This is a genomic window from uncultured Microscilla sp., assembly GCF_947493425.1.
Taxonomy (GTDB): Bacteria; Bacteroidota; Bacteroidia; order Cytophagales; family Microscillaceae; genus Microscilla.
The window spans coordinates 1-54,504 of record NZ_CANLRP010000038.1; the positions used below are offsets into that span (position 1 = coordinate 1).

Genomic DNA, 54,504 nt, shown 5'->3' on the forward strand with positions numbered 1-54,504 from the left:
TCGGCTATTTTTTAACAAAGTATAGCCTCAAAAGATGAGATTAAGAATGTAAATTTATTTTGGTACCATTCCTAAGGCTGAATCCAGCTGACGCAATCTTAATTATTAACTGTATTTTTGGCCATATAAACAAAAATATACGCTGTGAAAGGTCAGTTATGAACTTTGAGGGTAAAATTTATCCAAGCTTTAAAAACGGGGCGTAAAATCATTCGAAACTTCAAAAAAATCATTAATTTGTTGCAAAGATTATAAGTTGAGTAATGAGTTCAAAATAAGTGTCCAGTTTTCGGGAAAAGTTTGTTTCCATTAAGTTCAAATGAAAACGGGCAATTATTACGCAGCTGTCATTGAGTAATAAAAAACAATGTTTGAAACAATTCTACTTATTTTTGGCGCAGTACAAGGCTTTATGGTAGCGGTAATGCTATTTACGCTTAAACAAAACAGGTCAGGTAATTCTTATCTTGCTTTGTTTATACTAGTGCTTGCCAGTCAGTTAATGATGGCCTTGGCAGGAGTGCCCAATGCCCGACCTCCATATTTGCTTGGGAAGGTTTCTTTTGAGTCGTTTTTTTTGTTGGGCCCTTTGATGTATGGTTATGTAAATAATATTACTCAGAAGCGGTTTATACTTTCTCCACGCTTACTTATGCATTTTGCACCATTTTTCTTTCTTTTGTTGCTAAGAGCACTGCTCTATAGTAGTTTGCAAAACTCTTGGCTGGCTACAGTATTTATAGCAGGAGAGTGGCAGGCTTGTCTGTGGGGTTTATTACAGTTGCTAAGTGTATGGGTATATATGTATATGAGCTATCGGGTAGTACAGCAACATCAGGCAAAAGTCACTGCATCTTACACAGGCACTTATATGACCAGGCTCACTTGGTTGCTTAAGGTGATATTGGCCACCGCGTTTGTACAACTCCTGCTCATTATAGACACCAAGTTGGTGCTGTTACATTACAAGACTTGGGCGTTTCTCTTATACCCCATATTTACTTTTTTTCTTTTGAGCATACTTACTTACTGGATTGCGTACAAAGCATATTCTCAACCCAATATGTTTAGACTTATGTTGGGAGAAGAATCTTCTCCGGTAAGGGTAAAAAAAGAGCCAAATAAGGTTTTAAGAGATGAGTTATCAGCGCAGGAATCAGAGGCGTTAAAAGATCAATTACTGGCTATGATGGACAACGAACAACCTTATGTCGATAGTAAACTTACACTCACAAAACTTGCAGAGCAACTATCGCTAACGCCAGAAGTATTGGGGACAATGATAGAGCAACAGTTTTCAGAAAGCTTTCAGGACTTTATAGACAGGTACCGGGTGGCTTATGCCAAAGAATTACTTGCTAACCCTTCAAAAAATCATGTGCCCATTACTAATATAGGTTTTAGTGCAGGATTTAATTCGTTGAAGAATTTTCAAAAAACTTTCCAAAAAGCCACCGAAACTTCACCTACAGAGTACCGGGAGTCTGTTCAGCTTGAGTAGTACATATCAAATAAAAAAGAATGAAGGTATTTTACAATCAGTACTCAAAGAAGACCTCATTATAAGATAGGCCCTGTTTTGGGCATTGGTTACGCCCTCTTAAGTTGAGTGCTTGATGCCTTTTGCTCTATTTTTTTGCGGAGTTTTTTCATCAAAAAAATCTTTATTTCACCTTCATTTCTAAGGTTTAGACGGTTTTTCCAAATATCAAGAAAAATGTGTAAAATGCATTCATCAATCAAACGGTCGTCATCAGAAAACCTACGCCCATATTTAAATAACACGGGAACATTTAATTGAAAAATTTCTTCTACGATTTTCTTGTCACCTTGCATCAATTTTTGCCAAAACAGTTCATCTTTTTTCATTTCTCGAGGACTTTATAGGGTTGTTGTGAATAGTTTTTACAGGTATTAAGCCTTATAGTTAATTTTACCTTTATTAGTTTTTCTGTTACAATGATCGTAAAACACACCAGCAAAGACTAACATTAGGTGTTAGCAAAGTGTTAGATGAATTTAAATGGATTGAAATATTTATATTAATTATATAAATAATTATATTATAAACTTTCCATATCTTGTATTTACCCCAAGTTAAAAATTTGCTTTCGCCAAAATTTCATAATACCTTCGCTTCAAAAAGCGGTTTAATTGAGCGGATTAAAATTATAAGGAAAATGCCTGATATTATCATTGAGAGTGAAGTTTACAAAAATATTGACTATGTAGACACCCCCTTGCCAGTAGCCGAGTACGACAATTGTACTTTTATCAATTGCAACTTTGCTGAGGGTGATTTATCCAAAATATCTTTTCTGGAGTGTAAGTTTGAGCATTGCAATTTGAGTAATGCGACCCTTAAGCAAACTGCCTTCAAAGAAGTAGAGTTTGTACATTGCAAAATGATAGGAGCAGACTTTAGTAATTGCAATGATTTTTTGCTGGAAATGAACTTCAATTCCTGCCAGCTAAACCTCACGTCTTTTTATTTACTTTCGTTAAAAGGTACCCGGTTTGTACATTGCAGCTTGCGTGAAGCCGATTTTACCGAAGCTAATTTTAATGAATCCGTATTTGAGCATTGCGATTTACAAAGTGCTGTATTTGATCGTACCAAGCTCGAACATGCCGATCTGAGTACTTCCCACAACTATGCTATAGATCCAGATAATAACCAGGTTCAAAAAGCCAGGTTTTCATTGGAAGGCTTGCCTGGTTTGTTACACAAGCATCGAATTATAGTAACAGACGCATAAGTTAGAGTGATTTTTTTGCAAAAAGTGCAATTTTTTATCTGTCAATAGGGTTAAATTTGGTATATCATAATAATACGAACGCTATTGATGAATATGGGAATTGAAAAAAAATACATTTCTTTTAAGCCAGGACAAGCCAATACCAAGCCCATTACTCCACAAGAGTATGTGTTGATGAAAACGGACTTTCAACAGTTTTTTAGATTATTTAAAGCTATTCAAAGCAATCAAAAAGTTAACTATACTTTTTATTATAAATACCTATGGTTTAAGGTGCTAACTGCTTTTTTACTCTTTTTGTCAGGGGTGTTATTGGGGTATATGGAACATTTCATGCTTAACAACATATTGTTGTTGCTCTCTTTACTTGCCGTTGTTTTTGTGGTAATACACCCTTTTTCGCAAACGATTGCATTGGTGGGAAGGGCTGCCAATATAGCCCCAGAGGTGATAGAGGAAGCCAAGATGTATTATAAATTTCATTATAAAAATATTCATAAAACAGTTTCTTACAAAGAATATCTGGAGTTGATACAAAATCTCAGAAGCAAAGCTGTAAAATTGTAATGCTTGTTGGTTTTGAGTATGTTTTTTTGTGCCTGTCTTTTACTTAAACTCACATAATTATTTGTATTTTGTGGGCAACCATTCAACAACATGTTACCCATGAAAAACATACTCTTAAGAAATAGTTTAGGGCTACTACTGGTACTCGGTTTAATTGCCCTCATAGCACCTTATGGTGTTTCATCGCGTGCCTCAACTACCCTTGGCAATAAAATAAAAGCCATAGATGGTTGGCTCAAAGAACAGCACAAAAAGGGAGCGTTCAACGGCACAGTATTGATTGTTCAAAAAGGTAAAACCTTATTAATGAAAGGCTATGGTTATACCAACTATCGTAGAAATAAAAAATTAACCCCTCAGTCTTCGTTACGTTTAGCGTCAGTATCAAAGCAGTTTACTGCGGCTGGCATTATGCGGCTACACCAAAAAGGTTTACTAAAGTATGATGCTCCTTTGAGCAAGTACTTCAAAAATTTTCCTTACCCAAAAGCTACAGTACGCCAGTTGCTTACGCACACTTCGGGCATTCCAGACGTATATATGGAGCTGGCAGACAAGCACGACGATCTGGTAGGTGAGGTGCTGAGCATTCAGGAGGTAGTAAAACTCTTGACTGCCTTCCCTAATAAAAACAAAGCTTATAAACCTAATGAGCGTTTCCAATATTGTAATACAGGTTATGTATTACTTGCGGCGGTTATTGAAAAAGTATCAGGAGAGTCGTTTGAGGCTTATATGAAAAAAGAGCTGTTTGATCCTTTAAAAATGAAAAACACAAGGGTGTGGAATTTGTTCTCGGCACAAAAAACATTTGCTAATAAAACTACGGGTTTTTGGTATGCCAGCGGCAAATATCATTTGCATACTCCTTCGTTTTTAGATGGAGTAGCAGGTGATGGTGCAGTATTTTCAAGCGTAGAGGACTTTGTGATATGGGATAAGTTTTGGTATGGTAATTCACTTATTTCGCCCCAAAACCTAAAAGAAGCTTTCAAACCTGTAAAACTCAACAATGGAAAAATATCAAAGTATGGTTTTGGTTGGCAGCTAGAGAGTAACACTAGAGTGTCACACACTGGTTCGTGGCTAGGAGCAAGAACTGCCATTGTGCGCGACACCAAAGCCAAGGTTTGCTTGGTAGTGCTAGACAACTCCACTAATAAGAAAATGTATAAGATAATGAACAAGCTGAAAGATGAACTATTAGAGTAGACTGGTGTGGAAATATAAGATGAAATAGTTTGAACCATTACATATAAGATAACAAAAGGCGAAAGCACTAATGCTTTCGCCTTTTGTCTTTATCCTTCTAAATACACCTTAAGTTTGGTGTTATACTCATGGTCAAATTTACCCACAAATTCATTGAGGCTCTTTTGAGTAGAACCAGCAGGTAAGTGTAAACCGAGTCTTAGTTGAAAACTCAAACCATTCTCGGCTTTTTTTATAATTGTAGAAGGGCGCACCAACGCTTTTACTTGTTGTTCTAAAGCCAGTATTACCCCTAGCAACGACCCCAGAAGTTTTCCTTGCGCCAGCTCAAGGTTTTGTTCATTGCTTGCGCTAAGTTCCAGTATCAGTAATTGTGTGTATTCTTTCTGAACATCAGTTGCAGCAAAAAACGTTAACCAGTTTATAGAGGCATTCTGTAGCAGCAGGTGTGCTTTTTGAATTTCTCCCTGAATTACTTTTGCTGTAGACTGGGTAAGGTTGCGGCTGGTGTTTTTATAAGGATAAAAAGCACTGACTACAGGCATCCAGTCGCGGTGCTTACGCACGATATAATCAGATGTACCCTCTTGTAGCCCAATGGGAACCATCCACGAATGCTGGGCAAGCAAATTGAAAAAATTTTGTAGTAAGTGCTCCAAAGTAGGAGTGTGTTTGGTCTGGTAATGTGTACAGCTCCAGGCCGCAAGTATTGCCCACGAAATATTGCCAAAAAAACCAAATGCATTGCCGGTTAGTTGTTTTCGGGCTGCCCAAAGCCTGATAGTGCGTACCAAATCTCTAAAAAGCGCTTGCCCAACTTTACTGCCTAATGCCAATATTTTTTGTCCTTCTAGGTATCCTACCATACTTTGCCAGCTTGGTGGGTCAAACTGTTGAAAAGCTTCAGGCTTTACTTGGTGCAGTGGCACCGGAAAAGAAGGGTTGTGCACTGCCAAGAGGTCAAAACTCACCCCTTGTAAGTTAAACTTGAGGGTAGGTACCCTGGCATCGGTTACCAAATGCACACCTTGCGCTACTTGAGCCAGGGCTGTCTGTAACTGATCAAAGAACGGGTCTAATGCCAACGAAGGGGGTAGCGGACACAGCACGTCTATATCGCTTTGTGCTTGGGCTATTTTGAGCAACTCTGAGCCAAATACTTGTAAATGCACCGATTGATTGAGTACCTCACTGCATATTTGTTGTACTTGGGTAAGGGCAGCCTGGCGCTTAAGTTGGGTTTGTGTAGTTTGAAGCGGTGCCTGATCGTTTACCCATTCAATAAGTTTTTTAGGTTTTTTTTTGGCTTGTTCTTTTCCTAGAAACACCTGATATTTTACTTCAAAGGGAGTTTCTTTGTCTCGGCTGATCAGGGCTATTTTTTCTACCTTAAAGCGTAGAGGGCTCCAGACAGGCAAACATTTTTGGGCATCTTCGGGCGAAGCAAATTGCCCTACGCTTAGATGTGGGGTAAAACCAGAGGCACGGTTGGTTTGCTCGTTACATTGCGGGAAAAGCAGTTGTAAAATATTCTGAAGGCGTTGCAGTGCGTCAGTAGGCTGGGCTATTGGACGTAGCCATCCTGTCGTGCTTTTTCGGTGCTCGAAATACCTGAAGTCTTGTAATACAACTTCAAAAGGTGCCAGTTGTTGCAAAGCCGTTTCCAGTAAAGGCAATGCCGCATCGAAGAGTTCTTTGGGAATAAAGCCATACATCAATGTAATATGTGGCATCCAGCGTTCTAGCTTTTGGTCATATTGTTTGCGTATTTTTTGAATAGGAGCGTGTATTTCATTAGGAGGAATCAATACTATGGCACTTTGATAGGTAGGCTGTACTGTTTGCAATTGCTTGAGCACTTCATTGGGCACAGCCTGGGGCAAAGGCTGCATACCGACAAAGTAGTCATACGCTGCAAACACTCCATAATGGTCAGAAGCCCGCAAATAATCTTGAGCAATGGGTGCTTTAGCAAATAATGTGATATTTTGGGGCAACCACTGAAGGCTTTGCGAACGTAGGTACATGCGGTCAAAACGACCTGGCAAGCCGGAACGACTAAACCTTTCTGCTAAAGGGTTTTCGTCAGGGTGAAAGGTAAATCCGGCATCATCGGGGTGTTGTAGTGGCCACACATCTTCAAAATGCTGTTCTGTTAATAGATCTACATTTTCATCTTCTCGCATATTAAAATCGCCCACCAATAACACATCGCCTCTAAGCGATTTAAGGTAGTTTACCATCACTTCTAGTTGTTGTTGGCGTACGCCCATTGCTTTGTCGCTGCGATTACTGGTCAAGTGTACATTGGCTACATGAAAAGCTTCCCCATTGATCTGCCAACCTGCTACCAAAAAACGTTTCTGAGGAGAATAGAGATGTTCTACCAGCGAAAACGGGTACTTTGATAAAATAACTTGCCCAAAAGGACGCAGGGTGGGGCTGTTGGGTGGTTCAGAGAAAAAATAATCTTTTGCCCATGCCTGTTGCCTCAAAAACTCAATGAGCAAGGGAGTAGCCTCTTGAAGCGCAATAATGTCTGCCTCTAGGTGGGCTAAATGTTGTGCTATAGCCACATTGCGTTCTTTGCTTCTTACATACTCCTTGTCGTGTTCGTCACATAATACATTATAACTTATTACTTTGAGTTGAACCAGGGCTTGGTTGGCAACAGCACCAGTGTATACTTGCCATTGGTCTTGGTGAAAACAATAAACTGCTCTCAGGCTAAAATCAGTATTTACTTCTGTAGCCACTACTGGGTTGATTTCTGCCACCCAAGCCTCAGAAGGTAATCTTTTTTCGGCAAACAAGTCTAAGCGCCTACCCCTGTCCCACACCACTAGCCCCCCACAGCGGTAGTACCTGATACGGTGCCAGGGAATATCACTTTCATTGGCCCACTCCAGCAAAGGCTTTTCTCTGATGCCTGACTTTGCCATGCGGTCGGCAAACCCTACTGTAAATGCCTGAGCATTGAGTTTAGGGTTCCACATAATTTGATTGTAAATTTCCCAGCTGGTGGCAAGTTTTTCTTTCATGAGGCTACTATTCAGGTTGTTATGCTGCTAAAACGAGTAACAACATACTAAAGTTAAACTAATTTATAAAGCTTGCCGCTTAGTAAAGTAGAAAAAATAAAATAGCCCAAGGGAACAGAATATTTGATAGACCGATAGCTTTTTCAGGAAAGAAACCTGCTATAGGTGTTGTTTGAGTAAACTGGTTACACAGCACTTGAACTTGGTTTTAGGGAGCAAACAAGAAATAATCTACCCATTTTGTAGCTGCTCTTTTGCCCTGAGACTTTGTTACTTTTTGCAGCCGTAGCTCTGCTATGACTTTAAAAAGTGCCGCGTCTCAGAATAAAATAGCTATCAAAGAAAAGGTATCCTATTTTTTAATTGCTCCCTTATAATAAATGTAATTGACACAAAGAGTCACAAAAAAACCGTAGCTTATGACTACGGTTTGTTCGTTTTTGTTTTGAGGGTGCGAAAGTAGGTTTATTTTGATTTATTCATTTGGTTTAAAAAACTGTCTGTATCAAAATCTAAACTTTTTTTATCCTCTTCATTTAGCAGGTGTTTGCCCAACAATTCAATCGTGCGATCATCTAACTGTTCCCAGTCTTCTTCGCTTATATGTTCACAAACTATTTTTAGAAGTTCCTTATCAACCTTGTCAAACCTATTGGTGAATGGAGATTGATTAGGGGTAAACGATTGTGCTAGTTCTTTTTTTGTCATCTCAATGTTTATGGTTAAATCGTATTGGACTTATGTCCAAAGTCAAGCATAAACCACTGGATGGATTTAATCCAGGGTTTTGTCATAATACTTACGCCATTTGCTCAATATCTTAGAATAACGCTTCCTTACGCGGGTAGCATTTAACAACTGATTGCCCTGTAGAGCAAATTTTTGATTAAGATGATCTGCAATACATTGGTGGTTGAGTTTTTCTTCGATCCTGAGCTTGAATATAGCATAAGATAAATCGTTTCTTGGAGCATCACGGATAAAATCCTGGTATACCTCCCATACATGGTTTTCTAAAGGAGGGGCTTCTGCTTCGGGCAGATGCTCCATTGTGTCATTGGTTATATTAGAACTAATTGGTGTGGCGGTTCTTCGTTTTTCTTTTTCCTTTTTAAAGTTCCAAAAAATTCTACGTCTGACAGTTGAGCAATATTGTTCAAAGTTTTCTATAGGTTTGAGGTCATCTTCTTTCAGAAGTTTTATATACAAAGCCTCACAAAACTTTTGAATACACTCATTGGCGTCATCTATAGCATGCTTATTTGTCCAGGTTTTGAAACAAGCACCAAAAAAATTGGTGTTGCTCTCTTGAATCTCCTCAAAAATTTGTTTCAAAATGGTACGGTCATGCGTAGCATACCACGCTTTTACAAGTAACGATATTTTGCTCATGAAACTTGTGATTTAAGGAGGTTAAAATAGAAAGGTTTGATATAAATACGGTGGGGAGTCAGGCATAGAGTTGTTTCTTTACCTGATGAACAACTTGTGAGTGTAGTTGAGTACGTGTGCATGTCAGACCAAAAACCGGTATATTGTGTACACAGCATTTTGGTCAGATTGCTTGTTAAGACAACTGATGATTCTGGCATATTCTTAAAGATATTTACTAGTGGTGGTTGTAAACTATGCAATACAATAGTTTACACTAAATAAGTTCGTATGATTATTTGTAGTAATCACGAGTATAATTATTCTGAGGTTGTTTTTTGTTGAGTCATTAGCTTATGCATGTGCCGATTTGCCCGAAAAACACAGCTTATTCTTGTTGCTTTGCAAGGTAACATTAAAATTAATTGGTTGATACAATAGTTGTATTTTGGGTCAGCTGATGAAAGCTATATTACCTTTGGCTCTTATTAAGCATCCTGCGGATACATTTTAGGAGTGTAAGAAGTTTTTAAAATCTCTGATATAAAGGTATTTATGTATAAATTAAAGTGATAAGTGTAGGGGCAATCCCTTGCTGTAATGCAATGGAAGTTCGCGGTTTATCGGAATGTTTGCCCTAGTGAATAGCAAACATGAGCATGCAATAACCCTTCAGCCCAATTCTTTATAAGAGCCTTGCTTTTTATGTTTTTCGAAAAAGTTATCCATTGTATGAGGGATTAATTGCTGGCAGAGAAGCAGTTTTTGATGAAAAAGTACCTGGTCATTTAAGTCGCTTCAAGGTTTTGACGTAGCAAACTCATACAGGATTGAAAATAAGTATACTATTAATTACCTATGAACCGAATATGCAGTCACAGTTAAACAAAATAGTGGAGGCTATGCCAACATACCGCTTGCGGGCATCGATATTCATCGGTATCTAAGGACTTGCGACTTATTGCTTAAGGCTTGTCCTTATCAGAGCTTTTAAGCAGCATAGATGAAAAATAGATTTAATTGGTACATACAATTTTTAATAATATTTACTGGCTTAAAAATACGAAATAAAGTATTTTTGATGGTACACTCGATCCTTTTATTCTATCTTTAAAAGAGGCGCTCATTGGCTCAAAACACAAAAGGTAATCATATAAATGCAATTGTATGATGTTATAGTACATGACCACAGGTGAGCATACATAAAAAGATGAGGCAATGATAAAGTGAAAATTGAACTTTTTAAAGTGAATTATTCCGTTGCCTTAGTGTCAGGGGTGGTGTTGGCGTGTATTCGTTCTGATTTGTTGTCATCAAAAATCGTTAAAGCCTTGTGCTTTAGCCTCTAAATAAACATACAATAATTTGGGATAAATTTTGGCAGTTGATGCCCTCCAAAAAAGCGATTAAAAGCTGTGTAATGAGGCTACAGTTCTGCTATGGCGAGTTTCTAAATTCTCCAAGTCAATTTCGGGGGTGTAAAAAGAACTTGATTTGGGGTTCAGTGTAGCTAATGCGTAAGTGACTTAGTCCCAGAGTGTACTAGCCACCAAGAGGCGTTCATTGCCTGAAACGGCGTATGTTTCAAGAATGCTTCTACGGTGATAAAATGTTTAGATATTCCTGACTTTATCTACTTTGTTTTTTGAAGTTATAAAAACCAGATGAAGCAAAAAAAACGCGGCTAAATGCCGCGTTTGGGTAAAAAAATAAGTGTGACGAATAAAGTAATTTACTTTGGGTAACGTTTGTCCATCTGTTGCAAAAAACTGTCTACATTTTGATGAAGCGCAAGCCTGTCATTTTCTGTGAGTAGTTGCTTACCTATAAATTCAACGGCGCAATCGTTTAGTTTTTCCCATTCTTCATTGGGCATTTTTTCGCAGGCAGCTTTTAGCAAATCGTTGTCTATTTGCTCATCTATAGCAATCTGCTTAGAAGGCGCCTTAATAAATGATGGCAATTCAACTAATTCTGTTGGTTTCATATTTAATTCCCTGTTTATTATATAGTACTTTTCTAATTAATGTACATAGTGGTTAGCGTATTATTTATCTTTGAATCTATCTCAGCCAAGCTCAAGGTTTAAATTTCTCTTTGCAGTACCTTCTCCATTTGCTGAGAAGTTTCGAGTACCGTTTTCTTACCTTTGAGCTGGTCAAAGCCTTGCTTCCCTGCAGTTTAAACTTCTTATTTAGGTAAGCAGCAATTGCTTCGTGGCTGATAGATTGTTCAATCCGAAGCTTAAAAATACCATAAGACAAATCTCCGGTATTACCATCCATAAACTTTTTATAGATGTGCCATACCTCTTTTTCCAGATCGTCATTGTCATTGTCAGCGAGCCCCTCCAGAATATTCTTGCCATTGGCTGGATCAGTAGGGTCTATGTTGGTTTCTTGTTTTTTCTGTTGTGTTCGTCTAAAATTTAAAAATACCCGGCGGCGTACTGTTCGGCAGTAATGCTCAAAGGTAACAATGGGCGTAGGATCATTTTCTTTAGTCAGTTTTTCGTAGAGCGACACATTAAAACGTTGAATGCACTCATTGGCATCATCAATCGCCCCTTTGTTTGTCCAGGTTTTAAAGCAAGCTCCAAAAAAGTGAATATTACTTTCCTGTATTTCCTCAAATATTTGCTTAAGCGTTGATTGGTTACGGGTCTGATACCATTCTTGCACAAGCAATGAGATGTTGTTCATGAAACTTATAGTTTAGTGGCATGTGGTGGTATGCCGGGTTTGACATAAGGGTTTTGGATGAAGCCTTGTGAGCCCTATAAACCTTTCATACATTGAGCACCCCTTGGGTACAGTGGTTTACACGCTGTTAAATAACTCATAATAATAGTTCTGAAACGTATCAGTGCTTGTTGAGGCAAATATAAAGGCAATAGTTTGCTTTTGGTTGCCACGCAAAGTATTCGTGAGATGGCTTTTTGCTTATGTTTTTTGTATTGGGGAATTGTATAATCATTGTTGCTGATGTTTAATGAAAAGCTTACTTAAAGTATTCGTGTTTGAAAAGTTTTGTGATAAACTTTGGATAAGCTCTTAAATCTTTGATTAGTAATCATTGTTTACAATATGGTTGACTTCACCCTTAAAATGTCCCTCAAGATTTTAAATATTTTTTTTATAAAAAATATGTTTCGAGAGGAGACATTTTGCCCCTTTGTTACACTATTATGGTGAAACACTTATTCATTCACACTTCAACACTTTTGTAAAAACAATGAATATTCTGAATCAATCAGCAATGCGTTAATTTTTGGTGCTTAGGATGATCCTGCTGAAGACCAGCTATGCATTTCTTGTTGCTTCCAGGAAACTTCAACTTGCTATATGAATTCAATCAGCTATGCATTTTTCAACAAGGTTGGGCTATTTTATAAGTATGCTATAATCAATACACCAGCTATGTACACATTCAATAACACTAAATAGTGAATCAAACTGAGTCGTAATCATTGGTGTCAAACTTTAAGTTTTCTAATTATCTAAATCAAGGTATGAGTAAAAGCTTTCGCTGAGACTATAGTCGTTAGCGGGAGCTTTTCTTTTGTTCATAAACTTTTTTTAATATAATTGCGTAATCAATTACATAATTGATTATGAAACTGTGTTTATAAAAAGACTACATGAGAAAAAATATATTTAACGACACCCGCGGTTTGTCGTTAGGGAGTCGTTTTCGGAAAGTAGGCGATGCCCTTTATCAAGAGGCGGTCAGCATCATTGCAGAGTTTGAGGTAGACTTTAAACCCAAGTGGTTTGTGGTGTTTTATACTATTCAATTAAAAGAAACTGTTTCGGTAACCGAGATCGCCCACTATGTAGGCATTAGCCATCCAGCAGTAAGCCAAATTATCAAAGAGTTGAAAAAGGTGGGGTTGGTAAGTAGTATTACTGACAAAGCAGATGAACGAAAAAAAGCGGTTACCTTATCTGATAAAGGGCAGGAGGTAGCCCATAGATTAAACCCCATGTGGGATGCCGTAGAAACAGTGACTAACCAAATGATCATGGCCACTGGATACGATATTATAGATGTAATGGACAAGTTTGAAAAGCAATTGGAACAAACAAGTTTGTATGATCGGGTCATGGAATATCGAAAGCAACAATTATTGGGTGAGGCTCAAATCATTGCGTATACCCCTGCTCACCAAAAATATTTTGCCCAACTCAACTATGAGTGGCTCAATAAGTATTTTAAAGTAGAACCCTGCGATGCCGCACTACTGGATGATCCTCAGAAAAACATCATTGACAAAGGTGGCTATATTTGCTTTGCTCAACTCAATGGCGAAATTGTGGGTACTTGTGGATTGTATAAAATAAACGACGGGGTGTATGAACTGATAAAGATGGCGGTAACTGACAAGGCACAGGGCAAACAGGTAGGTAAAAAACTGGGCTTACACATGCTGGAAGTGGCAAAACAACAACAAGCAAGCAGGGTAGAGCTACAGTCAAATACCCGTTTGAAGCCAGCCATTCATTTGTACCGGACACTGGGCTTCAGAGAGGTGCCCATAGATGAAAGTAGCCAGAATTATGAACGTGCCAATATAATGATGGTATATGACATAATAGATAAAAAAGTTTGAGCAACGATTAAGTAAACCTACAAAAATAATCTGAGCCATAAAACGGTATATTTGCCGAGTGGGCGAGTCAACAAATATTTTGTTTTATTGGCACATCTTATTTTTTCCGCTTTACTAAAACAAGAATAAAAGATGATTATACAACAAATTACTCCTCAAAGTCCATTCTATGAGGCAGAGAGAATGCTAAGGAATGAAGTTTTATTGCGTCCGATTGGTATACCTGACCACGCTTGGGAGATGCACGATCATCGTTCCTGGCACTTTGTGGCCATCGACCAATCACAAGTGGTAGGATGTGTAGTATTGGTGCCGTTAGATGAGGCACAGCAAAAGACACAACTTATTCAAATGGCAGTAAAAAACACTTACCAAGGACAAGGAGTAGGCAAAAAGTTGGTAGCAGTACTGGAACATTTTGCCCTTGAAAAAAGTATTCAATTGATTGAGTGTCACGCCCGCCAGGAGGCGGTAAATTTTTATTTGAAATTAGGGTACGAAGTTTATGGAGAACCGTTTGAAGAAGTAGGTATTTTGCATCGTTATATGAGAAAAAAGATGAACACCACGGTTGAACAAAGGTAAAAACTTAAAACCACTGTCAATTATACTTAAACAAAAATGGTTTTGAGGATGGATTTTGACTAATTGCTTGAATACCAACATTAATCAACCCTGTAAATCCTAAAACCGAGCCTATTTATAAATCCCAATTCATCGGGGCAGCTTGCTGTGACGAGCTCACCGCAGGTAATCACTTTCATCTTAGTATAAATGATATTCCTGGCTGATGTACTTCCCCACAAAGTAAATCCCCTACAGGCAGCAAGGCTCAAAAGTGAAAGTATAGGCAACCACAAGCTTCAATTATCTTTTTGTTTGGTAATAAACACACACTCAACAGTTGACTGCGGTCAATTACTATTAAAATGCATTATGATGCCGATAAAACAAATAAATATAAGAGAAGCTCAATCCAATGAATATAAGGCGCTAGGGCAGCTTATGTTGCGAGTGTTTTCGAGCCTGGAGGGTTTCCCTTCCAGGGCAGAGCACCCTACTTATTATGCCCTGCTCGATAATGTAGGCAAACTCAACGAAAAAGCATCTACTGAAATACTGATAGCCCGATCTACAGACAATGAGTTGTTGGGTGGGGTGGTATTTGTGGGCAATATGCAAGACTATAGCTCCAAAGGAGTCACTACTACCATACAAAATGCTTCGGGTATCCGACTGTTGGTAGTGTCGCCTGCTGCCAGAGGTCAGGGAGTGGGCAAAGCACTGACTGAAGCTTGTTTGCAACGTGCCAGAAATTTGGAGAGTCAACAAATGATATTGCATACTACTCAAGCCATGAAAGTGGCCTGGGGCATGTACGAACGCATGGGTTTTGCGCGCTTGCCGTCGCTCGACTTTCGGCAAGGTGATTTGATGGTGTATGGTTTTTACTTAGACTTATAAACATTCACATGTTCCAACGCATTACTCAAAAAATTGCTGCTGCACTGGCAAAATCACCCCAAGGCACAACCAGCCTTTCCCCAGACAATGCTCAAGATTATGCCTTGTTGCACAAGGGAAAAGCGTACGTGTCTCAACAAACAAATGCAGTCAAAGCGCCTGAAGTTACGTTGCTGGGCAGCGGTATACCCTCTAAGCATTGGCAGGATTTTGAAGCGACTACCCACGCTATATGTATTGACAGTACCCATTCAGGATTTAAATTTTGTGGTCAACACCTTGTCGATCCTCACAATCACGTATTAGTGGCGCCTGGAGTAGTACCTGAGACAATGCCTATATTGCAACAAAAGCTACCCACCAAAGTAGAAAAGCTGAAGGGAACCGTGGCGTATTTGTCCAATGTTTCTCCTCGCCATTATGGACGCTGGATGCGCGAAACGTTGCCATTACTGCAAATCTATCAACAACATATTGGGCTTGAACAAATAGATCATTTCTATATAGGCGATTTGTCAAAAATTCCGGATTTTATCAGCGAATGTTTTGAGGCCTTGGGCATTTCACCTTACAAAATTGTGACAAACCCTTGCAAAGGTACCCGCACCGTGGCAGCATTTGCTATGCATTCTCTTTTGCCTTACTATAGCCAGGCAACTTATGCTTATGCCCGCCAGGTGGTTACCTCCAGACTAGACCTTAGCGACAATTGTTGTTACCATCCCAGGGTGTACATTGCCAGGGGGAATGTACATCGTCGTCAGGTGCGCAACCAAGAGGCCGTGTATGAGGTATTGCGTCCTTATGACTTTGAATTGAGGGTATTAGACAACCTCAAGGTACGTGAGCAAGCCCAGATTTTTTATCATGCTGAAGTGCTCATTACAGCACATGGATCAGCACTTACTAACTTGATGTATGGCAAACCAGGTAACAAGGTACTTGAGATATTGCCACACGGTTGCACTACTGCCGGGTACTTTTCATTGGCGGCTTATGCAGCCATGCCTTACTTCTGTATGTATGGCAAAACGAATGGAACTGCTGTTGACAAGGGGTGTAACCAAGACATAGAAGTTGACCTGGAGTTGTTAGATGCTTTTTGTCGGCAACACTGTTGATCACCCGAAAACGATTAGAAGTGTACCTGTTTGACAGTAGTAAAAGCTGTTGAACTACTAAAGAAAAATGTACCACGAAAGTAAATAGTACAACATCAATTAGTTTGTAGTGATCATCTTTTGAGAAATGTCGGGTTTTATATTATCATGGCTTTTTTATTGTGTTATATTTGCCGACTGATACATTGGCAAATACCTATCGGGAATTTAAACACTTGTGAGAGAGTCTTATGCAGCCAAAACTAACCCTAAAGCAAAAAGTATATTATATTTTTGAGGGCGAACACGAGAACTACCAAAACATTACCAAAAAGTTTGATACCTTTATGATGTTGCTCATTTTTATGAATGTAGTAACATTTACCATCGAAACGGTTGATTCTATTCACCAACAGTTGGGCACTGCTTTTAAGATATTCGAGCAGGTCTCTATAGTTATCTTCACCCTGGAGTATATCATTAGATTGTGGTGCATTACCGAAGACAAACGCTACCAACATCCGGTATGGGGGCGCTTACGCTTTATGTTTACTGCGGTGGCGCTGATTGACCTCATTGCTTTTTTACCTGCCTATTTGCCTTTTCTTTTTCCGATGTTGCACAACGATTTTCGCATTGTACGGGCTTTTCGTTTGTTCAGGCTGTTTCGTTTACTCAAGCTTTGGCGCTATTCTGCCTCTATTCGTATGCTGGTCAAGATTATTATGACCAAAAAAGAAGACCTTCAAGTCATTTTCTTTACTATTTTCTTATTACTCATAGTGGCGGCAAGCCTTATGTTTATGATAGAAAGAGAGCAACAACCCGACAAGTTTTCCAGCATTCCACAAACTATGTGGTGGGCGGTGTCTACCCTTACTACAGTAGGGTATGGTGATGTGTACCCGGTTACTTCGTTGGGCAAGGCCTTGGGGTCGTTTATAGCCTTGTTGGGTATTGGTTTATTTGCTTTGCCAGCGGGCATTATTTCGGCGGGTTTTATGCAAGAAATAGATAAAAACTCCAAGGCGGAAATTGTAGAGCAAAACACCCAAAGCATCAAAAGTGCTTTTTATACCTCGCCTTACAAAATCGGCGAAATGTCGGTGATCCGCCGTTTGATAGATGTGGTAAGCCTTAAGAGTCGATTGGAACTTTCAGAAGAAGATATCTTTGATGCTATTAAAAACGAGGAACTACGCATACGCTATAAAAAAAACACCCGTGATGACCGTTTTGCCAATACTTATGTGGTAGAGCACTTTGAGTGCAACCGAGAGTATGGTGCTTACATCGACCGTGATACCAATATCACTATAGTGTCGCCTATGAGTTATGCTGAGCATGCCATTGGGCATTTTACCTCTCATCTTGCCAAATACATAAGGGCAGACTATTTGTCAAACGAAATGTATGGCGAAACTCACGACTTAAACAGCACTTATGCTTTTAGTTTTACTTTTAATGAGGCATTCAGGCATACCAATGAAGAAGGGATACCACCCGCTTTTACCTGTTTCAAAAAAGACCTTGCCTCAGTTATTCAATCCGACGAAACCGTCTTTATCATTAAAGCCAGCAGCGAGCCCGAACATTTGAACTTACATTTTGGAGGAAAGGTAGATGAAAAAAGTTTTGCTATTTCTCACAATACCTTCAAGGATGTAGCTAAACTAAAGCTTTTTTATCAAGAGCTTAAGCAAACCTTTTCAGTGCCTAAGTTCAATTACTCCTTTGGGGTTCATAAGTATTATGACAATACCCACCCCAATAGCTTACACCAATACATTGCCCGCACCACCGAAGCCGACGTGGTTACTATTTATATCAATGGTGACTTGATTGAATGGACCAATGACAACACCTACTTTTCTATTATCAAACACTTGGGTGATACCATTCGTCGGGTATTTCATTACCGTAGTCACGAAGAAGCCCAGGCGCTAATCAAAGAAGACATTGACTATACCAAACAACGAGGGGAGGAGTAAGCTGTTGCTAAGGAATGGTACCAAAATAAATTTACATTCTTAACCTCATCTTTTGAGGCTATACTTTGTTAAAAAATAGCCAAATAGCGATGCTATTAGCCGATTTTTTGCCTCGTCTAGCAACAAAATATTTTAGCGTTACTATAGAAATTTATTTTTACACCATTCCTAAGCCTGACACTTGCCAAAAAACTATATAAAAAACTGGGCTACTGCCTTTTGGCTAATTACCTTTGCTTTCTTTTACATCATCAAACCAAACATCATGAGTAAGGTCATACTAATTACTGGAGCCTCTTCAGGCATAGGTAACTCAATGGCAGTTTACCTCCAGCAGCAAGGGTATGCAGTATATGGTACCAGTCGTCGTGCAATGCCTGACAGTGCTGTTAAAATGCTGAAAATGGACATTACCAACGAAACAGAGATAATACAGGGTGTAAAGCAGGTAATAGAAAATGAAGGACACATAGATGTGTTGATAAATAATGCCGGACTGGGTACTGCAGGAGCCCTGGAAGAAACCCCGCTAAGTGATATCGAGCAGGTATTTGCGACCAATGTAATGGGAGTAGTCAGGCTTACTCAAGAGGTATTGCCTTATATGCGCAAACAACAATCGGGTAAAATAATCAATATAGGCTCTATAGGCGGAGTGATGGGGTTACCTTACCGTGCTACTTATTGTGCCAGCAAATTTGCCATAGACGGGCTTACCGAGGCATTACGTATGGAAGTAGCTCCCTTTGGGGTACAGGTTTGTTCGGTGTTGCCCGGAGACGTGCGCACTGGCATCAATGAAAATCGCCTAACGGCAACCAATGACACCTCGGTATACAAAGAGTCGTTTGACCGTACTCACCAGATTATGAATGATGATGTGATGCAGGGAATTGCTCCTGAAATGGTGGCGAAAAAAATACACAAACTGATCAAAAAACGACAAATAAGTGGCAAATACCTGGTGGGCAAACCCTTGCAGAAGTTTACGGTATTTCTTAAGCGCAACATCCCCAATTTGGTGTTTGAGCAAGTGATTAAAATGTATTATAAAGTATAGTTTTTTTACGTAACAAATAGGAGCTTTATACAATCATTTACTTCTTGTTAACTAATTTCTTTGAACAACCCTATTTTGAAGTTAAAAACGAAGGGTTTATCATTGAGCCATCAGGTCACTAAAAAAACAGTTTCAGGTTTGATAAGATCATCCTAAAAATGCAAGCAAAACAATCACTACTGCTCACTCCTTTTGTAAGCACTACCGTGGTACAGCGAAAGTGCTACTTCCCCGAAAGGGGAGCCATGTGGCAAACTCAATCACCCACCCAATTTGGAATCAACCCCCTTAAGTTACAAAATGCCATTGACTTTGCTTTGGCAAATGAATACAAAGGTGATCGGGATTTAAAAATCACCTTGAGTAAGTGGTTTAGCCGTGAACATTTTCATCAAATGATAGGTCCCACCAAAAAAAGAGGAAACCCCTCTGGAATGATTCTCAAAAATGGATACATCATTGCCCGGTGGGGCAACAACCAACGCGTAGAAATGGCGTGCAGTGCTACCAAAAGCTATTTGTCTACGGTAGCAGCACTGGCCGTAGACATTGGGCTCATACGCTCGCTTGATGACCAAGTGTGCTTATACATCAAAGATGGAAAATTTGCAGGTGCCCACAACTCAAAAGTAACCTGGGCGCATTTGCTCACCCAATCATCTGAATGGGCAGGGGAGCTATGGGGAGGACACGATTGGGCAGAGCGGCCACCCAAAACTGGCACGGTAGAAGATTGGAAAAACCGCCCCCGGTCTGAGCCTGGCACTTTGTTTAGGTACAACAATGTGCGGGTAAACCTGTTGGCGTATGCCCTGCTCAAAGTTTGGCAAAAGCCATTGCCACAAGTATTAAAAGACTACGTGATGGACAAAATAGGGGCGTCGTTTACCTGGAGCTGGCACGGTTACCCCACCTCTAAAGTAAACATCAATGGGAGAGAGGTAGAGTCGGTAAGTGGAGGAGCACACTGGGGGGGCGGACTATTTATCAGTGCCGAAGACCATGCACGTTATGGTTTACTGTTTTTGAACAATGGCAAGTGGAAAGATACCCAGGTGTTGCCCAAAAACTGGGTGCATACTGCTACCCAACCATCAATGGCCAATGGCAACTATGGATATATGTGGTGGCTTAACCGTAAAGTAGCCAATTATGTAGGAGATAAACCTCGGTATTGGCCAGGGGTTCCCGAAAGCGTATTTTATGCGTCAGGTTTTGGGGGCAATTTGGTAGTGGTAGACAAAGCCCACGATTTGGTAATTGTCACGCGTTGGCTTGACTATACCAAAACCGGAGAAATGATCAAACGGGTTATGGAAGCTTTGTAACTCAAAGACTATGAGGTGTTTAGTCTTGGGGTAGGACTCAGCACGGCACTGGTTTTTTCGCGCAAGATCCAGTGAACCGACCGAAATTACTCCCTTACCACAGCTTTTGGGGGCACACAGGTCAACCCCCTGAAATAGCTTGTAAAATAAAAACTTCGTCTTGTGCTTCTACTGTATCTTGCAGTGTGTCTTTGTCTTGGATGAGTTCTTCGCCAATAAAAATATTGACGTGTTGCCTTAACTTGCCCCTTTCGTCTACCAGATAATCTCTAATGCCAGGGTATTGTTGATTGAGTGCCTCTAGCACCTGTGCTATGGTGTTGCCTGGTACTTCTATCTGCTCCGCAAGGTGAGGGTAAAACCTCCTGAGCAAGTTGGTAAACTTTATTTTTGCCATTCATTTAAGTGTTGCTGAAGCAGCAATATAAAACTTTTATTTGGTTACCCGAAAGTCTCTGTTTAGCGAGGGGCTTTAAGAAATGTTTGTCTTGTTTCCCTTCCCCCTATTTTTATGTAGTTTTGAAGTTTAATCAAACGCCTGACTTATGAAGTTTATTCATTTGAAAACTTTTCTTTTAATCGTATGCATACAAGGCATGTTTGCTTCGTTTGCCATAGCTCAATCAGCGGCATTGGGACAACTTGCTGCTAAAAAAAACGAGTTTGTAAAACAACAAGATTATAAAACCGCTTTGGTGTGGGGTAAAAAAATGTTGGCACTGGCCGCCAAAGAATTTGGGGCAGCATCGGCAACCTATGCCAATTATGCCCATGATGTGGGACAATTATACCTGGCAAACAAAGCGTATGATCAAGCCATCCAACTATTTACTCAAGCCAGTAATATTTATAAAGAGCAACTGGGCGAAAACCACCTCTATTATGCCGTGGGGCTCAACTCGCAGGCAAATGTATATTACGAACAAAAAAACTACACCAAAGCCTTGCCTCTTTACCAAAAGGTGTTGAGTGTATACAAAGCTCAACTAGGCAAAACCCATCAATACTGTAACCTGACTACCGATCGTATAGTAGCCATTTATGAACAGCAGCAAAACTATACCGCTTTGCTTCCTGTTTTGCTTGATCAATTGGCTTTGTACGAAACCCAAAAAGGTAAAATAACCAATGAGTACGCTTTTCAATTGAGTAAAATAGCCGAGGTATACAAGATACAAAAGCAGTATCCAAAGTCGGCAGAGTTGTATGAGAGGTCGGCAAGTATATTTAGTAAAAATGGTGTTTATGACAATCAGGCAGCAGTGTTGAGCAATTTGTCTACAGTGTATCTGTTGCTGAAAAAGCCGCAAAAATCAGCCAGGGTTGCCCAAAAATCATTGCGTATTTTTAAAGACCAACTCAAAGATACCCAATCAGCCAACTATGCTGTTACCTTATCGGGTTTGGTACAAGCTTATGAACAACAAAATAAACATCAAGCCCTTTTACCTTTATACCAAGAGTTGTTGCCCTTGTTTGAGCAACAAAAAAACTTCACCAATTATGTGACCTATGCCTATCATTTGGGGAGTTATTACCAAGAGCAAGGTCAGGTAACCTTCGCCCAAAAGTGGTACCAAAAAGCCATCAGTGTTGCCAAAGCTCATCAACTAAAAACCCCTGATTTGATAAGGGCTATGACCAACCTTGCCGTAATAGAAACCACCTATGCCTCGTATGCAAAAGCTGAACAATTACTGACAGAAGGGATCAATTTACACATAAACAATTACGGCAAGAAGAAACGAAACTACTACACATTGCTTACTACTCTGGGCGAACTTTATCGCTCACTGGCAAAATATGAATTGGCAGAAAAAAACTTTTTAGAAGCCCAAAAGGTGGCTGCTGAGGTGTTGGGTACCCAAAGCATAGAGTATGGCAATATATACAATAGCCTGGGCTTGTTGTACAAAGACGTGGGAAACTATACAGCTGCCAAACAGCACCTGGATTCTGCGCAAAAGTTTTATAAAAATAAACCAGGAGAAGAATATGGCGTAGTGCTCAACAACCAAGGGCTGTTGTACATGGAGCAAGGACTGTATGAAAAGGCAGAACAGTTGTTTTTGAAATCACTTAAACACCAGGCAAAAGCGCTGGGGGCTCAGCATTATGAGTACGCCACTGTGCTCAACAATCTGGGACTGTTGTATTTCAACATGGGTATTTACTCTAAGGCAGTACCTCGTTTTCAACAGGCTTTAGAAATCAAGTACAGACACTATGGCAAAATACACCCTTATTATGCTAATTCTTTGGGTAATCTGGGGCTGGTACACCTCAACACGGGTAATTATGGGGAGGCAGAAACCGCTTTTGACGAAGCCTTACTTATTTATAAAAAAACTGTGGGTAAAGCCCATAATTTTTATGCTACCTCTTTATTAAACCTGGCAACATTGTATACTACCTTGGGCAAGTACAAAAGGGCTGTAGTGACCTTGCAAAAAGCTGAAAAAGCCATTTTGAAATCGGTAGGTAACGAACATACATTGTATGCCTCATTTTTATCGCAAATAGGTACTTTTTACCTGACCACAAGAAACTATGAAAAAGCTGGAGATTATTTTTATTCAGCCATGTTAATGTATGAAAAAAAGTTTGGCAAAACCCATCCCAACTATTTTACTGCCTTGCTCAATTTACATTTTGCGTACAAAATGCAAGGCAAACGACAACTGGTAGAAAAGCGCTTTCGCAATATTATACCATTGGCTGAAAAGGCGCTAAAAAATGATCCTACCATATTTGCCCATATTTTACGCAATCGTGCTTTTGATTACCAAGCCCTTGGGAAATATAAAAAAGCTGAAGCATTGCTCCAAAAGAGTATGCGCGTGATTGAGCAATCGCTAGGAAAAAATAACCAAACGTATGTGCATGCTCAGGGGCAAAATGCAGTGTTTTATGCTGAAATAGGAGAGTTGGCGCGTGCCAAAAAACAATTTATAAGGTTTGCCAATTTATTTTTAGACTACATGGCGCACAACTACCCGGCAATGAGCGAAAAAGACAAACTCGCTTTTCAATACTCTTCGGTAGCGCATGTAGAAGCTTTCAAAGACTTTGCGGTAAAGCAAGGAGAGCAGTTTCCTGTTTTATTAGATAAGTTGTTTGAGTTTCACCTAAAAACCAAATTGCTTGCGTTGAACTTTTCTAAAAAAATGCGCACCACTATTTTACAGCGTAAAAACGCTGAAGACCTTAAGTTATACGACCAGTGGATTGCACAAAAAGAATACTTGGCGAAGCTTTATCAATTGCCCAAATTAGTGCTCAAAAAACGAGGGATAGACTTGATGGCACTGGAAGAGAAAAATGACCGCATAGAAAAACAACTGGCAAAAAAATACCAACTGTTTGCTCGTCAGGCATTTATACCCAAGCATGGTTGGCAAAAGATACAAAAAGCCTTGCAACCCAACGAAGTAGTCATAGAAATGGTCAGAACATCAGACTGGGCACAAAGTGCAAATATATCGTATGGGGTATGGGTAATTAAGGGAGGCAAGGCAACCCCTCCCAAATTTTTACGCCTAAAAAACGGTTATCAACTAGAGCGTCGTTACCTTAGGTATTACCGGGGTAGAATTAAATACAAGGGAACAGACAGGTATAGTTATAGTAAGTTTTGGCAACCCATTCAACAAGTAATAGACAGTTTGCCACAAGGCAAAGAAGTAGCAAAAATATATTTTTCTCCTACTGGATTTTATAACCAGGTAAACTTGAATACGTTGCAAAACCCGGCAAATAAGCAATACCTGATCGATCGTTATAAAATTCAGCTCATAAACACCAGCAAAGATGTATTGAGTTTAAGAAAACAAGAAGTGTTGGGAGCCAATACCCTGGCAGTATTGGTAGGCAGACCTGTATACAAACTACCTATAGGCAACCGTAGTAAGGCTGACACTGTCCAAACTGATAAACGTGGCTTAGACTCTGACCGTAGCCAGCGCCAGTTGGCCAGTGTGGTGTTTAAAGATTTGCCTGGCACCGAAAAAGAAGTAAACCAAATAGCCAACATTATGCAGCAAAATCAATGGCAAACCCAAAAACTAATGGGGAAAGAGGCATTAGAAAAGCACATAAAAGAAGTAGAAAACCCTACCATATTACATATAGCCACGCACGGTTTTTTTATTGCCAGGCGTGCCCAAAAAAAGAACACCTTCTCGCTTATTGACAATGATGTAGACTACCACGCCCCCATGCTGCGTTCAGGCATAGTATTGACTGGGGTGTCAAACAAAAAAACGCTATTAAATGGGCAAGAAGATGGCATACTCACGGCTTATGAGGTGGCAAATATGCGGCTCGAAAAAACAAAACTAGTGGTGTTATCTGCTTGTGAAACCGGGTTGGGAGATGTAAGAATAGGTGAGGGGGTGTATGGGTTGCAGCGTGCATTAAAAACTGCGGGTGCCCAAAATATTATTATGAGTTTATGGAAAGTAGACGATACTGCTACTCAAAAGCTGATGATATATTTTTATCGTAACCTGACAAAGTTTAAAAACCTAAAAAAGGCTTTTAGGGCAGCCCAGCGAGAAATAAAACAAGCATTTCCGCACCCTTATTATTGGGGAGCTTTTGTGTTGTTAGGTGAGTAAATAAAAGTACTAAAGCAAAAAACGAGATGGCAACACCATCTCGTTTTTTTTTCCTAACCACAAAGCTTATTAAATATCTTTGGTTACTATATATTCAAACTCAAGACCAAAAATAAAAGTAGGGAAATTTTTTTGTAAGTCACTGATTATCAGTCAGATGTTTTTTGATTGTTTTGACTTGTGAAAAAACAAGACTTACAATAAAAGCTTTTTTATTACGATATATCGTTGCAGTTTTGTTATATCGTAGCCCTCAGGGTATTAGTATTCAGCCAAGCCTGGAATGATGGGTAAGATTTGTAATGACGTTTTATGAAAGGAGAGGAGAAAGGGCAGAGTATCGAAAAAAAATGCCCGTGTTCAATACACGGGACTTTTGCTGAAACCTATCCCTACATTCTGTATCAGAGCGTAGACTTTTCAATGTTTTGGGTGTTATTTTTAGTCAAGCCAGTCAATGGCTTCTTCGGTAGAACTAAAGTAACGAGAGTGGTTTCCCTGAATACTATTTTCAAGCGATTGCTCTACTGATTTTTGGGCAAAAAAATCATCTGATATTACCAATGCACTGATATTGGTCAGTTGCTGTTGTACTATTTTGTTTAAGAAGTGTTCTTTGACCCAACCTTGCATGTCAGGGTCTATAGTATAGGCAAATTTTTTAAGGTTGATCAATGTTTTCTCAGGACGATACTTTTGTAAGTACTGGAGCGCTTGTTCGGTTTCTTTTTGGTACTCAATATCTTCCATTTTCAAGGTAGAAGCATTCCACCTGAAATGTAATGTTGAGTTTTTTTTATGAAACGAAATTTCCTGATACTTACTTTTGTATATTATTTTCATGAGTGCTGCATCCTGGGTTCAAACCTGATCTATTCAGCAAAAAACGTACATCGAAAAGAAAAAGTTTAACTTTCCAGGCGGAAAATTAAACTTTTAGGGATTATTACTATTAAGAAATAAGGAAGCTTTAATTAAAATCTCACGTCACACTGAGGCAATGCATTGAGTATACGGTCTTTTTCGTCTTTTGAGAGTGGATTGCCTACCAAAATCAAAGTTCTGAGTCCCTTCATTTTTTTTAGGTGAGTAGGCATAGTGGCAATTTTATTATTGCTTAAGACTAATAACTCCAGTTTACTTAGCTGAGTAATACTTTCGGGCAATTGTGTAAGGTGGTTGTTCGATAATATCAAGGCGTTCAAACTTTTCATTTGCCCTATATCCTTCTTCAGCTCCTTGATTTGGTTGTGTTCCAGGTTAAGTTTGTGCAGTTGGGTCAGTTGATACAGCTGAGTAGGCAAAGCAGTAATGTGATTGTAGCCCACGCTGATCAATCGGAGTTTTTGTAGCTTTCCCAAAGCCGCTGGCAAGCTCTTAAGTTGGTTATAGTCTAGCTCTAGTACCTGTAGGTTTTGCATAGTGCCCATACTTTCAGGCAGTTGCTCTAAATGATTGATCATCATGTGTAATAAGCGCAACTTTTTAAGCTGACCAATGCTTGTAGGCAAAGTCTTGATTTTATTCTTGGCAAGGTTCAAGCGTTTCAATTGAGTCAATTTTCCAACACCTTCAGGTATATCAGTCAATTTATTTTGGCGAATATTGAGCACCTCTAGTTCGGCTAGGGTAAATATAGAAGGATGCCACTGGGTAAGCTTATTTTTCATCAAATTTAAAAACTTAAGCTGAGGCAGCTTGTCCAACCCTTGTGGTACTTCCTGTAGTGCTTGGTTACGCAAATTGAGCAATGTACCCTGCCCCTGAATGGCTTGTTGTACTGAGGTGTGTATCAGCCCATGTTTAGGAGTAGGCACTTGTGCCAAAGCCAGTCCTGTTTGCAAAAAGCAAAAAACGAATATATAAAGAATGTTTTTTTTCATTGTTGTTAGAAATTTAAAAACAGGAGCACTGTTTATTTGTGCCCCTGTAATGGTTCAATCATCAAAAAGATGTGTAGTGTAGATTGCTTATTTTAAGGTATTCACACAATTGCTTATTTTTGATAGTTGATAACACTTGTTTGTCGTTTGCCATTGGCAGTTACTACAATCAAAAGGTTTTGTTGTTGAGAAACGTGTCGGTTTAGGTCAAAAGCCAATTGATGTTTGCCTGCCTGCAGGTGTTTATTGAACAAAGTGGTTACTTTTTGCCCCTGAGTTGTAAGCAAATCAATTACTACTTTGCCCTCGTATTCGGTAGCAAAAGCCACATTGACTTTGCCTTGCATTGGAGGATTTGGAAAAACCTTCATGGCTTGTACACCAGTAGCTTCCTGGGCAATGGTTGTTCCTGTTGTGCGATTGTTTAAAGTACCCAAGTCTTTGTTAAGCGCAATCACTATAGTAGCCGATTGGTTAAAACGTACACTGTTTCCGGCAGCATCGGTTTGGCTACTATTCCAAAAGCTGGGGTGTTGAATAGACAAAAACATAAAACGTCCATCAGGCGAGAAAGTGATTCCGGTAGGTTCTGAGCCATTGGGCGAAGACCCAAACAATTTTACCCTGGGGTTGCTTTGGGTATGTCCGTTTTCTACCATCCAGATATAGTCTCTGCCACCATCTTGCAATACCCATAAGTTACCGTCATTGTCAAAAGCCAGGTTATCGTTGCCACTACCCCAAGACTCGTTTACTGTGCCACTGTTGGTAGCAATAGGGTAGCTACGCCCACCTACAAACACTTCAAATCCTGATATTGTGGAACCGTTATCGTTGAATCTATACACTCTGCCATTTCCCTTAGAGGTATAATAAATTTTCCCGTTAATTGGGTGAATTTCTACATCCTCTACTCCACTAAAATTATTACCACCCAGTGAAGAGGCAATAGAAGACGTGTTATTACGGTCACTTTTAGTGCTGTTAGGCACTTGTACCCAACGTCCGGTAGACCTGGTAGGGTTTCCACCACTTAAGCCACCATCTAGTTTTAACACATACAACCTTCCGCTGGACAGGTTTTGGGCGCTGTTTGCTACAAACTTATACACACAGCTAGTGCCTCCGTCTTCGCCATAATATACCGTTCTGCGGTCGCTTGCCACCACTACATTTTCGTGACGCATACGCCCTAATGCCCATAGTTTTTCCTGCTTACCATTGCCATAAGACTTTACACGTTTGGTGACAGGGTCAATCTCTACACACCAGCCTACATCTTCATAACCATCGTTGTTGTTGTCGCCACTGTTGTAAGTTTCTTCGCAAGTAATTACGGTACCCCAAGGCGTAATGCCACCCGAACAATTGCGGGTAGTAGTTACCAAGGCGTTGTTGTAAAAATCAACTGCCTGGTTACTGTTTACATTCCATAATTTAGACGTGTTGCTATAGCTTAGGCGCATCATAGATACACCACCAGGAGTATTCTCGTGGTTTACAGAAAGGTAACCGTTGGTGCTACTGTTGTTAATGGGCACATACCCGGTAAAGTCATGGTTGCCTGGTACATTGCCCCCACCAGTAGTATAACTATCGCCCTGCTTCATCAACATTTGAAAACGATGTGAAGAAGGAATGATCAAACGAGAGGTTTGACTGGTAGGACTGATAGAGGTAAAGCAACTAATCTTGTTACATCCGCCATTAGATGGGCTCACTGTAATATAAGATGTTTTAGTTTCTACATCACTGCCATAAGCATTGCGTGCCGTCAGCCTTACTGTAAACCTTCCAGCACGATTGTAAGTAACCACCGGGTTAGTAGCAGTACTGCCAGAGGGTGAACCACCACTAAATACCCAACTGTAGCTGCTAGGGTTATTTGTTGACCGATTGCTAAAGTTTACACTTTGACCTACTGTAATGTTGGTACGATTTGCTACAAATGCAGCAACTGGAGGCGTTCCACCACCAGAGCCAATGTTTACAGTATAATCTTCTACTTCTCCATCTTGAAAGTTTTCACAAGCGGTAGCAGGTCCGTTATACTTCATAGACACACGCATACGGGTACGACGTGTGATGTTGGCAGGCACCCTAACGGTACCACTTACTGTAGAACTAGCCGTAGACCCTGCGTCATATACTAGCTCACCTGCATCGTTAAAGTCACAGTCTCCATTGTAATCTATCCATACTTTGAAGTATTCTTGGTAACTAGAGCCTGAAAACCCAGGAGTAAGGCGGATGTTGTAGCTTCGTCCAGCGCTTAAATTAATGGTTCGATTAGTAAAGTTGGTGTAATTGTTCGCGCCCGATGTATTAGAAAAACCCCCTAGTTCTACCTTGGCAATGTGCTCATAAGTAGAGCGATTACTGGTAGACGTGCAATAGTTGCAACCACTTCCGCCACCATTGGTATAGTTTACCACCAACAAGGGGGCTTTACTGCTACTACCATTGTAAGCCTCAGCAGTGCGTTCTCCACTACCATTAATGATAATAGCGATATTGTTGCCCGATGCCCAACCATTGCGGTTTACAATTTCTTGCACAATACCTTTAAGGTTAGGAGTACGTTGTCTGGAGCCAGCTTCTCCGACACTGTTCCAGGCAGGTACATTGTTCCAGTTTACTCTGGCAGAAGTAAGGCTACGTGAAGAAATATTTTTGTTGCTTGACGAAAAAGTACCTGCACTATTCGTATCTTCTCCTCTAATCACAAGGTTGGTTGTTCCACTATTGGTTTCATCGGCGGTAAACTGCACATAAGCCGATGTGATAACTGCTCTTCGTGGAATGTTTAGGTTACGAAATAGCATGCCTACCCATTGGTTGCCTCTGGTGCTTCCGTCGCGTACTAATTCAAGGTCAGAACTATTGAGGTACATACGCCCTGGGCTGCTTCCAGCGTCACCGCCTCGTTCTTCAGCATCATCATTTGACGATGACACCCTTACTGAAATTTGTGTTTGAGCAATTGAGAGGTGGCTTATCCCAATCATCAGGCATATACAAAAAAATGTATACCACTTGGTGGTTAAGTAGTGATGTTTCATTGAGTATAGTAAAGTTTATATATAAGTAAAAAAGTGTCCGTTTTTTCGGAGCGCAAATATGACCAGACCTCGAAGGGATTCAAACCATTAAACATTAACTTTTTATTATAAAAATGGGTAAAGTGGAGTAGCATGTTTACAATTTTTTGATGAGAGAAGCTTCGCTCTTGGGCAAATAAAATGAGAATTGCTGTATGAAACAGAGGAGTCTGTATGGTTGGGTAATTAGTCAAAAACGCTATTAATTTTCTGTTAAAATTCCTCGAAAACCCTACTTTCACTTATATTTTTGTTAAGGTTGTCAGACAATTATGTAACTTCATTTACTATCATGTATCCAATGAAAAACCTGATCATATTGATTTTGACTACTTTTTTGTTTGCCCAGTGTAATGGGCAAAATAAGTATGACCCTGACACCAACAACAATCAAAAGTTTAAAAAAAGGTATGCTAAAAAACGCCCTAAAGGTTCGCCTACCCAAATGGGGTTTCAAGAGTATAACCCAGCGTCTACCTTGATAGTGCCCGAACATACCCCTACCCAAGCCAAGTACCCCTTTATTGATGTGCACAATCATCAGTGGCGCATGGGTAACCAGGATTTGAGTGATTTAGCAGCAAAAATGACAGCGTTGAATATGAAAGTAATGGTAAACCTAAGTGGACGTGGTTGGAACCGAAATGGAGACAGTTTTTTGGCAAAAGTGATGAACAATGTCAAGACCTCAAAGCACAAGAACAGGTTCATTGTATTTACTAATATTAGTTTTAAAGGAATAGACGACCCCGACTGGACCAACACTACAGTAGCCCAACTTGAGCGCGATGTAAAAAAGTATGGAGTGAATGGACTCAAAATTTACAAAAACCTGGGGCTTACCGCCAAAGATAGCCAAGGCAAACGCATTGCGGTAAATGATCCTCGTTTGGATGCTGTGTGGGCAAAGTGTGGAGAGTTGGGGATTCCGGTGCTCATTCATACCGGAGAGCCCTTTCAGTTTTGGTTGCCACGCGACAGTCGCAACGAGCGTTGGCTGGAGTTGAAACAAAAACCAGGGCGTTACCGCAATCCAAAAAAATTTCCTTCATGGGAAGTGGTTATACAAGAGCAGCATTACATTTTCAAAAAACATAAAAATACCAAGTTTATCAATGCTCACCTGGGCTGGATGGGCAACGACTTGAATCGCTTAGGCAAGCTGCTCGACGAGTGCCCCAATGTATATACCGAAATAGGGGCAGTGCTTGCCGAACTGGGTAGGCAACCTCGCTTTGCCCGCAAGTGGCTCACCAAATACCAAGACCGGGTAATGTTTGGCAAAGATACCTGGAAGCCCAAAGAGTACGCCGTGTATTTTAGGGTATTAGAAACCGAAGACGAATACTTTGACTACTACCGTAAGCGCCACGCTCACTGGAAAATGTATGGGCTCAACTTATCTGATCAGGTCTTAAAAAAACTTTATTATAAAAATGCCTTAAAGGTGATTCCGAACATAGATAAATCTCTTTTCCCTAAAGACTAATGAAAATTGTGTATTACAATTAAATTTTCGTGAATTAGAGTGAATGTATGGTATAATAGATAAAAAAAAGTATTTTTGTTCTTCAAAAGTGTTTACTATAGTAGAAATGCTATAAAGCCATAAGTGTTATTGATTGATTCAGAAAATGAACGCAAACGATTATTTAAGCCCGGAAGAAATAAAAGTATTGACCCAAAAAAATGACTGGAAAGGTTGGTGGATGGTATTGAAAATATGGGGAAGTATAGCCGCTATATTTACCCTGTTGGCTTTGTTTCCCAATGTGTTTACCATATTACTTGCTTTGGTTTTATTAGGAGGCAGGCAATTGGCCTGTGCCATTCTTATGCACGACATGTCGCACCGTGCTGTGTTCAAATCAGCCCGTTTAAATGCTTTTGTGGGCAATTGGCTGGGAGGCTATCCAGTTATCAATGATTGTGTGCGTTATCGTCCCTACCATATTAAACACCACGTAAATGTTGGCACTACCAAAGATCCTGACTTGTCGCTTACTTATGGTTACCCTACTACCGTGATGAGCTTTCTTCGTAAAGTAGCCCGTGATCTGGCAGGTATTACTGGAGTAAAGACTCAGCTGGGGGTAGCTTTAATTAATTTTGGTTATATAGAATATACTGCCAGCCGCACTGTTCATAAGATAAGCCAAAGCAACAGGAGTAAATGGAACGTGATAAAAACAGGCGTAAACTATTATTGGCAACCCCTTTTGGCAAATGCAATGATATGGTGTGTACTGTGGTTATGCGGCGCAGGCTGGGTGTTTTTAGTATGGGTAGCGGCCTTGTTTACTACTTTTAATTTTTCATTACGGGTGCGTTCTATTGCTGAACATAGTATGGTGCCCGACCTGGAAGATGCCCACCGCAACACCCGCACTACCTATGCCAACTGGTGGGAAAAACTCCTTTTTGCCCCTAATAATGTAAATTATCATGCAGAGCATCACTTGCTTATGACAGTGCCTCCTTACAATTTACCCAAAATGCACCAAATCATCAAGGCAAGAGGCTTTTATGAACAAGGAGTGCTGGCGCAAAACTATTGGCAAATTATAAAAATGGCTGTGAGTAAAAAAGCATAAAAAAACAGGTTACCTTGCGGCACCTGTTCTTTTCAAAGATCATGACAGGAATTATCTATCAAGCTTTACATCGATAGCTTGCATTCCTTTTTTTCCGCGGGTTTCTTCGTATGTTACGTTGTCATTCTCAAATAATTGATCCTGCGTATCAGAAACGTGGAAGAAGATATCCTCACCAGTGTCTGAGTTAGTTATAAAACCATAACCTTTGTCTTCTTTAAAAAATTTTACAACTCCTTTATTCATTTTTTTACTAATTATTATAAAATACAAAAGGGGCTTACAAACCTAGTTTTAAAGGCCTATATTCCCCTAAACTTTCATCCAAAGTTACACTTTTAATTGTATGAATGGGTATTTTATTTCTGAAATTGTCAGTATTTATTTGATTTTAATTCCGAGTGTCTATAAAAGCTTGAAGCAGAGCTACTAAGCACGTTTTATTTCTCTATTTAGCCTCAGTAAAGGGGTTTTTTTATAAAGAATAAGCCCGTTATAAACAACAAAAAGTCGCTTTGAACCTTCGCGAGTGGTTCAAAGCGACTTTTGCTTGTATATCTTTTATTTGGTAACTTCTAATCTGTCATATCCGATACAATCTTTACCGTATTCTCATTACTTTGATAGACGAAGCCTTGTCGTTCCAGGCAGTACCCATAAAAGCTGAAGAACTTGTAAAATCCTTGTATCTGCCCCGAAAGTTAGCGTGCTCATATACGCGCACCTTGTAGCCTCTTGGTATGCGTATCGAACTCAATTTATCATTGCCAATACGTATTTGGTTTACATTGTAGCTTCCTATGCCTACACTTTGCTTGTTGCCACGATAATTGCTATGCTCATAAAGCACTATCCGACTACGGGTGTTCAGATTATTTCTGTTTGTTGTGCTGGCTTTCATTACCCTCATAGACGATACCTTATCGTTCCAGACAGTACCCACAAAACCCGACGAACTTGTAAAGTCTTTGTACCTTCCACGAAAGTTGGCATGTTCAAAAACCCTTACTTTATACCCCCTGCGTATTTTTATTGAGCTTAATTGGTCGTTGCCAATACCTAGTTGGCTAAAGTTATAGTTTCCTGTATTAAACGACTTATTTCGTCCCCTAAAGTTGCTGTGTTCATAAATAGTAACCAAACCAAAAGAACTGTTCCCAGAGTTGCCGCTACTGCCTCCGCTTACACTGCCCCTTTTATTGACATACTTGCTCATAGTTCTTATAAAATTACTGGCGTTTTGGTAACCTACCGATCTACCTACCAGGTTGCCACGAGCATCAAAAAACAAAACCGTAGGGTATGCCCTTACTTTGTATTTACGAGCAATAGAAGGTCCTTCTCCTTTTTCAGCATCTATTTTATAAGCCACAAAGTTACGGTTGGCATATTGCCCTACCGACGAGGCACTAAAAGTATTGCGAGTCATTGATTTACAGGGTCCACACCAAGTGGTATATACATCTACAAAAAATGGTTTGTTTCTACGACTTGCCTGCGATTTCATACTGTTCCAACTTCCCTTAAAAAAATTAACACCAGCCGATTGGTAACTGTTACCTCCACTGGTACGTCCACCATATTTGCGCAAAGTGCCCAAAAAAGCATTGGCATTCTGATAACCCACCTGACGCCCTTTTAATCTGCCCTCATGGTCAAAAAACAAAATAGTGGGGTAAGCATTTACCCGGTATTTTCTTGCCAGGCGAGGACCTTCCCCTCGCTCAGCGTCTAACTTATAAGGAACAAAATTTCGATTGGCATAAGTACCCACACTATTGCTTGAAAAGGTATTGCGGGTCATTGCTTTGCAGGGGCCACACCAAGTAGTGTACACGTCTACAAAAAATGGTTTTTTCTGACGGCGGGCTTTTGCCAATAGTGAATTCCAATTGCCTTGGTGAAAATTGACCCCAGCCACGGTGGTAATATCTTTCTTTACAGGTGGTTTGGCAAACGCCCAGGCGCTCCATACCATCAATAAAGAGAGTATAATAGATCGTTTCATAGTAAATATTGAATAAATAGGTAAAGTATAAGTTTGTTGGTTGTTGTGTAGAGTTTTTATCATAGATTGTATGGGGTTAATAAATAACAGAGTATTGGCATCAAGCAGGAACTCCATTAGGAGTGAGTATAGCCTGATAAAATATAAAATTACGTATGGTTCAATTTACGCATGTTTTGGACAAAACGTTAAAAAAATACTATGTTTGGTGTCATAAGTTATAGTAAGCAGTATATTCTGACTATAAAGTGTACAATTGATTACACCATTTTTCGTTTTCTCTGCTTGTCAAACTGTGTTTTGACTAGGTTAACTACTTGCTGAGTGATTTTTTCTCTGGAAAACTGTCTTTCGGCCACCTTTCGGGCATTTTGTTGGTATTTCTGTAATAAATCAACCTGGGTTATAAAAGGCATTAACTGATCTAAAAAATCGCCTGGCTTATCAGGTGCAGCATAAAAACCACATTGATTCTCTTCTACAATTTCTTTGAGCCATCCTGAAGTGTTTACAATGGTGAGCTTGCCTGCTGCCAGCGAGTCAAAAAACTTATTAGGGCTACACGTGGTCAATACTGGCTTGGCCAAAAACGAAGTATAGGTTGCATGCGATTGATCCAATAACCTTCTGGTAGTGCTTTTATCAACCGCCCCATATAGTTTTACGTTGGTGAGCTTTTTTGCCTTTTGCCGAACATTTGCCAATGCTTTGCCTTCACCTATTATCCAAAACTCTACTTGATCAACGCCCTTTTTTTCAGCCAAAGACGCAATTTGGAGTAAATAATCTAAATGGTTGGCTTTGCCTATGGTGCCAATATAGCTAATGACAAAAGGGGGTTTAGTAGTAGAAAGGGTAGGGGAAAAGAAATGACAGTCGGCCATGTTAGGGGCAAGCAAAATACCCTTTTCAGGGACTTTTTGTTGCACAGCAGCTTGCATTCCAGGCGATAAGGTTACAATTTGTAATGCTTTACGGTAAATTTTGGCCTCCAACGCAAATAGCCGTTGTTGGAGCCAACCGTTGTTGATTACTCCCATTTCTATAGGTGCTTGCGGCCACAAATCCCTTACTTCAAACACATAAGGGATATTTTGCCAGCGTTTGAGCCATAAAGCCACCCACCCAATAGTGAGTGGGGTAGAAGTAGCATAGCAAATACAAGGAGTATCAATGGCTTGTTGTTTTATTTGACGTGCCTTTCGATAACATTGCCAGGTAAATTTGATAAAAGAAATAATTCTTTGGACAGTGCCTAGTTTGTTATCATAGTACACTGGTAAGTAGTGCACTTTTATGCCATCAATCATTTTATAGGTCGGTGTTTTTTTGTTATGAGCAGTAATCATTTCCACCTCAAACCCAGCTTCAACCATTGCCTTGGCAATAAACAAAGAACGATGACTACCTCCCTCTTCTTTAGTTTTAAAGTATTGATGTAAATAGATGATTTTCAATGTTTTGTGTGGTTAGAATTTTGCTTTTAGCCAATAGTCAAGCACAACAACTGCCCAAATCTCTGAAGTATAATCTCTTTTTTTATGCTGGTGTGTTGCCAACATCTTTTCAAACTTAGGATAATCTATCCATTTGTATGTCACTGGGTGCGGTTTTTTGAGCGAGTTTGTTATCCAAGGCAGTTTGCCTTCCTGTAGCCATTTGCCAAAAGGCATGCCAAATCCTTCTTTTGCTCTTTGGGTGTATAGTTGCCCTCCTCGTTTGTTGAGCCATTTTTTCAGCAATGTTTTTTTGCCTTTTTTCAGTAGTTCAAGCGTTGGGTAGTGTTGGATGGCTTTTGTGAGTGCTTGCGATAAATAAGGTACCCGCACCTCTAGCCCATGCTGCATCGACATAGCATCAGTCATTGCCAACACATCGTTTGCCAAGTAATGTGTTTTATCATAATGCAAACACCAACGTAGCCACTCTTCGGTAGTATCATACTGTATATGTGGTGATGTTAGATGGAGCTGCTTTCTGAGCGGAATCGTTTGCAACTGGGTAAAGTTGACAAAAGTCTGGGCAGGGTGTATATCTATTTGGTCAAAAAACTTTTGAGCAAGCCTGATTTTATTGCGCCAAGGGTAAGACCCCCGATCTGATAACCCTCGGCCTAACCACTGGGCATAAGGCTTTAGAGTATTGAGCAGGGGGCGTTTTTTGAGGTATTGGGCAAAAGCCCAATGACGGTTATACCCTGCAAAAAGTTCATCTGCCCCTGCTCCCGAAAGTATCACTTTTACTTGTTTTCGGGCTTTTTTTGCCAATAAGTAAGTCAGCAAAGCTGCTCCGTCTGCTATGGGTTGATCCAGGCAAGCCACCCAATCTGCCAAGTCTTTCAAATCGGTGGCGTCAATGGTATATTCGTGGTGTATGCTTTGGTATTGTTGGGAAGCAAGCCGGGCAAAGTGAAAATCTTTTGTACCAAAACTTTGATCACCAACCGTGTTGACCAGAGAAAAGGAGGGAAGGTGTTGAGTACCCAGCTCCTGTACAATGCTTAGCAACAGAGTAGAGTCAACCCCACCGCTCAAAAAAATACCTACTGGTACATCGGCCTGCAGTTGCTGTTCTATAGAGGTAATTAATAATTCTTCTATCGATTGACTGTCAAGGGGAGAGCTACTATAGGTGGATGTTGTATTGGTTGGTATTTCCTGTAATTTTTGGGTGTTTATATCAAAGTTTGCCAACAAAGGTAAGTGGTAAATATGCTGATAGAAGGTTTGGGGGGGGGGGGCATACTTAAAACGCAGATAGTGTCCGACTTGTCCTTCGTTTAAACGATTGGGTACCACGCCGCTTGCTACCACACCGCGTATTTCAGACGAAACCACCAGGCAGCGTTCATTCTGATAAAAATACAAAGGCTTAATTAAAGAAGCATCGCGCCCCAATAAAATTTGCTGTTGTTGTATATCAAGCAAAGCAAAAGCAAACATTCCCTCCAGGGTTGGTATGCCATTGGCTCCGTGGGTTATCAACCAATACAGTAATACCTCTGTATCGGTGTTGGTTTTCCAATGGTAAGAAGTTGGTAAAGCTGCTTTGAGCTGGAGGTAATTGTAAATTTCGCCGTTAAAAATAAGCACATAACGCCCATCTCTTGAGAAGAAAGGTTGATTGTTGCTACTACGCAAGTCAATGATTTTGAGGTGATTGTGCCCCATAAATACTTGTGCACTGGCTAAATGTAAATGTTCAACATGGCTGCCGTCGGGTCCCCGGTGTTGGGTAGCAGCATTCATTTGCTGAACATTGTCTATATTTAAATCCCCTCGAAAATCAACAATCAGATTGAGCCCACACATTACTTATTTTTTGAGATCTTTCGCTACATTTTTATCATAATAACGACACAAGTTGGTCAAATTACATTCACCGCACTTAGGAGCCCTTGCTACACATACATAACGCCCGTGTAAAATAAGCCAATGGTGTGCCTTGGGAATAAGTTCTTCAGGAATATATTTTACCAGGGTTTTTTCTACTTCCAGAGGTGTTTTCAAGTTTTGGTTTACCAGCCCCAACCGTTTCGACACCCTAAATACGTGTGTATCTACCGCCATAGTAGGTTTATTATAAATCACCGAAGCAATCACGTTGGCAGTTTTGCGTCCTACACCAGGCAGCTTTTGCATTTCGGCTACCGTATTCGGAATCTCAGAGTTAAAATCATCTACCAGCATTTTTGCCATGCCAAGCAAGTGTTTGGTTTTGTTGTTGGGGTAAGAAATGCTTCTTATATAAGGAAACAACTCGTCAAAATTACTCTCTTTGAGTAGTTCAGGGGTGGGAAATTTATCAAAAAGGGCAGGAGTTACCATATTTACACGTTTGTCAGTGCATTGGGCACTCAATATTACTGCTACTAGCAGCTCGTAAGGTGTTCGGTAATTTAGCTCAGTCTCAGGTTCAGGATAATTCTCAGTAAAATAATTGATCAACTGCTCATAACGTTCCGCTCTTCGCATAAAATCTCAGATTTAAACATAAAAAAATTGCTTTGCAATTAACGAATTTTCATCATTAACCACAAAGCAATCGAATGTAGAATAAAATTCTGAGAAAGTAATGACAAAACTTACACCGAATGCATATCAAGCGATTGTGCACTACTTATAATCTTCCGAATCACTTCATCTGAAGGCGATTCTATTAAATCGTCCAGATCGTGTTGCGAGGAAGTCATTTGGTCGTACAATTTCTTGAATTTGGTGTCAGTTTGTAATAAAATTTCAATAACTTCATTCTCTCCCTGTGAGGTTTCTCCGTAAATATACCTCACGAGGTCATTTGGGGTATACATTTTTGTCATACGTAATTTTATATTTATTCATCTGCTTTCTAAGGTTGATGAGCGCGTAACGCATTCTACCTAAAGCCGTGTTCACACTAACATTAGTAGCATTAGCAATCTCTTGAAAGCTCATTTCTGCATAATGTCGCATTATAAGAACTTCCCTTTGTTTTTCGGGTAATTTTTGAATTAAAACCCTTAGCTTGCTATATGTTTCTTTTTTAATTTGGGCAGCCTCTATTGAATCTTCCGAAAAATTAAGGGTATTCAATACGTTTGCTCCTTCTTCGAGCAATACTTTTGGATAACGTTTCTCTTTACGGAAGTAGTCAATGGCAAGGTTATGTGCAATGCGGGTGATCCAGGGTAAAAATTTCCCTTCCTCATTGTATTTACCCATTTTGATAGTTTTTATTGCTTTAATAAAAGTATCTTGTAGTAAATCTTCTGCAATAAAATGATCTTTAACGATTAATAAAATAGTTGTGTAAACTTTGGCCTTATGCCTGTGAACCAACGTTTCGAACGCTTTTTCATCTCCATTTTTGTAAAGTGATACTAATGTACTATCACTTATCTGATTGTGCGCCATATTTTCTTGTACATTTGATTAACGCGGACTTCTATGCCTTATTGTTTTGCCTCGCGAAAGTTTATAAAACAGTGGCAAACCACGTTTAGATTTTAAAATTTAACACCTGAATGCGAACAGTTGCTTGTTACGAATGTAATTAGATTATAATATTACTTTTTAAAGATATTATGATTAGATTTCAAGAGTGTGACAAACACCTTGCAAAACAATCAAAATTGTAGTTACCAAATTATTTAAAAGATATAATAAGTTTGTTAGTATGTTGTTTTGACAAAAGAATTCAACAAAAAGCAATATAAACGTAATCTAACTATTTTTATTACGAAGTACACCTTCATTTGGTTTGTTTTTAACATTTTGAGTTTGGTGTATTTCTAATAATTCCACTCACTTTTAAAAGCAAATCGCAATCACTATTACGTGATATATTTTAGTTTGTTATGGTTTTTAGGTAAAATACCTATAAATCACCTAGGGTTTTATGAGAAAAAAAACCACGTCTATAGGGCTTTTAAGCAAAAGCCTGTTTGGTGGTGCTTGTACTGAGTCTATCCTGTTTTTATGAAACCTTGCTGGCCTTTTTAGGTGCTTTTTCACAACTATTTAGTATGTTAGAATGTAAAAACACGTAGACTAATTCATAATTAGACTAGTTTTTGTATAACGAACTATGATCCTTATTTTCAACTTTTACGAACGATATTGAATGGACTTTTTCGCTAAAAGAAATAGCAACTTATCGACAAAAAAACTTGTAGTCAAAAGCCCGCAAAAGTGGTCTGTGTTTATATGGGCATTATTGATTATTGGTTGTTTGTCGGTTACTGTAACCGCACAGGATAACAAAAAACGCACAGATTCTACCTCAAAAAGTAATACAGCTAAGAAGCAAGAGGCGAAAGCGGCAAAAAAAACAAAATCTTCAGGTTTTTTCTCTAAAAAGTATTATGGTAGTACAGTCAAGCAATGGCTCATAGCACTTTCTATTATTTTGGGGGCAATCATCGTAGGGCGAATACTCTATTGGTTTTTTACTAAAATAGTGAGGATTTTCACTGATAAAACAGAAACCAAGCTCGACGATATTATCATTGATAAAATTGAAGAGCCTATAGTGGCAGCCATTGTGATTGGAGGTTTTTGGTGGGGAATCAGTTACTTGCAATTTGCCATCAAGACAAGAAATCAGATTGAAGGTATTATCTACCTGATCATTATTTTAGATATAGCCTGGCTCATTGTTCGTACTATTGATGGTCTCATAGAGGAATATATAGTACCTATAGTAGAAGAGTCGGAGAGTAACCTCGATGACGCCATTTTGCCCATTGCCCGAAGAGGCTTCAAGGTAATTGTATGGGTAATTGCCGTAGTTGTGGGGCTCAACAATGCAGGCTATGACGTGGCCACAGTGTTGGCTGGTTTGGGTATTGGTGGGGTGGCACTTGCTATAGGAGCACGTACTACCATTATGAATATTTTTGGAGGGCTAAGTGTATTAATCAATCAGCCTTTTAAAATTGGTGACCGAATATTGATTAGTGGACACGATGGGTATGTACAAGAGATTGGTTTAAGTAATACTCGTTTGAGAACTTTTATAGATGACTATTTGGTGACAATTCCTAACAAAGTTTTTACTGACAAAGAAGTTGTCAATATTTCGGCCGCATCAGGTGTTAAAGGCGTGTTTTTTCTCAATATTTCTACCAATACTGTTCCCGAAAAAATCACAGGCCTGACCAAGTTCTTGCAGCAACTATCTATCAATCACGAGCATTTAGAAGAAGATAATAAAACTACTTTACAAGAGTTTTCCGACTTTTCGGTCATGGTAAGGTATGTATTTTATATTAAAAGTACTTCTCCCTATTGGGACATTAAAACAGAACTTGGGGTGAAAATTATGCAGTATTTCAGAGAGAATAATATTATATTTGCTCAGCGTAGAGTAACATTTGAGCCTGAAGAAAAGACAGCACCTCCGCCGCCAGATGTAGATGATGACAAAGATGAATCTGGCTTTGGATTTTAAAAGAAAGCCAAGGGTATTAGGTCTGGGCTGTAAGCTTAATACCCATTACTAAAATATCGTCTATTTGAGACTCATTACCTACTTTTATCCAGTTTTCCAGGGTTGATTCCAGTATAGATTTTTGTTGCCTAAGAGGTTTTTGATGGTTTTCTTTCAATATTTTTTCAAAACGTGCATTCATAAACTTTCTGCGATCTGAGCCTCCAAACTGATCTAAATATCCGTCTGAAAAGAGGTAAACCATAGTAAATTGACTATAGGTAATCTTGTGTGCAGTAAAAGGGTTTTCTTGGATATTGTCTCCACCTATTGCAAACCTGTCTCCTTTGATTTTATGAAACTCCTGGTTCTTTATATATATCAAAGGGTTTTTTGCCCCCGCAAAATGTATTTCATTTTTATCTTTAGGTTTAGAAATGAGAGACATATCCATCCCATCTTTATTATCATTGTCTTCTTGGTGCAGCGTTTTTCTCACTTTCTGGTGCATTTCATATAATATTTCATCTGGCTTAGTAACCTTTTCTGCCTTCACTATATCGTTTAAAATAGCAATCCCAATCATAGAAAGAAAAGCTCCTGGTATGCCATGTCCTTGGCAATCGACTGCTGCTGCTATATAATGAGTTTCTGTTTCTACCAGATAGTAAAAATCACCAGACACTACCTGAAGAGGTTTAAATAAAATGAACAAGTCTTTATTCAAGTAATTAGAAACACTTGAGTCTATAGATAAGCAAGCGTTTTGGATAGTTTGAGCATATTTGATAGAAGCGACGAGGTTGTCGTTTTGTACTTGAGTTTTTGCTAATACCTGATTGAGCATTTGATTTTGGGCTTCTATTTCTTCTTTATTCTCCTGTAGTGCAACTGTATTTTCATTGATTTGCTTGAAAGTTGGTCGAAAAATGAAAAAACCTTCGATTCCCAGTAATAATAAGGTAACGCTCATCAGTATAATCTCTAAGTTTCGAAATTTAGTGATGTTGTCTTTACTAAGCTTCGCAAATTGAAAAGTAATGTGGTTCATGAGTTTTAGAAACTCTTCTTCATTATTTAGTATTTGATCAACGTAGGCTTCTTGCTTTAAGGTGTTGATTGAAAAACGAGCTTGGATGAGTTTTTGAGAAGCTTGAGCTATACTATCTTTATAGGGTTTTATTTGTCTGAATTTCTTTTTGTTGATTTGATCGAGGTCGGGTTTAGGTAAGTTAAGCAGTGCATCCCCTTTTAAAAGGCCTTGATGAGAACGATTCCAAAGGTTTAACGCAAGCTTGAGTTTTTGTTGATGCTGACTAAACTCGGTGATGTTTTTTGCCCTCAGTATAAGTAGTGCCTCTTTGCTAATTTTCTGGCTAAACATTCTTTGACGCCCCGAAATATTGATAATGTGAGAGTTTTCTTCTTCTTTATGCAGGTATATTTGTAAAAATAATTGACTCCCAATTGTAAACGCAGCAATCATAAATAGGGCAACTATGTATATATAGGTATATTTTTTTGTATATGTTTGCATAATTGCAATTTTGATGAAAACTGAGGCGTCGTTTAGTAGTTATACATTTGGCAATATATCTTTTAAAGAATTGTAAAAACAATGATATAAGTCCACAGCACTATTTCGCTAGTAACTAGTGCTCTGGGTACTAAATTCCTTTCACATATTTCGGCTTCTTTTGCCTGCTGACTTCACCTAAAAAAACTCACGTAGCTTAGGCTATGCTCGTTTTTTGGAGGTTTGACAGCCACCAAAATAAACTCGAAATAGTGTATAAACTACTTAGTTCCCAAAGCACTAGCAAGTGTGCAAGTTGCTTATTTTTAGGTGTTGGTAGTTATAAAACGCTTTGCCTATTTCCTTTTTTTGAGTACTGGCAATTTTATCATAAATGTTCAAAAAAAGAGGAGTTACCCAGTTAAATTGCTGATAATCAGTAGTTGGTTTTATATAAATCAATGGTGAATGGTTAGTATAAATTATGCGAGCAAAAACTATACAAGGCATTGCTCTTTACTTTTGCCAGAGGAAAATAAAAAGCAAGAAAAGAGCTTTGATACAGCAGTTAGTCCTGGAAGAAAAGTCTCTTACTCTTCCCCTTTAATCTCCAGGTAATCTTGCCACATGGCTCTTAATGTACCCAAGCGGGCTTTTTCTTTGTCTTTAAGCAATACATATTTGGCTGGTTTACTACCTTCTGTAGTTGTTTGTTCGGGGGTATAGATAAAGGTGAAAACACTGTCGTGGCGTCTAAACTTAATATATGTTTTATTGTTTTTGGTTTGTTTACTCACCGTGTGGTACAGCCTTGCTTCATCTATAGCCTGGTATATATCTTTTACTTCCATTGGTTTACTTTGGTTAAAACTTAAGTGCCATTGAAAATGTCACAAAAGCATCATTATTACTTCTTGTATTTTCTTTAGGGAATAACTCATCTGGGGCAGTGAAAAATTTGCCTTCCAACCTGATCGCCATGTTTTTTTGTGGGCGATAAGCCAAGTTGAGCGACCCAGTATTAAGCATAAAACCATTGGGTGTTCCTGTATTCATCAATACTTCACTAGGGTCGTTGTAGTTTTCAAAAAATGCAGCTATTGACCACTTGTCAGAGAGTTTGTAACGCAACCATACAAAAAATTCTGTAGCTGTGTCATAAGCCGAGGTACCCACCTGTTCTTTTGCATGGTACTCTACAGTAGCGGCTACCTGTAGTCGGTCAGTAATGTCATATTTTATATAAAAGTCATTAAAAAAAGCAATTTGAGCCGATAGGCTGTCTGGGTTGTCGTTTCCTATATAGTTGCCGTAGCCTACCAAGAGCTGATCGTTTACCTGATAACTGGCGGTGAGCATCAGCGACTTAGCCGAGTTATTGTCTTGTATTTTCTGTAGTCCGTTTACCAGCGAAACATCCAGGGTAAACTTCTTAGAAGGAGTCCAGGTAAGGGCAAGCCCTGATTGGTAATAGGGCATAATATCAGCAGCAAAAGACCGTGAATACACAGGGTTGTCAATAGATAAGTTACTTTCAAGGTTAATGGCTGCTTCTCTGATACCTATAGTGGCTTTGAGTTCATCGGTAAGTTTATAAGACACGTTTGCCAAGTAAATGTTTCTTAAAAAACCAGGCTCTCCGGCGTAATTATTTCTTACGAAAGTTCCTTCTTGTAAAGCGAAGTTGGCCTCCACTTTTCCTTTTTGATAATTCGCTTGTAAAATCCCCCAGTTAAGGTTAAATTCATTGTGCCGGGCAGGTTGAGTAAAGTATGCTAGGTTTTTGCTAGTGGGATTATTAAAGCTATAAGTATAGTAACTGTCAACAAACCCAGAAATGGTGAAAGGGCTTGCTTCTTTGCTTTTTTGTCCCTCTTCCTGGGCAAAACAATTACACTGAGCAATGATGTAGCATAAGATAATGAGTAAGCTTGGTTTCATATAAAAGATTTGTTAATAGTTTTGTTGAAAACAGCATACGTTCCTAAGCCTAGAGCTTAGGAGTAAGCGTTAATGATTGCCAAAAATATAAAAAAAGAGCAGATGGGAAACTATTATATTTCCTTTTGAGCAATTTTTAAGTTGTAAGCGCACAAGTACAACATAATAGTATTGTTTATTTTTAGATAGTTTCTAAAATTTATTATCATAGTTTAATACTTTATGGCAAAGAGTCAAACCACTCCACGTCGTTTTTATTTATTTGTGTTAGGGCTTATGGGAGCCTTCATCATCGTTTTTGTGTATTGCCTGAGTATTACGCTATTGGCAAACCGCAAAGCGGAGCCATTGACCAAAAGCGAAAGAAGTATTAGGGCGTTGGGCAAGGCTTATATACAGTTTGGATACTATGAGTTGAGAGAGTTTTACCTGACTTTGGCATCAAAAGAAGAACAAAGGGCTGACTTGATAAAAGAAACAGATAGCCTTTGGGCACACATTGAAACAAACATAGCTCAATATCAAAAGTATACTATTTTAGAACAGCCTGCTGCAATTACACTTCGTGAAATGTTGCAGGCTTATCGCCAAAGTTCCCTTGCCAGAAGAAAGCTACTGGAGTCGGGGCAGTTCAATCAGGCGTTAAGTCATTTAACTTCAAACCAACACCAGCAGGCATTTTATAAACAAGAAGAGTTGTTTGGAGATATGGGTGACCTGTTGCCTTACCAAATGCAAAAGTTATTGAAACCCGAAGCGTCGGCTTATGTCAATGGGCTATCGGGTATGGTAAGTACTGGTTGGGTACTTATAGTGACTTCAATTATAACCCTCGTTTTTATTCAATTGGCATTTAATGCTTTTGAACGCAAGTTGTTGGTCAAAAGAACATTGCCTTTACTTATTCTTATCAATGTAGTTGTACAGGGCATTGTATTTTTTAAGCCTTCCCCTCGTTTTGATGCCAAATATCAACTGGTACAAGACTATACCCTCTTTGTCAATTTTATGAGTTATTTTAATCATTACACCCAGTTAGAGTTTAAGCATGCATTAGACTCGTCACGCTTGGTGAAAAAACAAATAGAGGAGGAGATGGCTGTATATCACCGCTCGGTGCGCCAGACATTGCGTGATAGCCAGCATAAGTTGGGCTCAAGGTTTAAAAATGAAATCTCTCAACTGAAAAAGCTCAGAAAAACGTATTTCACCAAGCAAAGGATTCCAGCACTGGTTTATTCGTTTAATAGTGGAGAATTAGCCGCCTTGAGGTTGTTGATGCCGAGTGGACATTTGTCAGACAGCATCTTAAATAGCCTTGACCCGGAGTCGGTGACATACGAGGAAGGACGAAATGCCAGGATTATTCGTGAGTTTCACCATAATTTTGATAAAGTATTGCAGGGGCTAGACATGTATTACCCCAGGGCTGTTCAAGAACTTAGTCAAAAGAACCCATATCAAGGGTTTTACTGGGGAGGAATTGGTCTGTGTGTGCTAGGCTTGGTTTGGCTTTTATGGCGTTTCAGAAAGCCCAAAAAATGGGCTTTATACAAGGCAAAAAGTCATTTTTTAGTCAAAAAGCAATTAAGTTAGTATTGAATTTGTGCATTGATAAAAAAGCGTATCTTTGTTAATAAAGGGGGCATTATATCGCACCTGTTCATTGACAATTGCATACGTAAAAATATAAAACCTCATTACAGGAATTTCAATAGTCCATAGTATTTAGTCGATAGTCCATAGCTGATTCGAGTAAATGTTTTCCTTGTTAAATGCTGTAAACCAGTATTTTATATTAAGGTTGCATACTCACTTTATTTTTAAAAGTGCTTCGGTTTTATTCCCAAACACCCAATTAAATAGTGTTTAAATTCATCAATAACTGATCACCAACAAACAACTTTGACTAAAATCACTGCGGAGTATTGAGGAATTTATAACCTAAAAGAAAATGGTATGAACAGATGGTTTTCTAAACTTCCTATCTACATAAGGCTTCGCATAGGGTTTGGTGTTGTGCTGGTGCTTACCCTGGCAATGACAATCTTCTCTATCCAGCAATTAGAGCAACTCCACAAGAAAACTAAAGAAATCAACGAGAAATGGTTGATCAACGTGAGAGAAATCTCAGAATTTAGTACCAATCTGGGGTACTATTCTATCAGTGAGTTTCGTCACATCAACTCGAGCGACCCAGTGGCAAAAAAACAGATAGAAGAAGAGATGGCAAACATTCGCCGCAAGCTCCGCAAAAGTTTGGATCGTTATGAAAAACTCGTAGTCACTGACAAAGAAAGGGCTTTGCTGAGAAGTGTTAAAAAAATGCGCCAAAACTATTTCTCTGTTCTTTCGGCACCTGTGCTGGAGCTGTCGCGCCAAGGCAGGACAGAAGAAGCTACTAAACGGGTGTTATCGGGAGCCAATGCCAAGGCGATTCAAGACATTAAGGAAAAGCTGGACGAAATTGTATTAGAAAACAAAAAAGGAAGTACCAAAGCTGCCAGCGACAGTGAAGCTATTTACGAGCGATCTACTACTGAGGTGTGGGCTATTTTGATTGCAGCTATTTTTCTGGGAGTTTTGATTTCTATGATGGTATCGAGTAACATCAGGAGGCAAATAGGTGGCGAACCACATATTATAGCCAATATTGCCCAGAAAGTATCATCGGAGGGGGATTTGGATATTCACTTTGATGCAGGACAAAATGCTGGTATTTATGGTTCGGTAAGGCAAATGGTCAATACCTTCAGAGAGATTGGCAGTGTAACAGCTGACTTGTCTAAAGGGCACTCTGCCGAAACACTTAGGGTAAAAAGTGATAAAGATACGCTTGCTTTGTCTATCAATCAGATGATTGACAATTTTAAAAAGGTGATCATGCAGGCGAACGAAATAGCTAAAGGTAATTTTTTGGTGCAAATAGATTTACGTAGTGAACAGGATGAGTTGAGTATTGCTTTGCAGCAAATGACTAAAAGTTTGAGCGAAAACAAACTGAAAAACGAGCAGGAGAATTGGGTGAAAGATGGAATCAACCAGTTGAGTAAAGATATTTCAAGCGACATTTCTCTTGAAAAAATTTGTCGTCAATCCATTAGTTTTATTTCTCGTTATGTAGAAGCTGCCCAAGGGGTGATCTATTTGTATGACAAAGAAGATGAATATTTGAGCTTGTATGCTACCTACGCATTCAAAGAGCGCAACGACATTTCTAACAAATACAAATTGGGCGAGGGGTTGGTAGGACAGGTAGCCCTTGAGCAAAAACCTATTTTGTTGAAAAACGTGACCCGCAAAGAGTCGGTAGTGCATACGGGAGTGATTAGCGAAGCCCCACTGTATATTTATGCCCTCCCTTTGGTGTTCGAAAATGAATTGCATGGAGTTATAGAGCTTGCCTCGTTTGAAGAGTTTACCCAGCTTAAGCAGCGTTTTTTGGATGAAGCCGACCGTATTTTGACTACTTACCTACATTCTGCTCAACAAACCGAAGAGGTGAGGCGTTTACTGGTGATTGCAGAGGAGGCAAAACAAGAAGCCGAAACCAAAGCCCAGGAGCTTGCCCAATCGCAAGAAGAACTAAGGGCTACCTCAGAAGAGCTACAGCACCGCAACGAAGCCTTGGAAAAGCACACCAACGAAATAAACGAGGTAAACGTAAGGCTGGAACAAAACCAGGAAGAACTGCAAAGTCAACAGGATGAGCTAAAAAATCAAAATGCCACGCTCGAAAAAGCCCGTCTTGAGCTTGCCCGACGCACCGAACAACTAGAGCTTGCCAATAAATATAAATCAGAATTTTTGGCAAATACTTCTCACGAAATACGCACTCCTTTGAACGGAATCATTGGACTTACTGAATCGTTGATTGATGGAGCCGCCGGACCTTTGAACGAAAAGACCATGAGCAACCTTGAGTTGATCAACAGTAGCGCCATCCGTTTGTCTACGCTGGTAAATGATATTCTGGATTTTTCACGAATGGAAAACCACGAATTGGGCATTCAAAGGAAACCTACTGATTTTTATGCCATTGCAGATGTGGTGGTACGAGTAAGCCAAGAGCTGATAGGAGACAAAGACTTGGTGCTGGTAAATACTATAGGCAAAGACATTCCGATTATAGAAGGAGACGAAAACCGATTACAACAGATATTATATAACTTGATAGGCAATGGCATTAAGTTTACCGAGAGTGGTCAGGTAACTTTATCGGCTAAAACGACCGATGCCTTTTTAAGCGTAAGCGTAAAAGATACAGGCATAGGCATATCGCCCGAAAGTCAAGATCGTATTTTTGAATCGTTTGAGCAAGAAGATGGGTCTACTTCCCGTAATTATGGGGGAACTGGTTTGGGGCTGGCCATTTCTAAAGAATTGGTAGAGCTTCACGGAGGAACCATTCAACTGAAGTCGGAAGTGGGCAAAGGATCAGAGTTTATATTTACTTTGCCAATATCTCAAAACCAAAGCATTGCAAGAAAGAGCAAAGAAACGCCATTATCTATAGATCCGCCCACATTGGCAAACGATGAGGAAGAAACAGCCGCCAGTTCGTTATTGAATCAAAGTATTTTTGATAAGTCTGCAGCCGTATCAGCTCCTGATTTGGAAAGTATAGAGAGCAATGAACGATTAATTGCCCATATAAATAGTAATTATCAGGTGAAAATTTTGGTGGTAGATGATGAACCCGTAAATTTACAGGTCTTAGAAAATCATCTTTCTATTCAAAATTACAACATCACTCAGGCATCAGACGGCTTAAAAGCATTAAAAATTATTAAGGAAAACAAAGAGCCATTTGATATTATTTTGCTGGATGTGATGATGCCTAAAATGTCGGGTTATGAAGTATGCCGAACCATTCGGGAACGGTTTCCACTGGTTGAATTGCCAGTATTGATGCTCACTGCTAAAAACCAGCCTAAAGACATTGTAGAAGGTTTTGACGCTGGAGCAAACGATTACCTTACCAAACCTTTTTCTAAGGTAGAGTTACTATCACGCATTAAAACCCATGTATTACTAAAATTGACCAGCGAAAATCTGCAGACCGCCAACGAAAAGCTACAAGAGTATAATGCTACTCTTGAGCAAAAAATAGAAGAGCGTACGGAGGAAATCAATACCTTATTGTTGAATATCTTGCCAGAAGAAGTAGCCAATGACCTAAAAACCAATGGCAAAGCACCTGTAAAGTATTATGCCATGAGCACAGTATTATTTACTGACTTCCAAGGGTTTACCAAGCAAGCCTCAGAGATGGATAGCAAAGAGTTGGTAGAAGACCTGAACGAGTATTTTGCGGGTTTTGATGATATTATGGAACAATATAACCTGGAAAAAATCAAAACTATTGGTGATGCGTATATGGCAGCTGGTGGTATACCACAGTCTAATACCACCAACCCAGTAGATGCAGTACTTGCTGGGCTGGCTATTCAACAGTTTGTAGCAGCAAAACGAGCCGAAAGAAAGGCGGAAGGCAAACAGTTTTGGGATGTTAGGCTGGGCATTAATACGGGAGAGGTAATAGCGGGCGTTATAGGTACAAAGAAATTTGCCTATGATGTGTGGGGCGACTCGGTAAATACGGCGGCTCGAATGGAGAGCGGTGGTAAAGTAGGGGAGGTGAACATTTCGCATAATACGTATGAAATGGTGAAAGATTATTTTGATGTAGAGCACCGTGGCAAAGTAAACGCCAAAGGTAAAGGAGAGGTAGACATGTATTTTGTGAAAAGGATTAAGCCTGAGTTGTCGGCAGATGATACCGGAACTAAGCCTAATCAGGCTTTTTGGGTAAAACTAGAGGGGTAATCGCTTGTTTAAAACTCATCGGAAATTTAAACAAGATTTAAATTGAGCAAAGAATAATACTTAAATGAGGTATAGGGGCAACCCAATGGTCTGATGCTTCAAATAAATGTTAATTGACGATGTATAATAAACTAAAGGTAGGTCTGTGTTTGTGTGTAATGTTTTGGAGTGGTGTGGTAATGGGGCAGTCAGGCTCTAAACTCACCAGCCAACCCGCAGGGGAGGTAAGAACATTGATGGCAGCTGCAGATGCTTTTATGAAAAGTGGGGCGTATAGCAATGCTTATAACACCTACCTAAAGTTAGTCAATGTATACAAACAAAAAAATAACCAGGCAGGGGTAGTAGCCAATGTAGATAAAATTATTGCGTTACACGAACAAAAGAAAATTAATCTTCCTTCTAACACCCTGATCAACTACTATACTACCCGACGTAGAGCTGCCAACGCTCTTGGACTGAAAACTCCTCCCAAGATGTACTTGAATATGGCTGAAGTGTATGCCAAAGCAAAACAGATGAAGAAGGCTATATACTTTGCCGAAAAAGGTTTGAGGTTATCTGACAATACCGAAACTGCTGATTTGCTCAATACCTTTTTGCGTAACCTGGATGCAGACAAAGTGAACTATAACGGCAACCCTGGGTTAAAGGCAAAGCTGAGGGCTGTACAACAGGATCTGATACGCAAAGAGCATGCTTTGCAACGCCTAAAACGTCAAAGTGTTTTATTACGTAAGCAAATCCTTGGGCAGGCAGAAGACTTAGAAAAAATGGACAGAAACCTTAAGTCGCAAACTGCCATTGCCAAGAACCGCCACCGAGTTAATGAACAACTCGAAGAATCTAACAATAAACGTAAGTGGTGGAACATTGTATTGATATTTTTAGCACTGGTAGGTTTCATTGTAGGAGGTTACTCTGCTGCAAAGCTCTATTTCAATGGGCGTCAACGCAAGCAAATAAATAGCAAGCTAGTGAACAAAGAAGCTGCTTTGCTTACTGCCAAAGATAAGTTACTGGATGCCAAAGACACCATCCAGTCTCAAAAAGAAGAGTTGCAAGATAAAAAGTATACTATTCAACGCCATTTGTCAGAAATAGATGGTAGAAAAATAGAGTTAGTAGAGCTTACCGAGCAAGCACAGTTGCAAAAACGCCAATTGGCATATATGAAAGAGTCTAAGGTACAACTTGCCGAAACCATTGCCCAGGATTTAAAGAAGCCTTTAGATGTAATTTTGCGCAGTAAAGATTTAGTAGCGATTCAAGGAGCGGGTGACCAAATGAAAAAGTATACTGAAGAAATGCTTGCCATTCAGCAATACCTCAATGGCCACCTTGACTTAAAAATTGCCGATTTTAACTTCCATTATGTAGTGCAACAAACCATCGCTCCCTGGCTGGCTCAGGCAGAGAAGAAAGGGGTCATTGTGGTAAACCAGGTACCTGCGCAATATTGGGGCACTTTTGACAAAGGTTTGATTAGTCGTGTGGTAGAAAAACTTTTTCGCAAGGCTATACAACATACCCTCACTGGAGGTAAAGTAGCTATTTCGGGGAAACCAATACACCCCACAGAGACAAACGACCATTCAATTGGTGAATTAGAGTTATCTATAGCCGACGATGGTGCCAGTATTTTGTATGATGAATTTCAGAAAATATTTCAACCATTGATGGATTTAAATGCCAGAGAGTTTTCTGACAAAGCATTGGCTGGTATTGACCTTACCTTTTGTAAGGTGGCACTAGAAGCACATCAAAGTAATATAAAAGTAGCATCAGCGACTGGAGTTGGCACTACTTTCACTTTTCAATTGCCGCTGGGTTCTCCACAACAAATGATTGATTAATTCCACCACTTGTAAGTATTAACAATAGTCCATAGCTGATTCGAGTAAATGTTCACCTTGTTAAATGCTGTAAACCAGTATTTTATATTGAGATTGTATACTCACTTTATTTTTAAAAGTGTTTCGGTTTTATGCTTAAACACCCAATTAAATAGTTTTTAAATTCATAAATGACTGATAACCGAGCCTGTAGCTCTGCTACGGCGAGCTCACCGAAGGTAATCAGCATACAACTTTGACTAAAATCACTGCGGAGTATTGAGTATTAATATACTTAAACAAAAATGGTTTTGAGGGTGGATTTTGACTAATTGCCTGAATACCAACATTAATCAACCGAAGCTACAGCTTGCTGTGCTGAGCTCTGCTTCAGCTAATCCTGTAAATCCTAAAACCGAGTCTATTTATAAATCCCGACTCATCGGGGCAGCTTGCTGTGACGAGCTCACCGCAGGTAATCACTTTCATCTTAGGAATTGTTCAAAAATAAATTTACACTCTGAGGGGTGATTTTTCGCCTTGATACTTCGTTATTTTTATTGCCCGTAGCGCTGCTATGGGCGCAAAAAATAGCCTCGTCTCAAAACAAAACCTCTACCTCAAGAATGGTAATTTAATTTCTCACCATTCCTTAGTATACTTAGATATTTAGCCTTTTTATTCTATAAAAAATTACGCTGTAGCACCTTTGTTGCAGGTAAACCATCGCATCCCCTCTTCACCCCCCTTACCTTTGTAATATACAAATCAGACCTATTTCTGTTATCATATTACTTCATTAAACTATACAAGTGCAAAGATGGAAAATCATATTGCATATAACCTACTGCAGAACAATCCAGGCAAATTAATTTGCTCTCCAGCATTTCAGGCAAGCATCCGTAAAGTTGTAAACAAATGGGTACAACGCGGTTTTATTAAATATGCTCATACCGATGATTTAACTCAGGAGGTAAATACCCTACTCTTAGAAAAACGTTGTTACCAGATTCAGAAAAACTATAAACTTGAATATGGAAGTCTGGTACTTTATTTTGAACGTGTAGTGTATAACCTTTGTGTAGACTTGATAGTAAAACCTACCAAAATAGACAAGTACTGTTATTCTCTGGATGATGTTAATCCGCGTTTTGTGGCAATGCACAGCCAATATGAAAACGACTTATTAGAGATAGAGAAAAGCCGACTGGTATTGCTTCTCAATAAATTTAATGAGAACAAAGGCAAGTTTTTGCTGTTGCTAAAATTATACAGCAGGCTTCCTCTAACTACCAATGATATAAAAGACATCAGCCAAAAAGTCAATCGCAAAGTGGCAAAAGAGCTGTTGAAAGACTTTGGTAAGTCTTATACAGATATAGAGGATCGAGAAATTTTTGAAAAAATAACCCCTATTTTAAATTTGGTAGAGCAGAAAAAAGTGTCACCAGACGCTACCAGAAGGTGGTTTTCGTCCAAGGTAAATTTATTAATTGAAAAAATGAACCGAAAAACACAAGGCATTGAATATGACCGTGAGGCATTGAAAAATCTTACCCAGATTGTGTTCAACCGAGTGTCGTTGTCTGCTTAAACTTTGTATTGTTTCGGGGCGGTCTCATAAGGAATGGTGTAAAAATAAATTTCCATAGTTTAATAAAATATTTTGTTGCTATACGCGGCACGGCAATATCCAGTAGGACAGGCATTTGTTTTTTAATAATCGAGTAATAGTGGTTGCGTCAGCTGGACTCAGCCTTAGTT

General features: G+C 39.4%; 39 protein-coding genes. 19 read left to right on the forward strand and 20 right to left on the reverse strand.

Annotated elements, in window-relative coordinates; genetic code table 11:
• The first annotated feature begins 367 nt into the window (after window positions 1-367).
• The gene (locus Q0954_RS12235; protein ID WP_299457185.1) at window positions 368-1,501 is read left to right on the forward strand and encodes a helix-turn-helix transcriptional regulator; all 1,134 of its coding nucleotides are present in this window, start codon (window positions 368-370) and stop codon (window positions 1,499-1,501) included.
• 89 nt (window positions 1,502-1,590) lie between these two features.
• Here Q0954_RS12235 and Q0954_RS12240 read toward each other — a convergent pair whose 3' ends face one another.
• The gene (locus tag Q0954_RS12240; protein WP_299457187.1) at window positions 1,591-1,869 is read right to left on the reverse strand and encodes a sigma-70 family RNA polymerase sigma factor; all 279 of its coding nucleotides are present in this window, start codon (window positions 1,867-1,869) and stop codon (window positions 1,591-1,593) included.
• Window positions 1,870-2,180: 311 nt separating this feature from the next.
• On the opposite strand from Q0954_RS12240, the gene Q0954_RS12245 reads away from it, so the two are divergent.
• The 3 genes from Q0954_RS12245 (at window position 2,181) to Q0954_RS12255 (ending at window position 4,538) form a co-directional block, all read left to right on the forward strand.
• The gene (locus Q0954_RS12245) at window positions 2,181-2,759 is read left to right on the forward strand and encodes a pentapeptide repeat-containing protein (protein WP_299457188.1); all 579 of its coding nucleotides are present in this window, start codon (window positions 2,181-2,183) and stop codon (window positions 2,757-2,759) included.
• An 87-nt stretch (window positions 2,760-2,846) separates the two neighbouring features.
• A complete protein-coding gene (locus Q0954_RS12250) occupies window positions 2,847-3,326 on the forward strand; it encodes a hypothetical protein (RefSeq protein ID WP_299457190.1) in 480 nt (159 codons plus the stop codon).
• Window positions 3,327-3,425: 99 nt separating this feature from the next.
• Window positions 3,426-4,538 (forward strand): serine hydrolase, encoded by a 1,113-nt coding sequence (locus tag Q0954_RS12255; protein ID WP_299457192.1) that lies wholly within the window; start codon window positions 3,426-3,428, stop codon window positions 4,536-4,538.
• A gap of 89 nt (window positions 4,539-4,627) precedes the next feature.
• Here the strand turns inward: Q0954_RS12255 and Q0954_RS12260 are convergent, their stop codons facing one another.
• The 5 genes from Q0954_RS12260 to Q0954_RS12280 form a co-directional block, all read right to left on the reverse strand.
• Window positions 4,628-7,579 (reverse strand): poly(A) polymerase, encoded by a 2,952-nt coding sequence (locus Q0954_RS12260; protein ID WP_299457194.1) that lies wholly within the window; start codon window positions 7,577-7,579, stop codon window positions 4,628-4,630.
• A gap of 465 nt (window positions 7,580-8,044) precedes the next feature.
• Window positions 8,045-8,287 carry a hypothetical protein gene (locus Q0954_RS12265; RefSeq protein WP_299457195.1) on the reverse strand — a complete coding sequence of 81 codons (243 nt, stop codon included), beginning with the start codon at window positions 8,285-8,287 and terminating at the stop codon, window positions 8,045-8,047.
• 66 nt (window positions 8,288-8,353) lie between these two features.
• On the reverse strand, window positions 8,354-8,971 hold the full coding sequence (locus tag Q0954_RS12270; protein ID WP_299457196.1) for a sigma-70 family RNA polymerase sigma factor: 618 nt from the start codon (window positions 8,969-8,971) through the stop codon (window positions 8,354-8,356).
• 1,711 nt (window positions 8,972-10,682) lie between these two features.
• Window positions 10,683-10,937: a hypothetical protein gene (locus tag Q0954_RS12275; protein ID WP_299457197.1), complete on the reverse strand. Its 255-nt coding sequence runs from the start codon at window positions 10,935-10,937 to the stop codon at window positions 10,683-10,685.
• 91 nt (window positions 10,938-11,028) lie between these two features.
• Window positions 11,029-11,652, reverse strand: coding sequence for a sigma-70 family RNA polymerase sigma factor (locus Q0954_RS12280; protein WP_299457199.1), 624 nt, complete (start codon window positions 11,650-11,652; stop codon window positions 11,029-11,031).
• 938 nt (window positions 11,653-12,590) lie between these two features.
• Here Q0954_RS12280 and Q0954_RS12285 point away from each other — a divergent pair.
• The 7 genes from Q0954_RS12285 (at window position 12,591) to Q0954_RS12315 (ending at window position 20,505) form a co-directional block, all read left to right on the forward strand.
• Entirely contained in the window at window positions 12,591-13,562 is a 972-nt protein-coding gene (locus Q0954_RS12285; RefSeq protein ID WP_299457201.1) for a helix-turn-helix domain-containing GNAT family N-acetyltransferase, read from the forward strand.
• Between the two features lie 132 nt (window positions 13,563-13,694).
• Window positions 13,695-14,147, forward strand: coding sequence for a GNAT family N-acetyltransferase (locus Q0954_RS12290; protein ID WP_299457203.1), 453 nt, complete (start codon window positions 13,695-13,697; stop codon window positions 14,145-14,147).
• 351 nt (window positions 14,148-14,498) lie between these two features.
• A complete protein-coding gene (locus Q0954_RS12295; RefSeq protein ID WP_299457205.1) occupies window positions 14,499-15,026 on the forward strand; it encodes a GNAT family N-acetyltransferase in 528 nt (175 codons plus the stop codon).
• A gap of 8 nt (window positions 15,027-15,034) precedes the next feature.
• The gene (locus Q0954_RS12300) at window positions 15,035-16,147 is read left to right on the forward strand and encodes a glycosyltransferase family 61 protein (protein WP_299457207.1); all 1,113 of its coding nucleotides are present in this window, start codon (window positions 15,035-15,037) and stop codon (window positions 16,145-16,147) included.
• Window positions 16,148-16,377: 230 nt separating this feature from the next.
• Window positions 16,378-18,117, forward strand: a complete 1,740-nt coding sequence (locus Q0954_RS12305; protein WP_299457209.1) for an ion transporter — start codon at window positions 16,378-16,380, stop codon at window positions 18,115-18,117.
• A gap of 265 nt (window positions 18,118-18,382) precedes the next feature.
• Window positions 18,383-19,177, forward strand: coding sequence for an SDR family oxidoreductase (locus tag Q0954_RS12310; protein WP_299457211.1), 795 nt, complete (start codon window positions 18,383-18,385; stop codon window positions 19,175-19,177).
• Between the two features lie 158 nt (window positions 19,178-19,335).
• Window positions 19,336-20,505, forward strand: a complete 1,170-nt coding sequence (locus Q0954_RS12315) for a serine hydrolase (RefSeq protein WP_299457213.1) — start codon at window positions 19,336-19,338, stop codon at window positions 20,503-20,505.
• A 121-nt stretch (window positions 20,506-20,626) separates the two neighbouring features.
• Here the strand turns inward: Q0954_RS12315 and Q0954_RS12320 are convergent, their stop codons facing one another.
• Entirely contained in the window at window positions 20,627-20,902 is a 276-nt protein-coding gene (locus Q0954_RS12320; RefSeq protein ID WP_299457215.1) for a MoaD/ThiS family protein, read from the reverse strand.
• A gap of 148 nt (window positions 20,903-21,050) precedes the next feature.
• On the opposite strand from Q0954_RS12320, the gene Q0954_RS12325 reads away from it, so the two are divergent.
• Window positions 21,051-25,124, forward strand: coding sequence for a CHAT domain-containing protein (locus Q0954_RS12325; RefSeq protein WP_299457217.1), 4,074 nt, complete (start codon window positions 21,051-21,053; stop codon window positions 25,122-25,124).
• 441 nt (window positions 25,125-25,565) lie between these two features.
• Here Q0954_RS12325 and Q0954_RS12330 read toward each other — a convergent pair whose 3' ends face one another.
• The 3 genes from Q0954_RS12330 to Q0954_RS12340 form a co-directional block, all read right to left on the reverse strand.
• A complete protein-coding gene (locus Q0954_RS12330) occupies window positions 25,566-25,967 on the reverse strand; it encodes a hypothetical protein (protein WP_299457219.1) in 402 nt (133 codons plus the stop codon).
• 131 nt (window positions 25,968-26,098) lie between these two features.
• The gene (locus Q0954_RS12335) at window positions 26,099-27,007 is read right to left on the reverse strand and encodes a leucine-rich repeat domain-containing protein (protein ID WP_299457221.1); all 909 of its coding nucleotides are present in this window, start codon (window positions 27,005-27,007) and stop codon (window positions 26,099-26,101) included.
• A gap of 113 nt (window positions 27,008-27,120) precedes the next feature.
• Window positions 27,121-30,069, reverse strand: a complete 2,949-nt coding sequence (locus tag Q0954_RS12340) for an alkaline phosphatase PhoX (RefSeq protein WP_299457223.1) — start codon at window positions 30,067-30,069, stop codon at window positions 27,121-27,123.
• Between the two features lie 340 nt (window positions 30,070-30,409).
• On the opposite strand from Q0954_RS12340, the gene Q0954_RS12345 reads away from it, so the two are divergent.
• Window positions 30,410-31,597 carry an amidohydrolase family protein gene (locus tag Q0954_RS12345; RefSeq protein WP_299457225.1) on the forward strand — a complete coding sequence of 396 codons (1,188 nt, stop codon included), beginning with the start codon at window positions 30,410-30,412 and terminating at the stop codon, window positions 31,595-31,597.
• Between the two features lie 145 nt (window positions 31,598-31,742).
• A complete protein-coding gene (locus Q0954_RS12350) occupies window positions 31,743-32,702 on the forward strand; it encodes a fatty acid desaturase family protein (RefSeq protein WP_299457227.1) in 960 nt (319 codons plus the stop codon).
• Window positions 32,703-32,753: 51 nt separating this feature from the next.
• On the opposite strand, the gene Q0954_RS12355 is transcribed toward Q0954_RS12350, so the two are convergent.
• The 7 genes from Q0954_RS12355 to Q0954_RS12385 form a co-directional block, all read right to left on the reverse strand.
• Window positions 32,754-32,948 carry a cold-shock protein gene (locus Q0954_RS12355; RefSeq protein ID WP_299457229.1) on the reverse strand — a complete coding sequence of 65 codons (195 nt, stop codon included), beginning with the start codon at window positions 32,946-32,948 and terminating at the stop codon, window positions 32,754-32,756.
• A gap of 355 nt (window positions 32,949-33,303) precedes the next feature.
• A complete protein-coding gene (locus tag Q0954_RS12360) occupies window positions 33,304-34,773 on the reverse strand; it encodes a thioredoxin fold domain-containing protein (protein WP_299457230.1) in 1,470 nt (489 codons plus the stop codon).
• 197 nt (window positions 34,774-34,970) lie between these two features.
• The gene (locus Q0954_RS12365) at window positions 34,971-36,167 is read right to left on the reverse strand and encodes a glycosyltransferase family 4 protein (protein WP_299457232.1); all 1,197 of its coding nucleotides are present in this window, start codon (window positions 36,165-36,167) and stop codon (window positions 34,971-34,973) included.
• 12 nt (window positions 36,168-36,179) lie between these two features.
• Complete coding sequence (gene asnB, locus Q0954_RS12370; protein WP_299457234.1) at window positions 36,180-38,021, reverse strand: asparagine synthase (glutamine-hydrolyzing); 1,842 nt, start codon at window positions 38,019-38,021, stop codon at window positions 36,180-36,182.
• A 3-nt stretch (window positions 38,022-38,024) separates the two neighbouring features.
• Window positions 38,025-38,684: an endonuclease III gene (gene nth / locus Q0954_RS12375; RefSeq protein ID WP_299457235.1), complete on the reverse strand. Its 660-nt coding sequence runs from the start codon at window positions 38,682-38,684 to the stop codon at window positions 38,025-38,027.
• Between the two features lie 110 nt (window positions 38,685-38,794).
• Complete coding sequence (locus Q0954_RS12380) at window positions 38,795-39,019, reverse strand: hypothetical protein (protein WP_299457236.1); 225 nt, start codon at window positions 39,017-39,019, stop codon at window positions 38,795-38,797.
• Entirely contained in the window at window positions 39,003-39,602 is a 600-nt protein-coding gene (locus Q0954_RS12385) for a sigma-70 family RNA polymerase sigma factor (protein ID WP_299457237.1), read from the reverse strand. The genes Q0954_RS12380 and Q0954_RS12385 overlap by 17 nt, the downstream gene beginning before the upstream one ends.
• Before the next feature lie 784 nt (window positions 39,603-40,386).
• Between Q0954_RS12385 and Q0954_RS12390 the strand changes: the two genes are divergently transcribed.
• Entirely contained in the window at window positions 40,387-41,640 is a 1,254-nt protein-coding gene (locus tag Q0954_RS12390; RefSeq protein ID WP_299457238.1) for a mechanosensitive ion channel family protein, read from the forward strand.
• Window positions 41,641-41,656: 16 nt separating this feature from the next.
• Here Q0954_RS12390 and Q0954_RS12395 read toward each other — a convergent pair whose 3' ends face one another.
• From Q0954_RS12395 to Q0954_RS12405, 3 genes are all read right to left on the reverse strand, one after another.
• Window positions 41,657-43,156, reverse strand: coding sequence for a SpoIIE family protein phosphatase (locus Q0954_RS12395; protein ID WP_299457240.1), 1,500 nt, complete (start codon window positions 43,154-43,156; stop codon window positions 41,657-41,659).
• A 569-nt stretch (window positions 43,157-43,725) separates the two neighbouring features.
• A complete protein-coding gene (locus tag Q0954_RS12400) occupies window positions 43,726-43,986 on the reverse strand; it encodes a hypothetical protein (RefSeq protein WP_002694521.1) in 261 nt (86 codons plus the stop codon).
• A 13-nt stretch (window positions 43,987-43,999) separates the two neighbouring features.
• Window positions 44,000-45,076, reverse strand: coding sequence for an outer membrane beta-barrel protein (locus Q0954_RS12405; protein ID WP_299457245.1), 1,077 nt, complete (start codon window positions 45,074-45,076; stop codon window positions 44,000-44,002).
• A gap of 222 nt (window positions 45,077-45,298) precedes the next feature.
• Between Q0954_RS12405 and Q0954_RS12410 the strand changes: the two genes are divergently transcribed.
• From Q0954_RS12410 to Q0954_RS12425, 4 genes are all read left to right on the forward strand, one after another.
• Window positions 45,299-46,672, forward strand: coding sequence for a hypothetical protein (locus tag Q0954_RS12410; RefSeq protein WP_299457247.1), 1,374 nt, complete (start codon window positions 45,299-45,301; stop codon window positions 46,670-46,672).
• A 363-nt stretch (window positions 46,673-47,035) separates the two neighbouring features.
• Entirely contained in the window at window positions 47,036-50,905 is a 3,870-nt protein-coding gene (locus Q0954_RS12415) for an adenylate/guanylate cyclase domain-containing protein (RefSeq protein ID WP_299457249.1), read from the forward strand.
• A 119-nt stretch (window positions 50,906-51,024) separates the two neighbouring features.
• Window positions 51,025-52,761: a HAMP domain-containing sensor histidine kinase gene (locus Q0954_RS12420; RefSeq protein WP_299457251.1), complete on the forward strand. Its 1,737-nt coding sequence runs from the start codon at window positions 51,025-51,027 to the stop codon at window positions 52,759-52,761.
• Between the two features lie 799 nt (window positions 52,762-53,560).
• Complete coding sequence (locus Q0954_RS12425) at window positions 53,561-54,334, forward strand: hypothetical protein (protein WP_299457254.1); 774 nt, start codon at window positions 53,561-53,563, stop codon at window positions 54,332-54,334.
• Window positions 54,335-54,504 lie beyond the last annotated feature (170 nt).

What these genes read in the sequence shown, in the direction of transcription:
- Q0954_RS12345 (WP_299457225.1), top strand. Translation starts at nt 30,410, where the DNA reads ATGAAAAACCTGATCATATTGATTTTGACTACTTTTTTGTTTGCCCAG.
- Q0954_RS12310 (WP_299457211.1), top strand. Translation starts at nt 18,383, where the DNA reads ATGAGTAAGGTCATACTAATTACTGGAGCCTCTTCAGGCATAGGTAAC.
- Q0954_RS12275 (WP_299457197.1), bottom strand. Translation starts at nt 10,937, where the DNA reads ATGAAACCAACAGAATTAGTTGAATTGCCATCATTTATTAAGGCGCCT.
- Q0954_RS12285 (WP_299457201.1), top strand. Translation starts at nt 12,591, where the DNA reads ATGAGAAAAAATATATTTAACGACACCCGCGGTTTGTCGTTAGGGAGT.
- Q0954_RS12360 (WP_299457230.1), bottom strand. Translation starts at nt 34,773, where the DNA reads ATGATAAAAACTCTACACAACAACCAACAAACTTATACTTTACCTATT.
- Q0954_RS12330 (WP_299457219.1), bottom strand. Translation starts at nt 25,967, where the DNA reads ATGAAAATAATATACAAAAGTAAGTATCAGGAAATTTCGTTTCATAAA.
- Q0954_RS12280 (WP_299457199.1), bottom strand. Translation starts at nt 11,652, where the DNA reads ATGAACAACATCTCATTGCTTGTGCAAGAATGGTATCAGACCCGTAAC.
- Q0954_RS12420 (WP_299457251.1), top strand. Translation starts at nt 51,025, where the DNA reads ATGTATAATAAACTAAAGGTAGGTCTGTGTTTGTGTGTAATGTTTTGG.
- Q0954_RS12260 (WP_299457194.1), bottom strand. Translation starts at nt 7,579, where the DNA reads ATGAAAGAAAAACTTGCCACCAGCTGGGAAATTTACAATCAAATTATG.
- Q0954_RS12265 (WP_299457195.1), bottom strand. Translation starts at nt 8,287, where the DNA reads ATGACAAAAAAAGAACTAGCACAATCGTTTACCCCTAATCAATCTCCA.
- Q0954_RS12400 (WP_002694521.1), bottom strand. Translation starts at nt 43,986, where the DNA reads ATGGAAGTAAAAGATATATACCAGGCTATAGATGAAGCAAGGCTGTAC.
- Q0954_RS12315 (WP_299457213.1), top strand. Translation starts at nt 19,336, where the DNA reads ATGCAAGCAAAACAATCACTACTGCTCACTCCTTTTGTAAGCACTACC.
- Q0954_RS12235 (WP_299457185.1), top strand. Translation starts at nt 368, where the DNA reads ATGTTTGAAACAATTCTACTTATTTTTGGCGCAGTACAAGGCTTTATG.
- Q0954_RS12325 (WP_299457217.1), top strand. Translation starts at nt 21,051, where the DNA reads ATGAAGTTTATTCATTTGAAAACTTTTCTTTTAATCGTATGCATACAA.
- Q0954_RS12245 (WP_299457188.1), top strand. Translation starts at nt 2,181, where the DNA reads ATGCCTGATATTATCATTGAGAGTGAAGTTTACAAAAATATTGACTAT.
- asnB (WP_299457234.1), bottom strand. Translation starts at nt 38,021, where the DNA reads ATGTGTGGGCTCAATCTGATTGTTGATTTTCGAGGGGATTTAAATATA.
- Q0954_RS12250 (WP_299457190.1), top strand. Translation starts at nt 2,847, where the DNA reads ATGAATATGGGAATTGAAAAAAAATACATTTCTTTTAAGCCAGGACAA.
- Q0954_RS12380 (WP_299457236.1), bottom strand. Translation starts at nt 39,019, where the DNA reads ATGTATACCCCAAATGACCTCGTGAGGTATATTTACGGAGAAACCTCA.
- Q0954_RS12255 (WP_299457192.1), top strand. Translation starts at nt 3,426, where the DNA reads ATGAAAAACATACTCTTAAGAAATAGTTTAGGGCTACTACTGGTACTC.
- Q0954_RS12290 (WP_299457203.1), top strand. Translation starts at nt 13,695, where the DNA reads ATGATTATACAACAAATTACTCCTCAAAGTCCATTCTATGAGGCAGAG.
- Q0954_RS12415 (WP_299457249.1), top strand. Translation starts at nt 47,036, where the DNA reads ATGAACAGATGGTTTTCTAAACTTCCTATCTACATAAGGCTTCGCATA.
- Q0954_RS12355 (WP_299457229.1), bottom strand. Translation starts at nt 32,948, where the DNA reads ATGAATAAAGGAGTTGTAAAATTTTTTAAAGAAGACAAAGGTTATGGT.
- Q0954_RS12305 (WP_299457209.1), top strand. Translation starts at nt 16,378, where the DNA reads ATGCAGCCAAAACTAACCCTAAAGCAAAAAGTATATTATATTTTTGAG.
- Q0954_RS12270 (WP_299457196.1), bottom strand. Translation starts at nt 8,971, where the DNA reads ATGAGCAAAATATCGTTACTTGTAAAAGCGTGGTATGCTACGCATGAC.
- Q0954_RS12295 (WP_299457205.1), top strand. Translation starts at nt 14,499, where the DNA reads ATGATGCCGATAAAACAAATAAATATAAGAGAAGCTCAATCCAATGAA.
- Q0954_RS12350 (WP_299457227.1), top strand. Translation starts at nt 31,743, where the DNA reads ATGAACGCAAACGATTATTTAAGCCCGGAAGAAATAAAAGTATTGACC.
- Q0954_RS12385 (WP_299457237.1), bottom strand. Translation starts at nt 39,602, where the DNA reads ATGGCGCACAATCAGATAAGTGATAGTACATTAGTATCACTTTACAAA.
- nth (WP_299457235.1), bottom strand. Translation starts at nt 38,684, where the DNA reads ATGCGAAGAGCGGAACGTTATGAGCAGTTGATCAATTATTTTACTGAG.
- Q0954_RS12240 (WP_299457187.1), bottom strand. Translation starts at nt 1,869, where the DNA reads ATGAAAAAAGATGAACTGTTTTGGCAAAAATTGATGCAAGGTGACAAG.
- Q0954_RS12320 (WP_299457215.1), bottom strand. Translation starts at nt 20,902, where the DNA reads ATGGCAAAAATAAAGTTTACCAACTTGCTCAGGAGGTTTTACCCTCAC.
- Q0954_RS12425 (WP_299457254.1), top strand. Translation starts at nt 53,561, where the DNA reads ATGGAAAATCATATTGCATATAACCTACTGCAGAACAATCCAGGCAAA.
- Q0954_RS12335 (WP_299457221.1), bottom strand. Translation starts at nt 27,007, where the DNA reads ATGAAAAAAAACATTCTTTATATATTCGTTTTTTGCTTTTTGCAAACA.
- Q0954_RS12300 (WP_299457207.1), top strand. Translation starts at nt 15,035, where the DNA reads ATGTTCCAACGCATTACTCAAAAAATTGCTGCTGCACTGGCAAAATCA.
- Q0954_RS12340 (WP_299457223.1), bottom strand. Translation starts at nt 30,069, where the DNA reads ATGAAACATCACTACTTAACCACCAAGTGGTATACATTTTTTTGTATA.
- Q0954_RS12410 (WP_299457247.1), top strand. Translation starts at nt 45,299, where the DNA reads ATGGCAAAGAGTCAAACCACTCCACGTCGTTTTTATTTATTTGTGTTA.
- Q0954_RS12395 (WP_299457240.1), bottom strand. Translation starts at nt 43,156, where the DNA reads ATGCAAACATATACAAAAAAATATACCTATATATACATAGTTGCCCTA.
- Q0954_RS12405 (WP_299457245.1), bottom strand. Translation starts at nt 45,076, where the DNA reads ATGAAACCAAGCTTACTCATTATCTTATGCTACATCATTGCTCAGTGT.